At 42.9% G+C, this 46,074-nt stretch carries 35 protein-coding genes and 1 pseudogene; 22 read left to right on the top strand and 14 right to left on the bottom strand.

Annotated elements, in window-relative coordinates:
* Positions 1–257 precede the first annotated feature (257 nt).
* Positions 258–641 carry a DUF2147 domain-containing protein gene (locus B0682_RS02025; RefSeq protein WP_078306453.1) on the top strand — a complete coding sequence of 128 codons (384 nt, stop codon included), beginning with the start codon at positions 258–260 and terminating at the stop codon, positions 639–641.
* A gap of 164 nt (positions 642–805) precedes the next feature.
* Positions 806–1,927, top strand: a complete 1,122-nt coding sequence (gene ald, locus B0682_RS02030) for an alanine dehydrogenase (protein ID WP_078306454.1) — start codon at positions 806–808, stop codon at positions 1,925–1,927.
* Positions 1,928–2,111: 184 nt separating this feature from the next.
* Here the strand turns inward: ald and B0682_RS02035 are convergent, their stop codons facing one another.
* Both B0682_RS02035 and B0682_RS02040 read right to left on the bottom strand, forming a co-directional pair.
* Complete coding sequence (locus B0682_RS02035) at positions 2,112–3,839, bottom strand: OmpA family protein (protein ID WP_078306455.1); 1,728 nt, start codon at positions 3,837–3,839, stop codon at positions 2,112–2,114.
* 52 nt (positions 3,840–3,891) lie between these two features.
* Positions 3,892–5,793, bottom strand: a complete 1,902-nt coding sequence (locus tag B0682_RS02040) for an OmpA family protein (RefSeq protein WP_158077839.1) — start codon at positions 5,791–5,793, stop codon at positions 3,892–3,894.
* 361 nt (positions 5,794–6,154) lie between these two features.
* Here B0682_RS02040 and B0682_RS02045 point away from each other — a divergent pair, with 361 nt between their 5' ends.
* The 4 genes from B0682_RS02045 (at position 6,155) to B0682_RS02060 (ending at position 11,330) form a co-directional block, all read left to right on the top strand.
* A complete protein-coding gene (locus tag B0682_RS02045; protein ID WP_078306481.1) occupies positions 6,155–6,712 on the top strand; it encodes a rhomboid family intramembrane serine protease in 558 nt (185 codons plus the stop codon).
* Positions 6,713–6,989: 277 nt separating this feature from the next.
* Positions 6,990–9,662 (top strand): RelA/SpoT family protein, encoded by a 2,673-nt coding sequence (locus B0682_RS02050; protein WP_078306457.1) that lies wholly within the window; start codon positions 6,990–6,992, stop codon positions 9,660–9,662.
* Positions 9,663–9,744: 82 nt separating this feature from the next.
* Complete coding sequence (gene mutM / locus B0682_RS02055; protein ID WP_078306458.1) at positions 9,745–10,632, top strand: bifunctional DNA-formamidopyrimidine glycosylase/DNA-(apurinic or apyrimidinic site) lyase; 888 nt, start codon at positions 9,745–9,747, stop codon at positions 10,630–10,632.
* Between the two features lie 263 nt (positions 10,633–10,895).
* The gene (locus tag B0682_RS02060) at positions 10,896–11,330 is read left to right on the top strand and encodes a hypothetical protein (protein WP_078306459.1); all 435 of its coding nucleotides are present in this window, start codon (positions 10,896–10,898) and stop codon (positions 11,328–11,330) included.
* An 86-nt stretch (positions 11,331–11,416) separates the two neighbouring features.
* On the opposite strand, the gene typA is transcribed toward B0682_RS02060, so the two are convergent.
* Complete coding sequence (gene typA, locus B0682_RS02065; RefSeq protein WP_078306460.1) at positions 11,417–13,264, bottom strand: translational GTPase TypA; 1,848 nt, start codon at positions 13,262–13,264, stop codon at positions 11,417–11,419.
* A gap of 214 nt (positions 13,265–13,478) precedes the next feature.
* Positions 13,479–14,798, bottom strand: coding sequence for an OmpA family protein (locus B0682_RS02070; RefSeq protein ID WP_078306461.1), 1,320 nt, complete (start codon positions 14,796–14,798; stop codon positions 13,479–13,481).
* A gap of 458 nt (positions 14,799–15,256) precedes the next feature.
* Here B0682_RS02070 and B0682_RS02075 point away from each other — a divergent pair, with 458 nt between their 5' ends.
* Complete coding sequence (locus tag B0682_RS02075; RefSeq protein ID WP_078306462.1) at positions 15,257–15,889, top strand: pilus assembly FimT family protein; 633 nt, start codon at positions 15,257–15,259, stop codon at positions 15,887–15,889.
* 39 nt (positions 15,890–15,928) lie between these two features.
* On the opposite strand, the gene B0682_RS02080 is transcribed toward B0682_RS02075, so the two are convergent.
* Positions 15,929–16,450, bottom strand: a complete 522-nt coding sequence (locus B0682_RS02080) for a GNAT family N-acetyltransferase (RefSeq protein WP_078306482.1) — start codon at positions 16,448–16,450, stop codon at positions 15,929–15,931.
* A gap of 252 nt (positions 16,451–16,702) precedes the next feature.
* Here B0682_RS02080 and ribF point away from each other — a divergent pair, with 252 nt between their 5' ends.
* Positions 16,703–17,746 (top strand): riboflavin biosynthesis protein RibF, encoded by a 1,044-nt coding sequence (gene ribF / locus B0682_RS02085; protein ID WP_078306463.1) that lies wholly within the window; start codon positions 16,703–16,705, stop codon positions 17,744–17,746.
* A 112-nt stretch (positions 17,747–17,858) separates the two neighbouring features.
* On the opposite strand, the gene B0682_RS02090 is transcribed toward ribF, so the two are convergent.
* From B0682_RS02090 to B0682_RS02100, 3 genes are all read right to left on the bottom strand, one after another.
* The gene (locus B0682_RS02090) at positions 17,859–19,055 is read right to left on the bottom strand and encodes an amino acid aminotransferase (protein WP_078306464.1); all 1,197 of its coding nucleotides are present in this window, start codon (positions 19,053–19,055) and stop codon (positions 17,859–17,861) included.
* Between the two features lie 68 nt (positions 19,056–19,123).
* The gene (locus tag B0682_RS02095) at positions 19,124–20,218 is read right to left on the bottom strand and encodes an ABC transporter ATP-binding protein (protein WP_078306465.1); all 1,095 of its coding nucleotides are present in this window, start codon (positions 20,216–20,218) and stop codon (positions 19,124–19,126) included.
* Positions 20,215–21,807, bottom strand: coding sequence for an ABC transporter permease (locus B0682_RS02100; protein WP_078306466.1), 1,593 nt, complete (start codon positions 21,805–21,807; stop codon positions 20,215–20,217). The genes B0682_RS02095 and B0682_RS02100 overlap by 4 nt, the downstream gene beginning before the upstream one ends.
* 208 nt (positions 21,808–22,015) lie before the next feature.
* On the opposite strand from B0682_RS02100, the gene B0682_RS02105 reads away from it, so the two are divergent.
* The 3 genes from B0682_RS02105 (at position 22,016) to B0682_RS02115 (ending at position 25,841) form a co-directional block, all read left to right on the top strand.
* The gene (locus tag B0682_RS02105; RefSeq protein ID WP_078306467.1) at positions 22,016–23,008 is read left to right on the top strand and encodes an extracellular solute-binding protein; all 993 of its coding nucleotides are present in this window, start codon (positions 22,016–22,018) and stop codon (positions 23,006–23,008) included.
* Positions 23,009–23,246: 238 nt separating this feature from the next.
* Positions 23,247–24,086: a HesA/MoeB/ThiF family protein gene (locus B0682_RS02110; protein ID WP_078306468.1), complete on the top strand. Its 840-nt coding sequence runs from the start codon at positions 23,247–23,249 to the stop codon at positions 24,084–24,086.
* A gap of 264 nt (positions 24,087–24,350) precedes the next feature.
* Complete coding sequence (locus tag B0682_RS02115) at positions 24,351–25,841, top strand: MFS transporter (RefSeq protein WP_078306469.1); 1,491 nt, start codon at positions 24,351–24,353, stop codon at positions 25,839–25,841.
* A gap of 158 nt (positions 25,842–25,999) precedes the next feature.
* Here B0682_RS02115 and narL read toward each other — a convergent pair whose 3' ends face one another.
* Together narL and B0682_RS02125 are read right to left on the bottom strand one after the other, a co-directional pair.
* Positions 26,000–26,659 (bottom strand): two-component system response regulator NarL, encoded by a 660-nt coding sequence (gene narL / locus B0682_RS02120; protein WP_078306470.1) that lies wholly within the window; start codon positions 26,657–26,659, stop codon positions 26,000–26,002.
* A 206-nt stretch (positions 26,660–26,865) separates the two neighbouring features.
* Positions 26,866–28,821, bottom strand: coding sequence for a histidine kinase (locus B0682_RS02125; protein WP_158077840.1), 1,956 nt, complete (start codon positions 28,819–28,821; stop codon positions 26,866–26,868).
* Positions 28,822–29,222: 401 nt separating this feature from the next.
* Between B0682_RS02125 and B0682_RS02130 the strand changes: the two genes are divergently transcribed.
* The 6 genes from B0682_RS02130 (at position 29,223) to narI (ending at position 39,051) form a co-directional block, all read left to right on the top strand.
* The gene (locus B0682_RS02130; protein WP_078306472.1) at positions 29,223–30,572 is read left to right on the top strand and encodes a NarK family nitrate/nitrite MFS transporter; all 1,350 of its coding nucleotides are present in this window, start codon (positions 29,223–29,225) and stop codon (positions 30,570–30,572) included.
* Between the two features lie 150 nt (positions 30,573–30,722).
* Positions 30,723–31,943: a 5-demethoxyubiquinol-8 5-hydroxylase UbiM gene (gene ubiM / locus B0682_RS02135; RefSeq protein ID WP_078306473.1), complete on the top strand. Its 1,221-nt coding sequence runs from the start codon at positions 30,723–30,725 to the stop codon at positions 31,941–31,943.
* Positions 31,944–32,187: 244 nt separating this feature from the next.
* Positions 32,188–35,943, top strand: a complete 3,756-nt coding sequence (locus B0682_RS02140; RefSeq protein WP_003657675.1) for a nitrate reductase subunit alpha — start codon at positions 32,188–32,190, stop codon at positions 35,941–35,943.
* 61 nt (positions 35,944–36,004) lie between these two features.
* Positions 36,005–37,543, top strand: a complete 1,539-nt coding sequence (gene narH, locus B0682_RS02145) for a nitrate reductase subunit beta (protein ID WP_078306474.1) — start codon at positions 36,005–36,007, stop codon at positions 37,541–37,543.
* A complete protein-coding gene (gene narJ / locus B0682_RS02150) occupies positions 37,544–38,344 on the top strand; it encodes a nitrate reductase molybdenum cofactor assembly chaperone (protein ID WP_064608242.1) in 801 nt (266 codons plus the stop codon).
* Positions 38,345–38,346: 2 nt separating this feature from the next.
* On the top strand, positions 38,347–39,051 hold the full coding sequence (gene narI / locus B0682_RS02155; protein WP_078306475.1) for a respiratory nitrate reductase subunit gamma: 705 nt from the start codon (positions 38,347–38,349) through the stop codon (positions 39,049–39,051).
* Positions 39,052–39,198: 147 nt separating this feature from the next.
* On the opposite strand, the gene B0682_RS09590 is transcribed toward narI, so the two are convergent.
* From B0682_RS09590 to B0682_RS02170, 4 genes are all read right to left on the bottom strand, one after another.
* On the bottom strand, positions 39,199–39,558 hold the full coding sequence (locus B0682_RS09590) for an RNA-guided endonuclease TnpB family protein (protein WP_240494821.1): 360 nt from the start codon (positions 39,556–39,558) through the stop codon (positions 39,199–39,201).
* The gene (locus B0682_RS09595) at positions 39,551–39,988 is read right to left on the bottom strand and encodes an RNA-guided endonuclease InsQ/TnpB family protein (protein ID WP_240494822.1); all 438 of its coding nucleotides are present in this window, start codon (positions 39,986–39,988) and stop codon (positions 39,551–39,553) included. The genes B0682_RS09590 and B0682_RS09595 overlap by 8 nt, the downstream gene beginning before the upstream one ends.
* Before the next feature lie 209 nt (positions 39,989–40,197).
* On the bottom strand, positions 40,198–41,133 hold the full coding sequence (locus B0682_RS02165; protein ID WP_078306476.1) for a CBS domain-containing protein: 936 nt from the start codon (positions 41,131–41,133) through the stop codon (positions 40,198–40,200).
* Between the two features lie 144 nt (positions 41,134–41,277).
* Positions 41,278–41,868: a YcgN family cysteine cluster protein gene (locus tag B0682_RS02170; protein WP_078306477.1), complete on the bottom strand. Its 591-nt coding sequence runs from the start codon at positions 41,866–41,868 to the stop codon at positions 41,278–41,280.
* 359 nt (positions 41,869–42,227) lie between these two features.
* Here B0682_RS02170 and B0682_RS02175 point away from each other — a divergent pair.
* From B0682_RS02175 to B0682_RS02195, 5 genes and pseudogenes are all read left to right on the top strand, one after another.
* Positions 42,228–42,404, top strand: a pseudogene (locus B0682_RS02175) (transposase); the annotation flags it as partial.
* A gap of 167 nt (positions 42,405–42,571) precedes the next feature.
* Complete coding sequence (locus B0682_RS02180; protein WP_078306478.1) at positions 42,572–43,315, top strand: dienelactone hydrolase family protein; 744 nt, start codon at positions 42,572–42,574, stop codon at positions 43,313–43,315.
* A 368-nt stretch (positions 43,316–43,683) separates the two neighbouring features.
* Positions 43,684–45,249, top strand: coding sequence for a peptide MFS transporter (locus tag B0682_RS02185; RefSeq protein WP_078306479.1), 1,566 nt, complete (start codon positions 43,684–43,686; stop codon positions 45,247–45,249).
* 106 nt (positions 45,250–45,355) lie between these two features.
* On the top strand, positions 45,356–45,970 hold the full coding sequence (locus B0682_RS02190) for an IS607 family transposase (RefSeq protein ID WP_078306480.1): 615 nt from the start codon (positions 45,356–45,358) through the stop codon (positions 45,968–45,970).
* A partial coding sequence (locus tag B0682_RS02195) for a helix-turn-helix domain-containing protein (RefSeq protein ID WP_158077841.1) occupies positions 45,967–46,074 on the top strand: 108 nt, incomplete at its 3' end. The genes B0682_RS02190 and B0682_RS02195, both read left to right, overlap by 4 nt.

The raw sequence follows: 46,074 nt of genomic DNA on the forward strand, positions 1-46,074 counted from the left end.
TATCGCATTTAACAATTGCCTTATATCCACCGCCTGAAGGCGGTGGATATAAGGCAACGGAGGATAAAAAAGTACGATGTCTTGATACAATCTTAATACAAATTGTTATATACTTAAAAACTGTTATACGCTTAAAAATTGTTATATGCTTAGAATGAGTGTTTATCAGTTTCACATCATCAGCGTTTTGGCTTAGCTTATCTATTTTCAACGCTCATTTATTTTCAACAAAGAAAGTTTAAAGAAGGGAGTCTTTTATGAAATTTTTCACTCAATCCGCCATTGCCCTTGCCACTTTTGCGCTGACCACTGTTGTCATGGCGAATGACCCACTTGCCGATACCATGTGGCAAACATTTGATAACGGCAAACCCAAAGCCACCGTTCAAATCACCCAATCTGGTGATACTTTCTCTGGTAAAATTATTGACACCAACCGTGAAGAGGGTAAAAAATTCGTTGGCACAACCGTCTTTACAGGCTTAAAAGCTGATGGTAATGGCAAATACAGTGGCGGTAAAATCACTGATCCAGAAAATGGCAAAACCTACAAAATGTCTGCCACTCTCAAAGCAAATACCTTGGCAGTGCGTGGTCATTTAGGTCCATTCCATCGCACACAAAACTGGAAAAAGAAGTGAAGTTTTAGGACATATTTCTAATAATCGCATCTTTAATAACCGCACCCCTAATAACATTGCATCAATAATATTGCGTCAGTTTTAACATTGCGTCAGTTTTTAATCCAATGTTTAACCCAACGCCATATGATGCCCTTTTTTTATCTGATGCTAAGGAGAGCAACATGCTTATCGGCATTCCAAAAGAAATCAAAAATAACGAAAACCGTGTCGGTCTTACCCCAAGTGGCGTTCATGCGTTGGTCGCCTTTGGTCATACCGTAAGGGTTGAGACCAATGCAGGCAGTGGCTCACAGTTTGCTGATGCTGACTATGAAGCGGTCGGAGCAACCATCGTACCCAATGCTTCCATGGCATGGGATGTGGACATGGTCATTAAGGTCAAAGAACCGTTGCAAACTGAGTATCCATTTTTTAAAGAAGGTTTGACGCTATTTACCTACCTGCATTTGGCAGCAGAAGCCCAGTTAACCAAAGCTTTGGTAGATAATAAAGTTACAGGAATCGCTTATGAAACGGTACAGTTGGCAGATGGTTCATTGCCACTTTTGACCCCCATGAGTGAAGTGGCAGGGCGAATGAGCACACAAATCGGTGCTCAATTTTTACAAAAATTTTATGGCGGTAAAGGCATCTTACTTGGCGGTGTGCCAGGGGTACAAAAAGGCAAAGTTACCATCGTGGGCGGTGGGGTTGCTGGCACAGAAGCCGCCAAAATGGCGGTTGGTTTGGGTGCGGACGTAACCATCTTAGATTTAAACCCAAGACGCTTAAAACAGTTGTCTGAGCTGTTTGGCAACAGTGTACATACCTTAATGTCTACCCCATTGAACCTTGCCCAATGTGTCAAGCAGAGCGATTTGGTCATCGGAGCGGTGCTTATCCCAGGGGCATCTGCTCCCAAACTGGTTACCGATGCGATGATACAATCTATGCCAGCTGGTGGTGTGGTGGTGGACATTGCCATCGATCAAGGTGGCTGTTTTGAGACCACCGATCGCATCACCACCCACGATGACCCCACTTATACCAAGCATGGCATCATTCATTATGCCGTTGCCAACATGCCAGGGGCTGTGCCACGTACGTCCACCATGGCATTGTCTAACGCTACGTTGCCTTATGCCCTTGCTTTAGCAAACAAGGGTTATCGACAAGCCTGTCAAGACGACATTGCCTTGATGAAAGGCATCAATACGCTTGGCGGTGAAGTCACTTATCAAGCGGTGGCAGATGCATTAGGATACGAGTATGTGAATGCCAAAGAGTTGCTTTTAAGCCATTAATACCCATCGACACACACCCATCTAAAACAAAAACAAAAGACACCACATAAAATACATCACATAAAAAACCCAATGCCGTGCGCATTGGGTTTTTTGTCATTGTATGAATCTGCCATCAAGTGAAATGACGGCAAATTACGGTGTTGTGGTTGAGTTGTTTGAGCCATCACCACCTGATAAAGTGTCATTCATTGTTATTGTTATTGTCATTGTCAGTGGCGTGGTTGGTGTCGGTTGAATTTAAGTCCACTTCACGGTCAATCACCCCACTCACCACTTCTTTAACCGCATTACCAGCCACATGAATGGCATCATTCACTTTGGTGGTGTCTGCAATGGAAGTTGAGCCAGATTCTCCATTGCCAATCACCGCAACAGACTTACCATCTGACATCACACCAAATTCAATGCGACGGTTGCGAAAGCGACCTTGTTCAGTTGAATTATCAGCAATCGGCTCTTCTTGACCTGCACCGATGGTGGTTAGATGCTCAGCATTGATGCCTTTTGATATCAAATATTCTTTGACAGAAATTGCTCGACGTTCTGATAAGTCTTGATTATACGATGCTGGACCTTGTGTGTCAGTATGTCCTGTAATTTTTAGGTGAGCATCTGGTAGTTTTTGCAAAAGTTCAGCGGCTTTATCCAAGATGACTTTATTTTCTTCAGGGATAATGGCTTCATCAACCGCAAAGTTAATGATTTGTAAGTTCAAAGCACGGATTAAGTCATTGATGTTTGGAGCAGCGGTTAAACGGTTTAAGGCAGCTTGTGAAGCGGTGATGCTTTGATTGACCGAATCGCCTATATTGAGGTCAGGCTCAGCTTCTACGATGAACGCTGGCAACAAAGCTTGTAATTGAGCAACCAGTTTATCACGAGCATCGGTATCTGGTGCATTGACACGGATGGTCTCACCTACGATGCTGATGCTGGCATTGGGTACGCCTTTGACCACGCTTAAAATGTCAGTGAGTTTATCCCCAGCAGGCATGTGGGTGGCGAGATTTGAGTCAATATCAACCATCAGTTTGTCAGCTGCTGGTTGCCCAAAGACATTGACAATGGCGGATTTGATGCTGTCAACAACACCTTGATCACCTGCGGTAACCGTGGCGGTATAGACATTTTCGCCTGTTTCATCGACGGACAGACGTAACACAGAAGGTGATTCATTCACCATCTCTTCAATAGGAGCAACCGTTTGGGCAGATTGTTCGGTGGCGGTTGCCACAGGAGTGCTGGTTGTGGGTTCTTGACAACCTTTTAACAACGCCCATGCCAATGCACCCAAGATAATCAAGCCAATGATGGGCAGTAAAGCCTTCATAAAACTGCCAGATGGCTTTTTGGTTTTGACCAATGGGTCGGTTGAGATGGTTTCAGAGATGCGAGAATCAGCAGGCTCTGGTGTGACATGAGCGGGCGGCGTTACGTGGGCAGTTGCTGTGCTGGCAGTACTGCCCAACAACCCTGCTGGTAACATCGCCAATGCCCAATTCGGAATATGATCAACAAACGCCGTATTGTGATTGTCTTGACTGTGTTGTAAGCCACGCAGATAAGTTGGGACAGGCGTTTCTCCTGCCAATGCTTCTACTTCTTGCACCACCAAAGGTGAAGCGGCTGCCATCATCTGCTGTACGCTGTTAATCTCCAACCCATGATTGATTGCCAACTGCTCAGCCACATATTTTGGGTCGTCTGTATTGTTCCAGACTATGGCATCAAGCCCCGCATTTTCTGCCACCAAATTTTCATCTAACAGCTTAGCGTACGTGTTGTCATCTGCTAAGCGTGCCAAAAAAATGGCATAGAATTGCTCAAGCATGGAAGTTTCACTGCTGGCTGTGGCATCAGACAATACAGCAGGGGTGATGGTGTTTGATAAATGGTTGATGATATTCATGCTAACTCCTTAATCATAAAAACAAGAATCATAAAAATAAGACAACAATGAGTTAATGGGTGGTTGAATGGTTGATAGCTGGCTCAGCAACGATGGTTAAGTTCGCCAAATCATCTAACTCTTGAGTAGACATGCCACCATAACCATGGTTATTGTTCATAGGCTGGGAATTGCTAAGGGGATAAATCAAATCGCCACTATCCCCAGTGTTCATTTGGTCATTAGGCACAACATTCATATTTTGCATATTTTGGTTCATTTCTTGATTAAATGGCATGTCATTCATCATATCAGGTGTTTGGGTCATTTCTGCATCATCATTCATGCTTGACATGTCTGTGATGTTGAGCGAACGCTGGTTAAGTGTTGGTATGTCTCGATACCAAGCCAAATCACCTTGAGTCTGATTATAAACAGCAAACTCAATACGACGATTGCGAAAACGTCCTTGCTCAGTTTCGTTATCAGCAATTGGATATTGCTCACCCATGCCTTTGACCATCAGCTTACTGGCATCGACACCTTTGGCGACCAAATACGCTTTGATTGCTGTTGCACGCTCTTGTGATAAAGCCACGTTGTGGGCATTATCAGCAGTGGCATCGGTATGCCCCATGATAAGCAAGCTTATGTTAGGCAGACCTTTGATGATGTCGGCAGCTTTATCAAGCAGTGGCTTATTGACTTCAGGAATGATTGCTTTATCCATGTCAAAATTAATCACCTGCAAGCTCAATGCACGAGCCACATCAATGGGATTTGCATTGCTTGACAAACTTGCCAATGCAAGCCTTGATGCTTCTAGACTTTGATTGATTTGGGCTTGTGAATCTAAGGGTTTGGCAGCCAATACTTGAGCGTTATTTGCCAAGGCTTGTACGTCATTAACCAACTGTTGCAATGCGGTAGGATTGGGCGCATTTAACACAATTTGATTGTCCGAAAATTCTGCCGTGGCAAATGGCACATGTTTCATCATTGCTAAAATGCTTGCCACTCGATCCATCGCAGGCAATTTGGTGTCATAGCTTGGCGACACATCAAAGAAACAACGGTTTGATGACAGGGTAAACACATTTTCCACCGCCTTTATCAGCTCAGATTGGATAATGGAATTGGCAACACCACCACGACACGCATACAGCTCACCTGATGCCCCAATGGTTACGGTGAAGTTGGCAGGTAACAAAGTGACTGCCACAGGGGCAATGTTTGGCTGACTGTTGCTATTTGGTTGGGCAAGTGGTTTAGGGTCTTTTTGTAAGTAATGCAAGGCTGTCCAAGCCAATGTGCCAAGCAACACCAAAGCCAAAATGGGCAACAATGCCTTGATAAAACTGCCTTGTGGACGCTTGTAGGTAGGTGGCGACTGTGGGTATGCCTTTTGTTGATATGCCACTTCTGAGACAGGCTCTACTGTGGGCTTGGGCTTACTGGTCATATTTGAGACAGCATTTGAAGCAACGTTTGAAGTGATGTTAGGGGCAACACTCCCCAAAAGATAAGGCGGTAACACCATGTCCGCCCAAACAGGCAAATAAGGACGGATTTGTTGCACGTGTCCTTTTAGATAAGTGGCAACAGGATGGCCCCCTGCCAGCGATTTGATATGTCGATACGCATTTGGCGTAACGGCATCAAGACAATCATCAACCGTCATTTTATCAACATCATGGGCTTGTGCCAGTTCAGTGCTGATGATGTTACGTTCAGTGGCATTCCAAAGTTGAGCATAAACATCACCATCATTTGCCATCATGACTTGCTCAATTCGTGTGGCAGTTTTATCATCTGTCAACAATGTGGTCAACAACGCATAAAACCCATCTAACATATACGACAGCTCAGTGTCTGACAATGTTGTCTCTGGCTGAGCATGTTGTTCATTGAATAAGGTTGGCGTTACCGTCTGTCTTAGATGACCGACAATGTCTGTCATCGCATCTGTTGTCATATTATCCATTTATTAAAGATTATCCAGTTACTAAAGCCAATTAACCAAATTTCACATTAACCAAATTTCACAAAGTCAAAAAACCATCGTTAACAAAAACCATCGTTAACAAACATCATTGACGATTAATGACATAAGATACCCTAATTCTCAATAAATTTCGTTATGATACAGTAAGTAAACCGTCATAATACTGTTACCATGGTTGTAAAAATCAGCAAAAAACCACCAAAAAAAAGCCACCAAATTTGTCAGCATGTTTTTTTAGAATTCTTTTTTAGCTGATTGCCCTTAATTTTTAGGAGATTATGTGCCAAATCATACCACCATCATCATCATCGTTACCGTCATCGTCAGCCTGATGGCTTGGCAAAGTCGTGCTTTATACAATCAGTTGATATTTAACCCCGTTTGGGTAAGCCAAGGGCAATGGCATCGCTTAGTCACTTATGGTTTAATCCATGCAGATGGCACGCATTTGTTATTTAACATGTTTACTTTGTATTTTTTTGGGCGTGCCATTGAGCAGTTTTATAACCAATATGTGTCAGGTTTTGGGTTTGTGGTGTTTTATGGGCTTGCCATCATCGCTTCGATATTACCCAGTCACACCACCAATAAGGGAAAGTTAAATTATTTTAGCCTTGGTGCTTCTGGTGGGGTATCAGCGGTGCTGTTTGCGTATATTTTAATCAAACCTTGGAGCATGTTGTATCTGATGGCGATTATCCCAATCCCTGCCATCATATTTGCCGTCGCTTATGTGGCTTATGGCCTATATGCCAATAAAAAAGGCAATTCACGCATCAATCATTCTGCCCATTTGTGGGGCGGTGCGTTTGGGGTGGTTGCCACCATTGCCATCAATCCCAACATTATGTTGCACTTTTTTGATGAGTTAATGCACCCCAAATTTTAACATCAGGGTTTAACATCGTGTTTTAACATCGTGTTTTAAAATCGTGTTTTAAAATCGAAGTTTAACATCGTGTTTTACAATCACAAGCTTAACATAAGATTTTAAGCTTGTGATGTGGTTGTTTTATTTTTTGTTATGGTCGGTGTTGATATCGGTATTTATATTTACAGTGTTTGCATTGATTTATCCAGCAGTTGGGTGATAATGATGAATCATGTCGTCAGATGTTTTTTAAATGACAACAAGGCATCAAACCATCAGCAAAAGGAAGATAGGCATGGTTAAAATTCGAGAAGGCTTACCTTTGGTTGACGGACAGACAGCACTTGCTGACAGTGCCAGTTTGACCGCTCAATTTGTCTATGATTCTCGCCAACCTTTATTTCATGTATCTAAAAGTAACACACAGGTTGGGTCAAGCAAAACCGATGCTAATGGTCATCATAAGATGACGTTGTCGTCATTTCAGTGGTCGTTTATTGGCGATGGCAATCATGTTGTTAAGCAATGTACGTATCCCACTTTTTTAACCATGCTGTCTTCTTTGAATTTGCCATATGGGGCATCAGCCACAGGTGTTCACGGGCAAAATGCTCACGGGCAGGGCATTCACGAGCAGGGTGGTGATGGCCATTTGCCAACCACTCATTTAAATACCGCTTCTATTGATATCCAAGCATGGTTGGATAAGGTGGCTCAACGCATTCATCAAGATAATCTGACTCAGTTACATGCCGCTTTGGAGCTGGTCAAAAAGGTGAATGCCGTCAGCCACAACCAACGTTCTGGTGTGTATGCCACAGGCATTGGCATGGCGGATATTTTAAGCTATTTATATCATGATGAGCGGGCGTTGGTCGCTGCCATGCTGTTTCGCAGTGTGCGTAAAGAGTTGCTTAGCCTGCAAGAAGTACAAGCGCATTTTGGTAAAGAAGTTTGCCAACTGGTACAAGACACCTTGGCGATGGGACAACTGACCGAAGCCATCGAAAATAACAAACGCCTAGAAGACCATTTTATCAACAACCACCGTGAACAGCTCACCAACATCTATAGCATGCTCATCGCTGTGACCAATGATGTGCGAGTGGTGTTGATAAAGCTTGCTGAGCGTACCTTTGCCATGCGAGAGTTATCATTTGCCAGTGAAGCCAGACAACAGCGTGTTTCTCGTGAAGTGATGAACATTTATGCCCCACTTGCCCACCGTTTGGGCATTGCTCAAATCAAATGGGAACTTGAAGATTTGGCATTTCGCCACCTTGCACCAGAACGCTACAAACAAATCGCCAAACTGCTGGCAGAAAAACGCAGTGAGCGTGAAGATTATATCGAACAAGTGCGTAGACAACTGTTACAAGCCCTTGAGCAATCAGGCATTCAAGCCGATGTCAGTGGTCGAGTGAAGCACATTTATTCGATTTATCGCAAGATGAAACTCAAACAGCTGTCCTTTGACCAACTATATGACATTCGTGCCTTACGAGTGCTTGTCAATAGCAACAGTGAGTGTTATCACGTTTTGGGATTGGTGCATGGACTATGGCGACACATTCCTGAGCAATTTGATGACTACATTACCAACCCAAAATCCAACGGCTATCGCTCACTGCATACCGCAGTGATTGCCAAGCATAAATCACTGGAAGTACAAATCCGCACCCACACCATGCACTATGAAGCTGAGCTTGGTATGTGTACCCATGTGACCTATAAAGAAGGGGGCAAAAATGATGCTTATCTCAATCAACGCATCAACTCATTACGACAACTGTTGACTACCAACAAAGACCACCCACAAGCCAATATCAACATCAACTCAGTCACTGACAATGCGTCAGCACCATTCACCCTTGACAATCAACAGGACAACCACCAACCTGACAACCGCCAAATTGACAATCATAACGCAGAAGAGCAACTGGCTGATTTTGAAGAATTCGAACGCATTTATGTGTTTAGCCGTGATGGTGACATCACCGAGTTACCCAAAGGAGCAACCGTTCTGGATTTTGCCTATTATGTGCATACACAAGTGGGCAATCATGCTCAAGCTGCTCGTGTCAATCAACGATATGTGCCACTGACTTATGAACTAAAAACAGGTGAACAGGTAGAAATTATTACCAAATCCAACCGTGAGCCTAACCGAGATTGGCTAGTACCCTCACTTGGCTATATTCATACCAACCGAGCCAGAAGCAAACTTAGACAATGGTTTAACAAACTTGACCGCAGTAAAAACATCGACATCGGCTGGCAGATACTTACCAAAGAGTTGGAGCGATTGTCCGTGCATGCCAACAGTGTGAATCTTGCTGGCCATATCGAACATTTTCGAGTAAAAAGTTCAGAAGATATTTTGGTGGGTTTAGTAACAGGCGACATCAGCTTACATCAACTCACCAACCAAATTTTAAAACAGCTGGACTTAACGCCAGAGCAAGACCATCGGAATTTTAAACCCAGCATTCACCCAAAAGCGACTGGCAAGCTGGATGCTTATCAAATCTGCGTTGATGGATTAGACAACATCGATATTCATCTGGCAGGTTGCTGTCAAGCAGTCAGAGGTGAGCCCATCGCAGGATTCATTACCCAATCTCATGGTGTCAGTATCCATCACCGAGGCTGTCCTGAATACGCTCGCTTGATTGAACGTGAGCCTGAACGTCAAATAGATGCCACTTGGTACTCAGAACAAGGCAATTTGCAACCTGTAGAAATCTTTATCGAAGCTTACGACCGCCGTGGTCTGCTCAAAGACCTAACACAAGTCATTGATAAAGAAAACATCAACATTCGTAAAGTAGACAGCGTCAGCACCGATGAAGACATCGCTGAAATGCGTATTCATTTGGAAGTAACAGGATTGGCACAATTATCCAAACTACTTGCCAAGCTTGAGCAACAGCATGGCATTTTGCAAGCTTACCGTGCGGTTAAATAACAGCATGTTGTTAAACACATGTTGTTGTTAAATAACAGATAGCTTTTCACATTAACATTAACATCAAGCAATCCCCATCAATATGCCTGAATTACCTGAAGTTGAAACCACCAAAACCAGCTTAACCCCACTTATTGGCAGTAACGTTATCCGTCTGCAAGCATATCAACCAAAGCTTAGGTGGCAAATGCCAGCAGATTTATCACAGCTGACACAGCACCGTCTGACTGCCATTCATCGCCGTGCCAAATATTTATTATTAGACTTTAACGGACAACACCCACGTTCGCTGATTGTCCATTTAGGCATGTCAGGCAGTCTACAACAGCACCCACAAGGGTTTGATAAACGTAAACATGACCATCTTATCATCGACTTCATCAATACCAAAGGACAAATCACCCAACTACATTACCATGACCCAAGGCGTTTTGGGGCAGTGTTATGGGCAAAAGATTATCAACATAAATTGCTTGACCATTTGGGTGTTGAGCCATTAAGTGATGACTTTACCGCTCAATATCTACACACGCACATTCATCGTCTTAACCACACTGATGATGGCACTCAAACAACCCAGCCAACACTCAAAACGCCCATAAAACGAGCGATTAAATCCGTCATTATGGAACAAACGCTGGTTGTTGGAGTGGGCAACATTTATGCAACCGAAAGCCTGTTTTTGGCAGGCATTCACCCTGCCACACCTGCTTATCTGCTGTCTTTAGCACAGCTTGAAACATTAGTAAGTCATATAAAAACCATCTTAGCCCAAGCCATCGCCAAAGGTGGCTCTAGTTTGCGTGATTTTACCGTTGCCAATGGAGTAACAGGTTATTTTCAGCAGACACTGTTGGCTTATGGGCGTGAAAATCAACCCTGCCCCACTTGTGCCAAACCATTATCTAAGCAAAAAATCAACGGACGTGCCAGTGTGTACTGCTCAAACTGTCAGCCCCTTTATGGATAAATCACGGATAAATAACAAGTAAATAATGGGTAAATAACAGCGTGGCAATGTCTTTAAATCATTGCCTATGACTCACTGCTGTCAATTTATTAAAAGATTGTTACTTTTCTGCTTGCCATGACTGGCATAACTTGGTTTAATAAAGGCAATCATTTGTAAGTTCCTATCATTGTCAATCTTATCATTGCAATTAGGAACACACCCTAAATACATTGTCAACCCATCACAAACACATCATAGGTATTTTATTTAAGGATAACACCATGTCAAAACGTACCTTTACTCGCATTACAACTCACATCGCACTTTCCACAAGCTTAGTCACTGGCATGTTACTTAGCTCAGCATCTCAAGCTGCCATTGAAATCAATGAAAACGACTTTGGTCCTACCTATGAGTCCATGGTGGTGGATACTGTGGTAGGTAAGCCTTTGCAGTTGGTCACAGCAGTGGCAGGCACAGTCGCTTATGTGGCGAGTCTTCCCTTTTCTTTTGCTGGTAACAATCATCAACAAGCTCAGCAAAAACTGGTCAGCGAACCTTGGGAAGCAGCATTACAACGTTGCTTAGGTTGTACCGTTGCTGAAGACAAATACTACAAATCACAAGACAGCAATAACAACACTGTACGTCTTGTTGTTGACAAACCATCTGAAGTCATCATCAATACCAACGATACCGTGGTGGTGGTTGACTAAGGCATTAAAATCAACCACAAAAACCAACCGCATCAAAAAAGCCAACGTCATTTAACGCTGGCTTTTTTATTGATAAAACAATCCAATTAACTGTCTTTTTTACGACCATGGCGTTTACGCTCATTTTCGCTCAGATAACGCTTACGGATACGCACCGATTCAGGTGTTACCTCAACCAACTCATCGTCTTCAATAAACTCTAACGCCTGCTCAAGGCTAAACTTAATCGCAGGGGTTAAGATGATGTTTTCATCACTGCCAGACGCACGCACGTTGGTTAATTGCTTGGCTTTGGTTGGGTTAACCACCATGTCATCACCACGAGAGTTGATGCCAATAATCATTCCCTCATACACTTCCAAACCTGGCTCAGCAAACAGCTTGCCACGTTCTTGTAAGTTAAATAAAGCATAACCCAAGCAAGTACCTGATGTCATTGATACCAGCACCCCATTAATACGACCACCCACATCACCCACTTTTTGAGTGCCATAATGTGAAAAGCTAGATGTCAAAATTCCCGTACCTGATGTCATGGTCATAAATTCAGAACGAAAACCAATCAACCCACGAGCAGGCATCACCGCCTCGATACGCATTCGACCTTTGCCATCTAGCTCCATGTTAGTCATCTCGCCTTTACGCAAACCGATTTGCTCCATCACTGAACCTTGATGCGCCTCTTCAATATCAAAAATGACATTTTCAAAAGGTTCTTGTTTTTCACCATCCACCTCTTTGATAATCACTTCAGGACGTGATACCCCAAGCTCATAGCCTTCACGACGCATGTTCTCAATCAATACGGATAAGTGCAACTCACCTCGTCCAGAAACCTTAAATTTCTCGGCGGTGTCAGTGTCTTCTACTCGCAAAGCCACATTATGAATTAGCTCACGCTCAAGACGCTCACGAATGTTGCGTGAAGTGACGAACTTACCTTCACGTCCTGCAAATGGTGAGTCATTGACCTGAAAAGTCATAGAAACGGTTGGTTCATCAACGGTTAATGGGGGCAGAGCTTCAACCTCACTTAAATCACATATGGTGTCTGAAATATTGAGCAAATCTAACCCTGTCACACAAACAATATCACCTGCTTGGGCATTATCCACATCCACACGCTCAAGACCATGATAACCCATGATTTTTAAGATACGACCATTGCGTTTTTTGCCATCTTTATCAATCACCACAACAGGCGTGTTGGTCTTAATAGAGCCTCGTTGAATACGCCCAATGCCAATCACCCCCACAAAGCTATTATAATCAAGGCTTGAAATTTGCATCTGAAACGCCCCTTTTGGGTCAACTTGGGGTGGTTGTACGATGTCCACAATGGTCTCAAACAATGGGGTCATGTCATCAGCAAGCTCATCAGCCTGTCTGCCAGCCACACCATTTAATGCAGACGCATAAACAATTGGAAAGTCCAATTGTTCATCGGTTGCCCCCAAATTATCAAACAAATCAAACACTTGATCCATCACCCAATCAGGACGAGAACCCGGTCGGTCAACTTTATTAATCACCACAATGGGTTTAAGTCCTTGCTCAAATGCCTTTTGGGTAACAAAGCGAGTCTGTGGCATCGGGCCATCTACTGCGTCTACCAACAACAACACACAATCAACCATTGACATGACCCGCTCAACTTCACCACCAAAGTCAGCGTGTCCTGGGGTATCAACGATGTTAATGCGATATTCTATGCCATCTTTTGGGTTGTGCCACTTAATGGCAGTATTCTTAGCCAAAATGGTGATACCACGCTCTTGTTCAAGGGCGTTTGAATCCATGACTCGCTCAATCTCACCAGTTCTTTCTCCCAGTGTGCCTGATTGTTGTAATAATTTATCTACCAGTGTGGTCTTACCATGGTCTACGTGAGCAATGATTGCGATGTTACGCAGATTTTGAATGTCATTTGCCATAAATACTCTTAAAAAATACGCTTAATAAAATATGCTTAAAACAAGGGTGTATAAAAAACAGCGGCTAGTATAGCATCTTAATGAGATAAAATGATGACAATATGTCATGCACAATAAAAAAACGCCCTCAAATGAGGGCGTCTTTCATTCATACCAGCACATGCAATTTATTAGCACATGTGGTTTGGCGAATGACCGAACCAAGACCAAACCATTACTGAATCATATCTTTGGTTTGTTGTACGGTCACTGTCTTATCGCCACTGATGACAGCATAAACACGACGGTTCATGGCGCGACCTTCTTCAGTGTCGTTAGGAGCGATTGGGCGATCATAGCCATAACCAACTGTACTCATGCGGTTAGGTGCAACGCCGAATTCATTGACAAGCATTGACTTAACAGCGACAGCACGAGCTTCTGACAGACGTTGGTTGTAAGCAGCAGAAGGACCTGTCTTAGAAGCATGACCTTCAATGCGTGCGGTTGCGTTTGGATATTCACCCATTTTTTCTGCCACTTTGGCAACTTCTGGGCGGAATTGTGGCTTGATGACCGACTTATCATTATCAAAGAACACACGAAGCTCCATGTTCAATTCGTCAGCAACTGGCACTTCAATCGGACAACCACGGGCATCAACAACCAAGTTACGTGGTGTGCCAGGGCAAGCATCAAGTCTGTCAACCACACCATCACCGTCAGAGTCGATGTCCACTGGCTCTTCCACAACAACCACTGGTGCAACAGGCACTACTGGTACTACTGGATCGACAGGAGTGACTGGAACAGGTTCGGCAACAGGAGCATCAGGAACAGCAGCACCTAAATGACCACCCAAAACCACTTCAACACCTGCCAATGCCATGCCTTCCCACCAGTTATTATCAAAGTTGTGGATGGCACGAGCTTCACCACGTAGGCTTAAAGCATCATTAACACGATACATTGCACCAAGACCTAGGTTACCGATGGTGTCTTTAGATTCGGCAACTTCAGTACCAGCAGTAATATTTCCATTTTTGCCAGTTTGTGTGGCTTGATTTGTACCTGTGTTATAAGCTTTTTGATTTTCTACAGAAATTTTAGATTGACCAGCACCCACCAACACGTATGGCTTAAATGGGCTGTCAGTCACGCCAGTAAACTGTTCTGTACCAATTAAAAGGTTACCAGATAAAGTTTGTTGTTCAACATCAAAACGATTTTCAGGAGTTTTTGCTGATTCTTTAGAAGCTCGACCTTCAGTATTGCTAACACCGTATTCTACTTGGAATTGGGTAGATGGAGTCAGCTCAACACCTAGTGCCACTCCAGTGTATAATCCACTTTGTTGAGCAATGCCACCATTTGGGGTTGAATCCGATTGTTGTGGTTTTAAATCTTTACCTGTGTTAAATATTTTGCGTTGCTCTTTATGAGCTTGATTGGCATAGTGGTAACCAACCTGTGGAGTAACAGTCACACCAGCTTGAGCTGCTAAAGGAACGGCAGATGCCGCCAAAACAGCCATTGCGATTTTATTGAATTTCATGGAATTCCTCCAAATTAGATTAAATCAGATCATCATTCATCATGACTAAGTGTTACCAAATCTTAGGTTACTAAGTTTTAGCAAGTTTTAGTGACTGATGGCAAACAATCTCTTGAGAGATGACACAACGGCTAAAGTTTAGCCTTAATAAGCACAGAATACAACACTTTGTGAAGTAAGGGTACAGATAATTACATTATTATAATATACTGAATTATAATATGCTGACAAGCACAAACAGTGTACTTGATAAGACAAACAGCCTTGCATTTATCTGAAATTTTAAATCCATTGTAGCAAAATTGGCTTATTTTTGAGCATCGGCATACAAATAGTAACGAATTTTTTATATAAATACCACTGTTTCGTTTACATATTGGGTGATATCTTGCTATTATTGTATTAGCTTGACTTCAATAATGTGAGATTTCGATAAATAACAAGAACATCACGTTCTCATGTCTTCCATGCTCAATCATAAGCCACAGTATCAAAAACCACACTCACCCAAGCCATTTAGTCATAGACAGTCTAAGCGTACAAGCCCATTAACCCTTATCAACCCCATTCAAGGCTTTACTTTAATTGAGATGATGGTAACGGTGGTGATTTTGGCATTGGTGGCGGTGATTGCGTATCCTTCTTTTATGCGCCAGCTTGCCAATATGGAAGCTCGGCGTGTGGCAAATCTGATCAGCACGTCATTATCAAGTGCAAAAGTTAATAGCTTTACCACACGAAAAAATGTGTTTGTTTGCATATTAGATGACAGTGGAGCTTGTCATCGTGATGGACAGCATGCGTTGCTGTTGTTTGATGACATGAACCGTGATAACCAATTTGATGTTCATCAAGACCGTGTGATTGAACAGCATCATTTGGGCTTAAAATACGGCCATGTGATGTTTCGGGTATCATTGGGGAAGCATTACGCCAAGTTTTGGGGGGATACGGGTTTACCTAGAGGTCATATTGGACATGTCAGTTATTGCTCAAATACTGCTTTTAATGACAACCATTATCAGATTTCGTTTAACACGCAAGGCATTGTGCGTTATAAGACCGCTCCCCAATATGCGTTAGATTGTTAGTTGATGTGTTCTGCTGTTTATTGGTATTGATGTCTGCGTTTATGTCTGTGTTTGTTTTGCCAGCATCACCACATCTGCCAAAAATCCGTCCATATCGCATACTTGTGGCATATACCCCCATTGTACAAACTCAAGCCGTTTAAATAACGCCAAACTTGGCTGATTGTGAGCAAAAATCAGTGCCACCACGTTTTTGATGCCAAGTCCAGAAGCTTGCTGTAACATCCACGTCAATAAGGTACGACCGATGCCGTTTTGTTGATAATCAGGGTGCAGATAAAGGCTAATTTCACTGCTGATGTGATAAGCAGGACGAGCATACAAATCGCTAAAACTGCCCCACCCTACCAAACGCCCTTTACCCCCATCAACGCCATTATCTAATTGCTTAAGCACATAAATAGGACGCTTAGGATTGTGCAAATGCTCATGAAACCAAGCGGTACGCATGTTGGTACGGATTGGGGTTAAGTCTGCGGTGATTGATTTGCTGGGAACAGCCATGTTATAGATGGCGACAATGTCGGTAAGGTCATCGATAGATGGTAAAAAAATACCCATCTTATTTGGTGGTTGACCAGACTTAGTTGATGATTGATCAGATAAACCAGTTTGCCAGTGATATAAGCAATTGTTTGTATTTTTGGACGATGGCATGTTTTTAGATAATGGCATGTTGTTTGTGTTAAGTTGGGTATGTTGGGAAAAATAGCCTATAATACGCCATATTTTTGTCATAACCAATGTCATACTGTCATCTCACCCTACAATCTTACCCCATAATCTCACACTGTATAGCCACATGATACCCACATGCAAATCTTACTATTATCCGACTTATTAGCCAGCAACCAATCTGCTCAATCACTACCGTCATTGCCACTGCCTTGTGTGCTGACCATTGGTAATTTTGATGGGGTGCATTTGGGGCATCAGACCATGATTTATCAAGTACTCGATACGGCAAACTCACAGGGTCTTGCCAGTGCGGTGATGGTGTTTGAGCCACAACCCAGAGAGTTTTTTTCACCCAGCAATGCCCCTGCTCGTTTGACCAATTTGGCAGAAAAACAACAGTTACTATCGAACTTGCAACACAATGGCAAGGGATTGGATTATTTGATTGTGGCAGGGTTTGATGATGCATTTCGTTCGTTGTCTGCCAATGAGTTTGCTCAGATTCTGCTTAAACAACTGAATGTCAAAATTTTGGTGTTGGGTGATGATTTTAGGTTTGGACATGACCGCACAGGAGACAGTGAATTTTTACGTGCGTTTGGCTTTGTTGTCAATAATTTACAAACCATTAAAGACATGAATAACGATAACCGAATCAGCTCAACCCACATTAGAGCGTGTTTGGCAAAGGGTCAGTTAGACCATGCCCATGCACTGCTTGGGCATGAATATTTTATGTTAGGGACGGTAACCGATGGGGATAAAATCGGGCGGACATTGAACTTCCCCACCGCCAATATTGCCTTAAATCGGCTAAAACCTGCGGTGCATGGTGTGTTTGGTGTGTCTGTGAGGGCAACCGATGGTACGGATTTATCAAGCCTAGGCAAACACGGCAGTACTGGGCTGGTGGGTTTGAGTAAAGGCAGTTTGTTTGGTGCATGCAATGTTGGCACTCGCCCAACGCTTAACCAACAATATCAATGGCGACTGGAGGTGCATTTTCCTAAGTTTGATGGTGATTTATATGGACAAGAGTTACTGGTTACTTTTTTGCATTTTTTGCATGGGGAGAGACGTTATTCATCGCTTGATGCGTTAAAGGCTGGGATTGATGCAGATGTACACGCTTTGTTGGCATGGCGTGAAGGGCCAGCATGGCATGAAAGGTTGCGTTGATGCGTTTTTAACTTCAGTTTTTAACGTCACATCAAGCCACGTTAAACGTGGCTTTTATGATGGATTTTTTATGGTTTTTTATGATAGATGGCTATTTTTGACAAATATAACCTTAGCTTTTTAATACGTCTGCCATGGCATTTGCCACATAGTCGATGTTGTTGGTGTTTAAGCCTGCCACACACATGCGAGAGTTACTGACCATATAAATGCCAAAGTCTTTTTGTAGGCGTTCGACTTGTTTGGGAGTGAGTCCTGTAAAGCTAAACATGCCGTTTTGCTCGGTGAGATAGTCAAAGTTCTGCTCAGGAATTTTGGCTTCTAACGTGGCTTTGAGTTTTTGTCGCATCTGTTTGATGCGATCACGCATGTCATAAACTTCACCCAGCCATTGTTGATATAATTCATCATCATTCATGACGATGTCAACGACATGTCCACCATGTGATGGCGGGCTTGAATAGATGCGACGCACGGTAAATTGTAGTTGGCCAAACACTCGTTCGGCTTCATCAGCGGTGGGGCAAACCACTGACAGACCACCCACTCGCTCACCATAAAGCGATAAGTTTTTAGAAAATGAGTTACTGACGATAAGCGTCATGCCCATGTCCACCGCTTTGCGAATGGCATAAGCGTCACTGTCCATGTCTGTGCCAAAACCTTGATAAGCAATGTCCATAAAAGCAATCAGCCCACGCTGCTTGATGACTTCTAGTACGGTATTCCATTGCTCTTGTGTCAAATCACGCCCTGTTGGGTTATGACAGCATGGATGCAATAAAATGATGTCATCTTTATCCAAGTTTTGTAGATAAGCAATCATATCGTCAAATTTGACACTGCTGGTGGCTTTGTCGTAATAGGGGTATTTATGAACTTCGATGTTACTGCCTTCAAAGATGGCAATGTGGTTACCCCATGTGGGGTCGCTGACATGGCATTTGGCATGGGGAAACCATTGATGCAAAAACTCCGCTCCCACTTTTAATGCTCCTGAACCGCCAATGGTGGCGATGGTGGCGACACGCTGTTCTTGTAGCACTTGAGCATCTTTACCAAACAACAGATTTTGACATGCTTTGCGATACCCAGCCAGCCCTGCCATTGGCAAGTAAGGGCGTGGTTGTACGGGGTCAGCAAGGCGTTTTTCAGCGGTTTTGACGCATTCTAGGACGGGTAATTTACCGTCTTGAGTGTAGTACACGCCCACACCAAGATTCACTTTATCCGCTTTGGTGTCATTTTTGAATTGTTCCATCAACCCCAAAATGGGGTCGCCTGCATAAAAATCGACATTTTTAAACATGGTATCTCCTTGAACTTAATGGCTAAAAAAATATAAATCAGTTTAACATTGAAATCAACGGCTGTTTTTTATGATGATAAAACCTTAACCCCGACCTTATCGCCCATTTGTGGTATCGGCCAAGACCCATCAGCCGTCGCAACAATGTGGGCATAGACCATCTCTTGGTTGCCCAGTTTAAGCTGACAAAGATGATACGCCCCTTTAAACTCAGTGTCTACTACCGTGGCGGTGGTGGTGTGGGCATGATGAGCAACACCGTCAGCAATATTGACCACTTCTAGCATTTCTGGACGTAAGAGCAATTTGCCTGTTTGTTCTGTTTTGCCTTGTTCTGTATCGGTAAAATAAGGATATTGCGAACCAAGTTTGCCTAGGACAGTTTGATAGCTGGTGCTTGCATCATTGCCACTGATTGGTGTGGCATTAAGCCAAGACCCTTGACCGATAAACTGTGCCACAATCTGTGTCTTGGGTTGATGATATAACTCACTGGGAGTTGCCCATTGTTGTAGCACACCATCGGCTATCAGCCCCACCTTATCCGCCATGGCAAAGGCTTCTTGTTGGTCATGCGTGACCATGATGGCTTGAGTGTCTTGTTGCTTTAACAGCTCTCGCACTTCTTTGGCAAGGCTGGTTCTTAGCTCAGCGTCAAGACTGGAAAACGGTTCATCTAGCAAAATCAGTTGTGGCTTAGGAGCTAAGGCTCTGGCAAGTGCCACACGTTGTTGTTGTCCACCTGACAGCTCATGTGGGTAACGGTTATGGTAAGTGTCTAAACCGATAAAATCCAAAAGCTCAGCAATGCGTGTCTGCCTATCGGCTTTGCTAAGCTGATGCAAGCCAAAACCCACATTATCCGCCACGGTCAAATGTGGAAATAGGGCATAATTTTGGAACACCACACCAATCCCACGCAAGTGGGCAGGGACAGACACCGACTGACTGGGGGTGTGGCTAAACAACACCTTACCATTAAGATGAATGTCGCCTTGGGTGGGTGTTTCAAAACCTGCCATACACCGTAATGCACTGGTTTTACCACAGCCTGATTGCCCTAGTAGACAAGCAATCTCACCTGCTTGTAATTCAAAACTGACATCAGACAGCACTTGTTTTTGCCCATATGCCAAGGCAAGATGTTTGACTGATAAACTCATGAACGATACTCCGCTTTTGCAAACACAATCACAGGCACCAAACCTGCCAACACAATCACCAACGCAGGCAAAGATGCTTCGTTAAACTGCCCTTCCATGGTATACGCATAAATCCGCACTGCCAACGTATCCCAATCATAAGGGCGAGTCATCAGTGTGATTGGCATCTCTTTCATGATGTCCACAAACACCATCAGCAGGGCAATGCCCAAAGAGCCTTTTAACAGCGGCAAATACACCTTGGTAATCAATCGATGACCAACCACGCCAAGACTCACCGCTGATTCAGTCATGCTTGGCAAAATACGCTCAAAACCACTCTCCACACTTGACACCGCCAATGCCAAAAAGCGAATGACATACGCCACAAGCATCACAAGCAGTGTTCCTTTAAAAATTCCTGTCATATCCTCTGACAAAGACAACCGCTCAATCAACCAATTATCCAGTCCTGCCACAGGCACAAACACACCCAACGCTAAAATCGCCCCTGGAATGGCATAACCCAACGTCGCCACACGAGTCGCCACTTGGGCAAAACGGCTGTTATCCGTTCGCTTTGCCATTACCAATAACAACGCCACCACTGCCGTTAATCCTGCTCCCATCAGACCAATCAGCACCGAATGCCACATTGGGTTCAATAAAGCGTGCAATGATTGCCATTGCCAATCTGCCACCGCCCACACCACCAACTGACCCAAAGGCAATAAAAACCCCAAAGTCAGCACAAGCACACAATACAAAGTGGCAAGCCATGCCTTTGTTCCCTGTAATGGCTTAATGCTTGCCTGTACCGACTTATCAATGGCAAAACGTTGCCCACCACGAGTCACCTGCTCCAAAAACATCAACGCAAATACAAACACAATCAACAGCGATGCCAACTGCTTGGCAGTCTCAATAGAAAAAAAACCATACCACGCCTGATAAATCGCTGTGGTAAACGTCTCCACCCCAAAGATAGACACCGCACCAAAATCCGCCAACACTTCCATCAACGCAAGCATCAACCCACCCAGCACCCACGGACGAGCCATCGGTAAGGCAATCTTCATCGCCGACTGTTTGGGCGACAAACCCAAAGACGCACCGACCTCTAAAGACTGCTGCCCCATGCTCAAAAACGCATTGCGAGCAAGCAAATACACATAAGGATAAAAGGTCAAAATCATCACCACCGATAAGCCCCAAATGTTACGCACATCAGGCAACCCCTGCTCAAACCCATGTGCTTGACGCAGATAGGTACTTATCGCCCCTGTGTAATCAAACATGCCCACCTGCACAAATGCCAGCACATACGCAGGTACGGTTAATGGCAACATCATCGCCCAAAACAGCACCCCACGAAGTGGAAAACGATACATTGCCGTCAGCCAAGCGGTACTCACTCCCACCAGCAACACACCGACTGCTGTCATTAATAGCAGTATTAGGGTATTTTTCACCAACAACGGCAACTGATAATCGAGTAAAAACCCCCAAATCTCCTGGTCAAACTCACCAAATGCCAGCATAATGACTGACAACGGCATCAGCACCAACGCCATACATAGCAATAACCACACTTTGGGTAATACACGCATAACTCATCAAACCTAATATTTATTATCTTTTCATTCAGACACAAAAAATCACAATATAAAAATGAATGATAATTATTATTGTTCATCAGTATGAGTTATTATATACTAGCTTAAATTTAAGTAAAATCTTTATCTTAAACCACGCAAGCTCATTACAAAACAAAACCCTTTGTGATGACACGCATTTTTATCCATCAAGGAGACAGTGATGTTAAAGAAAACACTACTTGCCATTTGCACATTGGGCGCTTTAACCCCTGCTTTTGCCACCGAATTGGTATTGTACTCTGCTCGTGCCGACACCCTACTTAAGCCGATTGTGGAAAAGTACGAACAAAAAACAGGAGTCAACATTAAGTTGGTCAACGACAAAGCAGGCCCACTGATTCAAAAGCTACAAGCTGAAGGCAGTAACACCCCTGCCGATCTTTTAATCACCGTCGATGGTGGTAACCTTTGGCAAGCGGCTCAAACTGGCATCTTAAAACCAGTCAACTCAAAAGTATTAGAGGCCAATATCCCGGCACAATTTCAAGACCCTAAAAACCGCTGGTTTGGCATGTCTGTGCGTGCCAGAACCATTTTTTATAACCCACAAAAAGTCAACCCATCTGAATTATCAACCTATGCTGACTTGGCAAGCCCAAAATGGCAAGGCAGACTGTGCTTACGCACATCAGATAACGTCTATAACCAATCATTGGTTGGTACCATGATTCAAAACCTAGGTCGTGCCACCACCGAAAAAGTGGTGAAAGGTTGGGTCAGTAATTTAGCAACCACCCCATTTCCTAATGACACCGCCATGCTAGAAGCCATTGACGCAGGTCGCTGTGACGTGGGCATTGCCAATACCTATTATTACGGTCGCCTACTGAATAAAAAACCAAACATCAGCGTCAAGCCATTTTTTGCCAACCAAAATGGCAAAGGCACACACGTCAATGTTTCAGGCATTGGGTTGGTGAAATACAGTAAAAATCAAGCAGAAGCCCAAAAGTTCATGGAATGGCTAAGCGGTCCTGAGGCCCAGAACTTATTCGCTGATTTAAATAACGAATACCCAGCCAACCCTCGCATCAGCCCAGCCCCCCATGTGGCAAAATGGGGTTCATTCAAACAAGACATCATCAACGTCTCTGTTGCAGGCCAAAACCAACGTCAAGCCATCATGTTGATGAAAAAAGCAGGTTATAAATAATCTGAATGTGATTTCATTTAAATTTGACTGACAACCGTCATAAAAAAAAGCCCAAAATGATTTGGGCTTTTTTTATGACAATAAAATTTTTTGTTTGTGATGAGTTCAAGTTAAAATAACCCATTGTTACAAATGGATTGAACAAGACTTAACCACTTGTTATCCACCCAAATCCGTGAATGGCTTTAATCCGTGAGTAACTTGACATGAGTAATTTGAATCCATGGGGCAACTGTAAATGATAAAACCGCACAACACCACGTTAAACGATGATGAGTTAAGCGACAATGAGTTAAGCGACGATGAATTGGCATTATACGCTCGGCAAATCCTACTTGATGAATGGGGTTTAAAAGCCCAGTTACGACTGAAACACGCCAATGTGTTAGTTGTTGGTGTGGGGGGGCTTGGGTGTCCTGCTTTAGAAACTCTGGTAAGGGCAGGTGTGGGGCATCTTCTGTTGATAGATGATGACAAGGTACAACTGAGTAATCTACAACGACAAAGCTTATTTTATCCAGATGACATCGGCAAGCCTAAAGCCCAAACGGCTTGTCTTACCTTAAAAAAAACCAATCCTTATGTTGAGATTCATGCCATTTGTCAACGATTAGATGATGGGCTGGCTCACCAATTATTTGCCCACTCAGCCACCCATGCAGACAATAGATTTGACGTCATATTAGACTGTAGCGATAATTTTGCCACTCGCCGACTGCTTAACCAGTTAAGTGTCAAGCACAATATCCCCTTGTTATCGGCATCAGCAATTGCCATGAACGGTCAATTGGCGTTATTTGAGCCTGCAAAAAATACGGGGTGTTATCACTGTATTTTTGGGCATACCACACCCATTGAACAGACTTGTGCCACATCAGGGGTTTTGGCCAGCACACCTGCATTTATGGGACAGCTACAAGCAAATGTGGCATTACAATTTTTGGGACGTGGCATCAATCCATTGGTAAATAAGTTGTTATTATGCGATGGACAACGCATGAAGATACAAGCCATTTCTTACCACAAGCAAGCAAGTTGTGATGTTTGTGGTAGTGTTTTCGCTGATGTGCCACTTTAGAAGTACATGGCTCAATATTTATAGCCATTGGCATGATATCTCCTATTGGTGTTTTTTGATAATCTCATCGTATGTTTGGTTTGATTTGATTTGTTTTCATCTACTTGCAAAGACGTGAATCGCCAACGAACCACAAACCAATCAGAAGCGGTTATGTTTGTTAAAACAGTGCCATATTTCTAAACAAGCTTCGTTTATCACAAGCTGATTTCTTAGAAATGGGTGATGACCAATTTTTTTATTCATTTAATTAGGAGAGGTATCATGCATGCAAAAGAGCTACTTGAGCTTGAACGCAAAGACATTCGAGCCTTGCATTATACGTGGATTGCATTTTTCCTAACCTTTTATGTTTGGTTTAATATGGCACCTTTGGCAACGTCCATGCTTGCCACAGAGTCATACCTTACCCCTGACCACATCAAACTTTTTTTAATTGCCAATGTGGCTTTAACCATTCCTGGTCGGGTTGTGGTGGGCATGGCGTTAGACCGCTTTGGTCCACGGCGGGTTTTTTCAATTCTGATGGTGGTCATGGCAATTCCAACATGGTTTTTTGCTTTTGGTAATACCACAACACAGTTATTTGTCGCACGGCTTTTTATGTCTGTTGTTGGGGCAGGGTTTGTTGTGGGCATACATATGACATCAATGTGGTTTAAGCCCAAAGACATTGGTTTTGCCGAAGGGTTTTATGCTGGTTGGGGGAATTTTGGCTCAGCGGCTGCTGCCATCACCATTCCAACCGTGGCATTACAGTTTTTTGGGGGTGATGATGGCTGGCGATGGGCGATTGCGGTATCAGGGCTTATCATGGCGATTTATGGGGTGATATATTGGTTCATCATTACCGATGGTCCTTCAGCCAAAACCTTTAAAAAGTCTCGCAAGGCAGGGGCGTTAGAGGTATCCACTTATAAAGATTTGTTGGTTTATTGTTTGTTCATCATTCCATTGTATGGCATTTTATCAGTACTGGTTTATCGCACACAAGCCATGGGATTTTTAAGCGATGTTGGGGCGATGATTGCCTATGGGGTGATTGCCGTTGTGGTGCTATTACAGATTTATAAAGCCATCAGTGTGAATTTGCCAATCATTAAAGCAGGCATTCCTGAAGATGACAAATATCCTTTTAGCTCGGTGGCTTCTTTAAACATCACCTATTTTGCTAACTTTGGGGCAGAGCTTGCGGTGGTGTCAATGTTGCCCATGTTTTTTCAGACGACTTGGGACTTAAACCCAACCACTGCTGGTCTGATTGCGTCTACTTTTGCTTTTGTCAATTTATGGGCACGTCCATTGGGTGGCTATATATCCGATAAAGTTGGCAGTCGTCGAACCGTGATGTTGGCATACATGTTGGGCATCAGCATTGGTTTTGCCTTAATGGGATTGTTGAATTCAAGCTGGCCGCTGTTCATTGCGGTGTGTATCACCATTTGTTGTTCAATATTTGTGCAAGGCGCAGAAGGGGCAACTTTTGGCATCATTCCATCTATTAAGCGCCGTCTAACTGGGCAAATCTCTGGCATCACAGGGGCATATGGTAATGTGGGGGCGGTATTTTACTTGTTTATTTTTACCTTTGTTGAGCCAAATCAGTTCTTTTTTATCATTGCCATTGGGGCGTTGATTTCGTGGATTTTTTGCTTTATTTGGTTAAAAGAGCCAAAAGGGGCATTTGGTGATGAGTACCACATGTCTTCTGTGGATAAACGCTTGGCTGAGCAAGAAGGGCTGGACATGCACTGAGCAACCAAACAAATAAAGCCAACTCACTGATTAACTTACCCCCCTTAACTTACTCCCCCACTAAGTCTTTGGCTTAGTGGGGGATTTTTTATCATATCGCTGACATAACACCGCTTATGGTCAGCCTAATCTTTGGCAGTTTTTTTAAGTATCAGTTTTTAAACATCAAGATTTTGTACTGCCCATACTGCCACTTCTACTCGTGAGCGAAGTTGGGTCTTATTAAGCACATGTTTGACATGTACTTTGACGGTTGATTCGGCAATGTCAAGTTTGTTACCAATCATTTTGTTACTCATTCCCTGTGCAATCATGGTAACCACTTGTCGCTCCCTTGAAGTCAGTTCAGAAATGACGTTTTGATTGGCAGGTTTTCGCATCGCCTTTGCCAATACTGGGGCAAGACTTGGGCTGATGACCAATTCTCCTTTTAGGATTTTTCTGATGTCAATGATGATGTCATTTGGCTCCATGTCTTTTAGTAAATACCCATCTGCTCCCAACTCTAAAGCGTCTTGCACATCTTCACTGTTATCAGAGACAGTAAATAAGATGACTTTTCCTGTGATGTGTTGCTGACGTATTTTTTGTAAGGTTTCAATGCCTGTTAATACGGGCATATTATTATCAAGCACAATCAAATCAACATCATGATTTTGTAAGTAGTCTAATGCTTGTTGACCGTTTTCTGCTTCTGCCACCACTTGCACATCTTCTTCCAAATTCAGTAGGTCTTTTAGTCCTCTTCTTAGCATGGGGTGGTCATCAACCAATAGGATTTTTGCAGGAAACAGAGCGGTAAAAATGGTCATAAATATAAGCTCCAGTCATGATGTTGTTTGGGGCGTGTCCCTATTTGGATAATGTGGCTAAAAATAGATAAAATCGTAAGCCAACAAGACAAATTGTGCAGATAATATTGGAATATTGTCAAATAATTTAACGCAGTTTTGCCAGATTTTGGCATTTTTAGCCCATTAAAACTTGGTGTTCTAAACTTGTTGTTCTAAATTAGGGACACGCCCTAACGTTTAATAAAAAAAGCAGGTAAAAATTCAACTTTAACAATCACGCCATGTGGCTGATTGGCACTGATGGTAAGCTTGCCATTTAGGTTTCTGACTCTTTCGTGCATAATCATCAATCCATGATGTTGGCTTTGGTCAATTTTGTCATCATTCATGCCCACACCATCGTCTGTGATTTGCATGATGACTTTATTTTCTGATTTTATATAGCCCAAATCAATCATCACATGGGTTGCTTTGGCATGTCTATGAATGTTCGATAAGGCTTCACGAGCAATTTGCAGTAAATCAATTTGTTCATTTGCTTCAAGGTTGATGCTCATCACTCGGTTGTTTATGTGGACATGAAATCCTGCTCTTTGGGCAAAGTCGTCAGCTGACATTTGTAATGCGTGGTCAAAATTATCACCGTCAATTTTTAGTCTAAATGTGACCAAAAGCTCTCTTAATTGACGATAAGCATCGTCTAGGCCTTTTTTAACATGGTCAATCACTTGCTTGGTCTTTAAATCATCAAAATCTATCTTCCGCTCTAGCATGCTGACTTGGATTTTCAGATAAGACAATGATTGAGCCAAAGAATCATGCAATTCTCTGGCGATGGTGGTGCGTTCTTCTAACAATAAAATCTGGTGTTGTTGTTGGCGTTGCTGACGTAACGATAAGGCGGTGCTGATGAAGTGTGTTAAAGTTTCAAACAAATCATTCTCAGCAGGGCTAATATCAAGCCAAGTAGGCGCAGATTCCACCACGCCATCTTTAGATAAGCTGACACTGTTGATGTGATGTTTGGCATTTTCTTTAGGCATGACTTGCTGAACCTGCAACTCGCCAAATGTTTCACCCAAATGGGCAACGGTATAACGGCGAGTGTTGGCATCATTTTTTAGGTAACACTCTTGGCAGTTTATTTTTTTGCAAATGTCTTGTGTGCCACCACGATGTAAGGAGATGTTGTCTTTTTCAGCATGGATATCATATTGCAGGCACAACACCAAATGATAATTGGGCATTAAACTGGCATATTGTTCAATGAGTTTGTTGAGCATCTCAAGTTTGACTGGGCGTGTGGACATTTGTTGCCCAAATTCATACAAAATTGATAAGGCAGCATTGGCTCGAGTTAAATCTTTGGTTTTACTGATGACTTCATTGTTCAGATGTCTTTGGTTGGTTTCTATGGTGTCTGCCATGGCGTTAAAGCTGTCAGCTAAGTCTTCAAATTCTTTATAGCCTTTAATATGCACACGAATTTTTTGGTCATCACGAAAGACACGATTGGCATCTATCAGATTTTTAATGGGATTTAAGATGTTTTTTTGTAATTGCAACATGCCTGTAAACATGACAATCATGGTAATGATTAAAGAAAAAGCATGTATGCTTTGTAAATGACCAAGTCGCTTTTCATTTAAAGATTGTAGTTTAACCACATAATCATCTACCATGACCACATAATGAATTGAAGACAGATAAAAATCATCTTTACGCTGAGCAAATATCATGGGTTTAAGCACTTGATGCCAATGTTTTTGAATGTCATCAAACATCTGTTGTGATTCATCTTGGTCAGATGATTTGTTGGATTGATAAACCGCCAATTCTGTTAGGCGATGATCCATGTCTTCAATTAAAAGCTGTTGAAATGCCTTGCTGTCATCTAAGCTAATGCCATCTGGATAGGTAGAAGTCAATGTGTGTTGAGCATATTGTTGATTCAGCCAACTTTTTTCATCAGCTGAAAATTGAGCATGAGAAAATTCCCGTGACCATTCATTATTAAAGCGATATATCGCCATTCTTATTGAGCCTGCGGTGTTAATTGCCCTAGCATCACCTTCTGATTCCCAAGATAACAGACCGCTTGTCACAGTGGTGGTGATTGCCAACAATGCAATGACCGTCACCGCTAACCATGCTCGCATCGGTAAAGAAAGCTGAAATTTATACACGCACCCATCCATTCATCATTCAAACACAAAATTGTCTATTCTTCTTAACGTCTTACAGATGCTTTAACGACATAAGAATCATGATTATATCGTAATTTGGCAGTTATCCGTTAATTCGCATTTATCCATTCACTCACTGGCGACACGCCCTAACATGCCCATCAACAGTGACAGTTTGGTTGGGGATTGGTGGTTGGTTTAAGTGGTTGGTTTAAGTGGCTGGTGGTAGCAACCTACTCCTTTTTGTGTATTTTGACGGCTCGCTTTTGTTGATAGAGTAATCTGCTAAATCAAAAATTAACCGATGGGTTTTTATCTTTATTTTTTTTATTCATCTTTATTTGCTTATTCATTCCATTTACCCAATCCCATTAATTTCAACCCCATTCACAGAGGGCATCATGGCAAATCAAACATACAAAGGTGGCGTGAAAATCACCGACTGGCGACCAGAAGATGAGACGTTTTGGCAACAGCATGGTAAAACCGTTGCCACTCGCAACTTATGGATATCGATACCTGCTTTGTTATTGGCATTTGGGGTGTGGGTGGTGTGGTCGGTGATTGTGGTGAAGATGCCTGAGGTTGGTTTTAATTTTGATAAGTCGCAATTATCGTGGCTTTTGGCTTTGCCTGCATTATCTGGGGCAACCATGCGAATTTTTTATTCATTTATGGTGCCTGTTTTTGGTGGCAGACGTTGGACAACCATCTCAACTGCGTCGTTACTTATCCCCATGGTATGGCTTGGCATTGCCATTCAAGACATCAATACGCCGTTTTGGGTATTTGCTGTCATTGCGTTATTGTGTGGTTTTGGGGGTGGTAATTTTTCATCAAGCATGTCAAACATTTCATTCTTTTTCCCAAAATCTCAGCAAGGCATGGCATTGGGACTAAATGCAGGTTTGGGTAACTTGGGCGTTTCTACCATGCAATTTGTTGTGCCAGCAGTGATTGGGTTCGCTCTGTTTGGGGCGATGGCAGGTCATGGACAAATGAGCGAATCAGGTCATGTTCTGTATTTACAAAATGCTGGGTTTGTGTGGGTCATTCCCATTATGATTGTAACGGTATTGGCTTGGTTTGGCATGAATGATTTGGCAGGAGCGTCTGCGTCGTTTAAAGAACAAGCGGTGATTTTTAAGCGTCAGCATAATTGGATCATGTGTATTTTATATCTTGCCACATTTGGTTCATTTATTGGGTTTTCAGCGGCATTTCCAATGGTGATTAAACAGTCATTTCCAGATGTTGACCCATTAAAGGTGGCGTTCTTAGGGCCTTTAGTGGGTGCATTGTTCCGTCCTGTGGGCGGATGGATTGCGGATAAATTGGGCGGTGCAAAGGTTACTTTATACAATTATGTGGTGATGACATTGGCAGTGGTTGCGGTGATGTATTTTCTAAAAGCAGGTAATTTCATGGGCTATTTTATGTGCTTTATGGTGCTGTTTATCACCACAGGCATTGGTAATGGTTCGACATTTCGTATGATTCCTGTGATTTTTCGCACCATGCACGAACGCTTAAATACCCCAAATGTCATTCATGAAGCTCGTAAAGAGTCGGCAGCTGTGGTTGGTTTTGCTGGCGGGTTTGCAGCTTATGGTGGTTTTTTTATTCCTAAAATGTTCGGTTCAGGTCTTGGGGTCAATGGCACGTTCATCACTTTGATTGTTTTTTATGTGATTTGTATTGCGTTGACATGGTGGTATTACAGCCGTAAAGGGGCAGCATATCCTTGTTGACAATCCATCTGATTGACAATCCATCTGGTTAATAATCCATCTGATTGATAATCCATGCTGGCAATAAAATTTATGGTTAAAAAGAGATTTTATGGCTAAAAAGAAAATTCATGCTTCATCAACTCAACTCATGATGCTTAAGAGGAATTTATGGCACTTTTTCCTAACACACCAAACCAATCTGGTTCAACCAACATAACCGATGTCATCATCGTAGGAGCAGGACCTGCAGGATTAAGCTTTGCAAGCAGTATCGCTGACACAGGGTTAAACATCGTCATTGTTGAGAAAAATAACCAAGAGATCATTAGTAACCCTGCCTATGATGGCAGAGAAATTGCTTTAACCCATGTCTCAAAGCGTATCATGCAAGACATTGGTATGTGGCAACGCATTGATCCACAAGATATTCATACCCTAAAAGATGCCAGTGTGTTAGACGGTCATTCTCCCTATCAATTATATTTTGCAACGGCAAATGTGCCTTTTGGTCAATCTGTTGCTAATTTGGGGTATCTGATATCCAATCACTTAATTCGTAAGGCAGCTTATCAAGTCGCCATCAGTCACCCTAATATTGACATTCGTTATGGACACGGTGTTAATAAGGTCTTTAATCATGAACATGGGGTTCGTGTGATTTTGGATAATGATGATTCATTAGAAGGCAAATTGTTGGTGGTGGCAGACAGTCGTTTTTCTACCACTCGCCGTCATTTAGGCATCACTGCTGACAGTTATGATTTTGGACGGAGTATGATTGTGTGCCGTATGTCACATACTTACTCAAATCATCAGCGTGCAGTTGAGTGTTTTTATTATGGCATCACTTTGGCGTTACTGCCATTAAGCGATACGATAACCAACTGCGTCATTACTGTTAAAAATCAAGATGCAGATGCGTTAATGGGGTTATCTGATGCACAATTTGCTAAAAAAGTACAAGGTTATGCCAATAACGAATTGGGTGAGATGACTTTAATCAGCAGTCGGCATATTTATCCGTTGGTTGGGGTACATGCCAATCGCTTTATCAGTACTCGCACTGCTGTGATTGGCGATGCTGCTGTTGGCATGCACCCTGTAACAGCCCATGGGTTTAATCTGGGATTGCATGGCGTACATACTTTATCAAAACAAGTCAAAAAGGCCGTGAGGCTAAAACAAGACATCGGCAATCATGAGTCATTGCGTCGTTATGAACGGCAGCACATGCTCCTTACTCGCCCTATGTATCATGGAACCAATGCCATGGTTAAGCTGTTCACAACAGACAATAAACCTGCCAAACTCGCTCGTACCATGGTCTTACGAGTCAGTAACAACCTAACACCATTAAAGGCTCTGATTACCAAACAGTTAACTGGTTAATCTTTGGTCAGACAACGTTAATAACAGAAAGTTTACCAACGAATTTTACTGACCATCTTATCTACTACTAAATAGGTAGACACTCTGCCCATTATGACAATAGCATCATTTCTTAGCTGTCTTTACACTAGATGGTCATCATCAGGCTTTTTAACCATCAACCTTATTTTTATTCATTGACTTATTTTAGCCATCAACTCACGTTAACCATCAACTGTGGTATCGACCAATTAAGGATAAATTCATGAGCCATTTACTCGACCAACTGCGATTTTTTAAAAGAAAACAAGGTGAATTTGCCAACAGCCACGGTGAGACTCGCCATGAAAACCGTGAATGGGAAAACAGTTATCGGGCACGCTGGTCATATGACAAAGTGGTGCGTTCTACACATGGGGTGAACTGCACAGGTTCATGCTCTTGGAAAATCTATGTCAAAAATGGTCTGGTAACCTGGGAAACACAACAGACGGACTATCCTCGCACTCGCCCAGATTTGCCCAACCATGAGCCTCGTGGCTGTCCTCGTGGGGCAAGCTATAGCTGGTATATGTATTCTGCCAACCGCTTAAAATACCCAAAAGTGCGTAAACCATTATTAAAATTATGGCGTGAAGCCAAAGCCAAACATACCGACCCTGTTTTGGCATGGGCAAGCATTGTTGAAAACCCTACCAAATCTGCTGAATACAAGTCAAAACGAGGCTTGGGTGGTTTTGTACGCTCATCTTGGCAAGAGTGTGCAGAAATCATTGCAGCAGCCAATGTTTACACCGCCAAGACCTTTGGCCCTGACCGCATCATTGGTTTTTCACCCATTCCTGCGATGTCCATGCTCAGTTATGCGTCAGGGTCAAGATATTTATCGCTCATAGGCGGTGCATGCTTGTCGTTTTATGATTGGTATTGCGACCTGCCGCCAGCTTCTCCCATGGTTTGGGGTGAGCAGACCGATGTTGCTGAATCTGCTGATTGGTACAATTCTGATTATATCATTGCGTGGGGCTCAAATGTGCCACAAACCCGTACGCCTGACGCTCACTTTTTTACCGAGGTGCGTTATAAAGGCACAAAAACGGTTGCCATTACCCCAGATTATGCTGAAATTGCCAAACTTTGTGACCTATGGCTGAACCCAAAACAAGGCACAGATGCCGCCTTGGCTCAAGCATTTTGCCATGTCATCATCAAAGAGTTTTATCTGAAATCTCAAAGTGATTACTTCCAAGACTATGCCAAACGCTACACGGATTTACCCATGTTGGTGGTGCTTGAAGAAAAAGATGATAAGTTTAAAGCAGGGCGTTTTTTACGGGCATCTGACTTAATTGACAATTTAGGTCAAGAAAATAATCCTGAATGGAAAACCATCGCCATGAACCAAAATGGTGAGCTTGTTTCACCTTATGGCTCAATCGGTTATCGCTGGGGTGAAACAGGGCGTTGGAATTTGGAAAATAAAGAAGGTCAACATAATGGCGATGTGGATTTGACTTTGTCATTAAAAGGTTCTGGCGAGACGGCAAGCGTTGGTTTGGACTATTTTGGTGGTGATGAACACCCCTATTTTACCGCTGCTGCTGGTGATGCCATTCAGTATAAAAACATTCCTTGCCATACCATCAGTCTTGCCAATGGACAAACCGCCAAAGTCGCCACCGTTTTTGATTTGATGGTTGCCAATTTGGGGGTTGATAATGGGCATGGTGGTCAAAATGTCACCGATGATTACAATGATGCCAACATCGCAGGTACGCCTGCTTGGCAAGAAAAAATCACTGGTGTCAGTCGTGAAAAGGTGATTCAAATCGCCCGTGAATTTGCCGAAAATGCCCACAAAACTCAAGGCAAATCCATGGTCATCATCGGAGCAGGCATGAACCACTGGTATCATCTTGACATGAATTATCGTGGTGTGATTAATATGCTGATGCTCTGTGGCTGTATTGGCAAATCAGGGGGTGGCTGGGCTCACTATGTGGGTCAAGAAAAGCTCAGACCACAATCTGGTTGGGCACCTGTTGCGTTTGGGTTGGATTGGCACAGACCACCACGCCACATGAATGGCACAAGCTTTTTTTACAATCACTCAAGCCAATGGCGACATGAAACTGTCTCTGCCCATGAATTGCTTTCATCTCATGCCAATAAATCGCAATTTCCAGAGCATATGCTCGATTACAACATTAAAGCTGAGCGGGCAGGTTGGTTGCCATCTGCCCCCCAATTAAACCAAAATCCACTGACCATTGCCCCCCAAGCAAAAGCCAAAGGCATGAGTGTTCAAGATTATGTGGTTGAAAGTCTGCACAATGGGTCATTGCGCTTTGCTGCCGAACAACCCGACAATCCACAAAATTTCCCACGCAATATGTTTATCTGGCGGTCAAACTTACTGGGTTCATCAGGCAAAGGGCATGAGTACATGCTCAAATACTTGTTAGGGACAAAAAATGGCTTATTGGGTGATGAAACGGTACAAACTGGCTTTAAACCCAACGAAATTGACTTTGTTGAAAATGCCCCAACGGGTAAAATTGATTTGGTAACCACCTTAGACTTTAGAATGTCCAGCACATGTTTGTATTCTGACATTGTACTGCCCACCGCCACATGGTACGAAAAAGAAGACATCAACACATCAGACATGCACCCATTTATCCACCCATTCACCGCCGCCACTGACCCTGCGTGGGAAGCAAAAACTGACTGGGAAATTTATAAATACATCGCTAAGGCGTTCTCTCGCCTTTGTGTTGGGCATTTGGGAACACAAACCGATGTGGTTACCTTACCCATGCAACATGACAGTGCCGATGAATTGGCTCAACCCTTTGGTGGCACAGATTGGAAAAGTGCAGGTGAAAAACCCATACCTGGCATTAATTGCCCACTCATCAAAGTCGTGGAACGAGATTATCCCAGCACCTATGCCAAGTTCACTTCTCTTGGTCCTTTAATGGATAAGCTTGGTAATAACTCTAAAGGCATTGACTGGGACACCAAAGAAGAAGTGCAACAATTGGGGCAGTTAAATTATCGCATTCATGATGACAGCGTCGCCAACACACGCCCCAATATGAGCAGTGTCGTCAATGCCATTGAAACCGTACTGATGCTTGCTCCAGAAACCAACGGTCATGTTGCGGTTAAAGCATGGGCAGAATTATCCAAAAAAACAGGACGTGACCACACTCATTTGGCAAAAGCCAGTGAGCATGAAAAAATCCGCTTTAATGACATTGTTGCCCAACCCAGAAAAATCATTTCAAGTCCCACATGGTCAGGGCTTGAATCTGACAAAGTCAGCTACAACGCAGGCTACACCAATGTGCATGAACTGATTCCATGGCGGACAATCACAGGCCGTCAGCAATTTTATGTTGAGCACCCTTGGATACAAGCCTTTGGCGAACAAATGCAACAATACCGTCCGCCAATTGACACCAAAACCACCCAAGCATTTAAAAAATATCAATCCAATGGCAACAAAGAAATTGTGCTTAATTTCTTAACACCACACCAAAAATGGGGCATTCACAGCACCTATTCAGAAAACCTATTGATGCTTACCTTAAGTCGTGGTGGTCCAATTGTTTGGATAAGTGAGATTGATGCCCAAAAAGCAGGCATTGAAGATAATGATTGGATTGAAGTCTTTAATGCCAACGGGGCAATCACCGCCCGTGCGGTGGTCAGCCAGCGAGTCAAAGAAGGCATGACCATGATGTACCATGCTCAAGAAAAACTGGTGAATATCCCAGGTTCTGAAAACTCAGGTACTCGTGGTGGTATTCACAACTCGGTTACCCGCACCATCTTAAAGCCCACTCACATGATTGGTGGTTATGCCCAATTCTCTTATGGCTTTAACTACTATGGTACGGTTGGTTGTAACCGTGATGAATTTGTTGTGGTGCGTAAAATGGCAAATATTGACTGGCTAGAGGGCAAGGCTGATGATGAATTGCCACGCCCATTACCCACCACTTTGGACTGATGATTTTACAACATATCATGACACATTTTACTAAGCTGTCGCTAGGTCAAGGAAAATTAAAATGAAAATTCGCTCACAAGTTGGCATGGTGTTAAACCTTGATAAATGTATCGGTTGCCATACCTGCTCAGTCACTTGTAAAAATGTTTGGACCAGCCGAGAAGGTATGGAATACGCATGGTTTAACAATGTGGAATCCAAACCCGGTATCGGTTATCCAAAAGAATGGGAAAACCAAGGTAAATGGAAAGGTGGTTGGATACGCAATGCAGATGGCTCAATTAATCCCAAAATTGGGGGTAAATTTAGAGTGCTTGCCAATATTTTTGCCAACCCAGATTTGCCCATGATAGATGACTATTATGAACCATTTGACTTTGACTACCAACATCTGCATACCGCCCCAATTGGTGAACATCAGCCCATTGCACGCCCTCGCTCCTTAATTACAGGCAAACGCATACAAAAAATTGAATGGGGGCCAAATTGGGAAGAGATTCTTGGGTCAGAGTTTGCCAAGCGTCGCCGTGATAAGAATTTTGATGACATACAAGCTGACATCTATGGGCAATATGAAAACACCTTTATGATGTATTTGCCACGCCTATGTGAGCATTGTCTAAACCCAACTTGTGTGGCATCGTGTCCAAGTGGGGCAATTTATAAGCGTGAAGAAGATGGCATCGTGCTGATTGACCAAGACAAATGCCGTGGCTGGCGTATGTGCATCTCAGGCTGCCCTTACAAAAAAATCTATTACAACTGGAAATCGGGCAAATCAGAAAAATGTATCTTCTGTTACCCCCGTATTGAAGCAGGCATGCCCACCATTTGCTCTGAAACTTGCGTCGGTCGCATTCGCTACCTTGGTGTATTATTGTATGATGCAGACAAAATCCACGAAGTTGCCAGCCTATCAAACGAACAAGATTTATACCAAGCACAACTTGATATTTTCTTAGACCCACATGACCCCAAAGTCATCAAACAAGCCTTACAAGACGGCGTGCCAATGAGCGTCATCGAATCTGCTCAAAAATCCCCTGTCTATAAACTGGCAGTCGATTGGAAGCTTGCTCTGCCCTTGCACCCAGAATACCGCACCTTGCCTATGGTGTGGTATGTGCCACCATTATCACCCATTCAAAACGCCGCCGAATCAGGCAAAGTGGGCATGGACGGACTGATTCCAGATGTGGACAGTTTACGCATTCCTTTAAAATACCTTGCCAACATGCTCACCGCAGGCGATGAAGAGCCTGTACGCTTGGCACTAAAACGCCTGCTTGCCATGCGAAGCTATAAACGCCTGCAACTGGTTGAAAAACAAGATGCCCAAGAGGTGTTAGACGCTGTTGGCTTAAGCGTTGCCCAAGTGGAGGACATGTATCGCTATCTTGCCATTGCCAACTATGAAGACCGTTTTGTTATCCCAACCGCCCATCGTGAAGAAGCCCTAAGCGATGCGTTTGCTGAACGCAATGGTTGTGGCTTTACCTTTGGCAATGGTTGTACAGGAGGTAATGACACCCACATGTTTGGACAAAAGAAAAATAACAAGCGTGATTTTATCAAAACCGTACAAACATGGGAGCTATAAATGACATCTGCCACAGACATGAAACTGCTTAAAGTCATCAGCTTGCTCATGGATTACCCTGAACACGAACTGTTTATTGATGATAACTTAGACCAATGCAAACAGCTTGTCATGCAAAGCCGTCTTATCAGCCCTGAGGTGCGACAAGACATCGCCACCTTAATTGACCAGATGGCTGCACTCGGTGAGCTAGAAGCACAAGCCAAATATGACAGCCTATTTGAGCGAGGTCGTTCCTTATCTTTATGGCTATTTGAACATGTTCATGGCGAAAGTCGAGACCGTGGGCAAGCCATGGTGGATTTAATGGCTCAATATGAAATGGCTGGATTTGAGATTAACGCAAAAGAATTGCCTGACTATCTGCCGATGTATTTGGAATTTTTATCCCACCAAGCCACCATCAACCATGATGAGATGCAGATTCGTGAAGAAATTGCCAACATTAGCCACATTGTTACCTTATTGGCAGCTCGCTTAATGGACAAAAACAGCCACTATGTTGGTCTATTTAAAGCATTGTTGCAAATCGCAGGCGAACCACTGAGTGTCATTGACCAAGAGCTTGCCAAAATGCACAAAGACAACCAACCTGCTGATGACACCACCGAAGCGATTGACAAAGCATGGGAAGAAGAAATGGTGGATTTTTTGGGAGCAGAACAACAAAACTGCCCATCAAACCAAACCAAACAGCGTATCGCAAACCTACAAGGTGAACAAGCTCAACGCCAAGCCGAAGTTCCTGTGCATTGGGTTGACTTCAACCAATCCGCCAAAGCCACCACACAAGGAGTCTGATTATGAACACAACAAACCCAGAAGATTGGTTACATGTCTTTTTATTTGGCATTTATCCCTACATCGCCTTGACAGTGTGCATCTTTGGTTGTTGGGCAAGATTTGACTTGTCTCAATACACATGGCGTGCAGGCTCAAGTCAAATGTTGTCAGATAAAGGCATGCGATTGGCAAGCAATTTATTTCATATTGGCATCATTGTCGTATTGCTTGGGCATTTTTTTGGCATGTTTACCCCCCATTTTATTTATGAACGCATCATCACCGCACCACAAAAACAACTGATGGCAGTGATTGTTGGTGGCATTGCAGGGATAATGTGCTTAATTGGGCTTATCATGTTGATTTGGCGACGCTTTACCAACCCACGCATCAGCCACACATCAACTTTTAGCGATAAGATGTTACTGTTAATTATTTTGCTTCAATTGGTCATGGGACTTGCAACCATTTGGTCATATCCAACGCATCGTGATGGTGCATTGATGTTAAGCTTGGCAGGGTGGGCACAAAACTTGGCGATATTACGCCCAGTCTATGCCGCTTCATTGGTCGAAGATGCTGGACTGATTTATAAAATGCACATGTTTTTAGGCACAACCTTAATCTTACTTGTGCCATTTACTCGCTTAATCCATATCATTTCTGCCCCAATTTGGTATCTTGGCAGGCGTTATCAAATTGTCCGCCAAAAAACGGCTCAATAATCTATCAGCACCCTTGACATACCCCACCACCAAACTCATCAGTTATGGTGGGGGAGTCTTTGCGACCCATAACAACCTAAGCTTAGATTGAGTTATTACCTTTCGTCATGCCACCATCGCTGAATAGTATCGGCATGAGGGAACTCTTTACACAGTAGCAAGTCCTGCCACATCAGCTAACGCCTGCTTTCGTATATTACTTGATGCATTGACATCACGGTCATGCTGTGTTTGACAGCCAGGACACGCCCAATTTCTGACTGACAACGGCAGACTGTCTAATTTGTAATGACAATGCGAACAAATTTTACTACTGGCAAAGAACCGATTTACCTTTAGGATATTCTTACCATACCAATTCGCCTTGTAAGTAAGTAGGGTAACAAATTGACCTAAGCCCACATCATGAATCGCTTTGGCAAGTTTATGGTTCTTTACCATATTTTTTACACCTAAATCTTCAATCGCATAACTGGTAGCTTGGTTTTCGCAAATCAGTTTATGCATGGTATTTACCTGTGGCTGTCTTAGAGATGGTAACTGTTTTTATATTGCCAACAAATTCACGGCTAAATATGGTTTTGATGCCTTTGATTTTGGGTAGGTTGATGATGCCTTGTTCAAAGTTTACTGTGCAATGTTGGGGACATTGATAGCTTTTTCGTGGGATTTTTTTAGATTTAAAGCGTGGAAACTTAGCCTGACCTTTGAAGAAGTTAGTAAATGCGATATGTACATTGAGCAAGGCATTAAGTAACGATTGGCTATTGACTTCATTTAGCCATGCAAACTTGCCTGTTTTCTTTTTCTTAACCAACTGGCTTTGGATTTTGGTTCGTGATAAAGATTTGCCAAACATGGCATAGTAGCGTTGTTGCAATGCCAACGTCAAGTTGAATACAAACCGATTATAGCCAAAATGCTTTTTGATTAGCATGGCTTGTTAGCTGATTGAAATATGGGTATGATTTAGGATTATTTTTATTTAGTGTCAATTTAGACAATATATCGAAAAACAAGAACGCCCTGCTTGGGTCGCTTGTGCTTACATCTCCACCTAAATCAAAGATTATGGGTGGAGAATTACGCAGGATGAGTTAAAACTGATTTTATTGTTTATTAAAGCATCAGTATTAGAGCATTCATTTAGGGCATTTTTTTCAGCTCAAGAGTGTGAATAAACCGCCCTTCTACTTGCAAAACGGTTAATTGCCAACCGTCAATGTCCACACTTTCTCCAGATAAATCACCAACACTGCCCAGCTTTTGCATCACCAAACCGCCCATGGTATCCACTTCACTGTCATCAAATGCCGCGCCCAACGCTTCATTACAACTTTCAATCAATGTAGATGCTTGTACTATCCAAACATTTGGCATACTGGCATGGGGTACGATGTTGTTAATGTTACTGTCTTCGTCTAAATCATCATGCTCATCAACGATGTCACCGACAATTTCTTCAAGCAAATCTTCCATGGTAACCACGCCAGCAAAGTTACCAAAGTCGTCCACCACCACTGCCATATGCACTTGAGTTTTTTGTAGTAAGCGTAGCAAGGTATCAGAGCGGGCATTTTCGTTAATGTACAAAGGCTGTCTGACCAAATCTCTGATGCGAAAAGTGCGTGATTGAGCGTTGGCAGTACTGGCAGTGTTGTCATCGTTGCCTTTATTGGCTTTGTCAGCCTTATCAGCTTTGTCGGCTTTAATGGTCGCCATCAACAGTGGCAATAAATCTTTGGCAAGCAAAATGCCAATGACCGCATCACCATCTTGACTGTCAAAAACAGGATAACGTGAATGAGCAGATTCTAAAAACACCGCCATGATGTCTTCAAGACCATCTAATTCATGTAAACCAACCACGTTAGGCCGTGGGGTCATGATTTCACGAATTTGTGTGGCGGGCAAATCCAACACGCCCTCAAGCATGTCAACCGTATCAGGTTGCAAAAATTGGCGAGAATCATGAACAATGTCAATGAGTTCATCACGAGTTTCAGGAGCGGCGGACAACCAGCGTTTTAGACCTCGTGACCAGCCAGAAGAAGTACTAAAATGGGAACTGTCGTCAGACATGGGGGGTGTGTTAACCTCGCATCATTACCAAAAGTTGTCTCACTTTATCCGATGCCACCCATACAATCAATAGGCTTTTTTTGATTTTTTAAGCAATGACCATTAATGACCATTTGAGTTGAGCAATGACCAATTTGCACCCCATCAGCTCATTTGCACCCAATGCACCACCCGCTCTTCAATCTGCTCTTGCGATACGCTTGGTTCTGGCACACAACGACCAGCCGCTCCAATATTTGCCTGCTTCATCAAAATGGCAGATTTCACCTTGTCTTGAGTGATTAGTGGGTGCCAATTTGGTAATGACTGACTACGATACAGACGCTTATAAGCACAGCTGTCTGGTAGCCACAACATCTTTGGCAAATCGGTTACCGTCAGTTGAATGCAATCAGGTACTTTGGCCTGACGGTTGGCATAATCTTGACAATGACCTGTTTGGCAATCAAGCAACTGACACGCCACATCTGTGTATTCAACCAAGTGGGCAGGTGTGTCATCGTCCAAAAACTTCACCAAACAGCACACACCACAGCCATCACATAAAGCTTCCCATTCGGCATCAGTCAACTCGTTAAGGGGAAAGTGTTGCCAAAAATTAGGGCGTAAGATTGACTGAGACTGATTGGTAAGTTGAGCCGTTGCTTGAGCCGTGGTTTTAACAATGGTGTCTGATTGTAATTTAAGTTGTGATGTGGGTTGCAATGTGGTAAATGTGGTATCAGCTTGCTTCATGTTTGTTATTTGTTTATTTGTCAATGTCTATTTATCAATGTTTATTTGTCAGACTTTTACCAGAAATTTATCAATAATCTGTCAGCCTAGTCTATCGACCATCTAAGAAAATGACGAAGTTTAACACGTTTGTTCTGTTGTGCGGTGGCAAATTTTGTTATGGTATGCTTATAAAGCAAAGGTTGGCTTTAACTGTTGTCATTTATTTTTTTTCGCAACACCTTTGTTAACAACGTTTTTTTTTCACAACATTTTAACTCATCGTGCGTCATTCTCCACCCATAATCTTTGATTTAGGTTGACACTTAAATAAAAATAATGCTAAATTATACCCATATTTCAAAAAGTTAGCTGTTGCTTGTATTCATGAAAAAGTACGCAACCAGCGCTTAAAATTACACCATAAAGTCACGCATAAACTGATTTGCGAAAACCAAGCTACCAGTTATGTGATTGAAGATTTAGATGTAAAAAACATGGTAAAGAACCATAAAAAGCAGGCATTAGCTGATGTAGCAGGATTTGCTACTGTGTAAAGAGTTCCCCCAGTATAATACTTATCAGCGTAAGTGTGCTGGCGAAAGGTAACAATTCAATCTAGGTTGGGATTGTTATGGGTCGCAAAGATTCCCCTACCATAACCGCTAGGTTTGGTGGTGGGAGTATGGCAATGGTGGTGGGAGTATGGCAATAAGGAAGCACCATGAGCATCAAAACTTACCAACTACATAGCACCACAAAACAAGGCATTGAGCTTATCAGTTATGTGGCGTTGCCTGACTCTGCCAGTGAAGACAATCCTGTTGCTGGTATCTTGGTTGCTCCAGAATGGTGGGGAGTGGTTGAACACCCCAAACAAGTCACCGAACGCCTTGCCCAAGTAGGCTTTGCTGCGGTGGCAATGGACGTGTACGGCGAAGGCAAACTGACCACCGATGCCATTCAAGCCAACGAATGGATGACACAGATGCTTGATGACCAAGACAAGCTGATGGCTCGTTGCCAACAAATTTTAACTGACTTTAGCGATCAAATGGCGGTTGATGCGAATCGATTGGGGGCCATCGGCTTTTGCTTTGGTGGCAAAATCGTCCTAGACATGGCACGGGTTGGCATGCCATTAAAAGCGGTTGCTACCTTTCATGGCAACCCCACCCCAAAACAACCTGCCCAAAAAGGCATGTTTCATGCCAACGTGTTGGTGGCTCATGGGCGTGATGACAGCATGGTGTCGATGCAGGCCATTGAAAAATTAAAACAAGAGCTGGACAATGCCAATGTGAGTTATCAAGTGGACGTCTATGACAACGCCAAACACGGCTTTACCAATCCCAACGCCGATAAACGCGCTTCTGAAAATGATGTGGACTTGGGCTATCATGAAACTGCTGCCAAACAAAGTTGGGAGAAGATGATTGACTTTATACAAAATAACTTATCAAAGTAACTTATCAAAGTAACTTATCAAAGTAACTTATCAAAGTCATTCATCAAAATAATTTATCAAAATAATTTATCAAAATAATTTATCAAAATAATTTATCAAAATAACTTATCAAAATCATTCATCAAGCCAACTGATGACCCATCATCTCCATAAATTCATAACCCAAGCCCATTGCCCGTCAATGGGCTTTTTGCTTATTGATTTTTGCTGATTATTGGCTAAATGTGTTGTTGGTTATGTAAAAAAATAATTTACAAATCGTCTATTTGGTGAAACAATGCTTTTTTAATTTGGCTCAAGTTAATTGGATTTGTTTATATTTGATTTTTTACATTAAAAGATGACATTTAAATAAGGACATACACAGTATGACGCAAAATATCAACCACTTGGAAGGCGATACGCCAATAAAGCCCCATAAAGACAGTGGTTTTATGGGACACCCAAAACCCTTACAACCGCTATTTTTTACTGAGATGTGGGAGCGTTTTTCTTATTATAGCATTCGTCCTTTGTTGGTGCTGTTTATGGTGGCAACCATTCAAAGTGGCGGGTTTGGCTTTGATGATGTTACTGCTTCTGCCATTTATGGTATTTTTGCTGGGGCAATGTATTTAATGGCAGTGCCAGGTGGTTGGCTTGCGGATAACTGGCTTGGGCAAGAACGGGCATTGTGGTGGGGCAGTTTAATCATTGCCTTGGGTCATTTGTGCATTGCGTTATCTGCCATGGTGGGTGCGTCGGTATTTTTTTTGGGGTTGATGTTCATTGTCATCGGTTCAGGGTTGTTTAAAACCTGTATTTCGGTGATGGTGGGGGCATTATATCCTGACGGTGATGGCCGTCGTGATGCTGGGTTTACGCTATTTTATATGGGCATTAACATTGGGGCGTTGTTTGCGTCTTTAATTGTGGGGATTTTTAAAGAACAAGGCATGTGGCATGTCGGCTTTGGGGTCGGTGGTTTTGGCATGTTGGTGGCTTTATTGTTGTATCGCTTTTATGCACGTGCCAGCCTAAAAAAATACGCTCAAGAAAATAACATTACTCCTGTGTGGGAGTACCCCAGTGGTCAGGTTGCCAATGTGGGGCGGTGGGTGTTTGCGGTGGTGGCGGTGCTTGCCGTGGTGGTTGGGTTAATTATGATGGGCATCATGCCATTTAATCCACAAGTGGTTGCTGAATACATGACTTATCTGATTGCAGGAACGATTGTTTTGTATTTTTTGTATCGCTTTATTAGCCCAAGTTTAAACAAAAATGAAAAAGTTCGTTTGTTGATTTGTTTTTTACTCATCATTGGTTCGACCTTATTTTGGTCAAGCTTTGAGCAGCAGCCCACTTCTTTTAACTTATTTGCCGACCGTTATACCGATTTGAATGTGATGGGCTTTAACATTCCAAGCCTCTGGTTTCAATCTTTAAATCCATTTTTTATCTTATTGCTTGCCCCCGTTGTCAGTGTGATTTGGGTCAAATTGGCAAATAAAGGGCTTGAACCAAGCAGTATGACAAAATTTGCTTTGGGCATGTTATTGGCAGCAGCAGGGTTTGGCTTGATGATTGTGGCAGCCAACCATGTGGTGAACCAACCCGGTACATTGGTATCGCCCATGTGGCTGGTGGGCAGTTTGCTCCTATTGACACTGGGTGAATTGGCACTTAGCCCTGTTGGCTTATCGTCAATGACCAAGCTTGCTCCTGAACGAATGCAGGGGCAAATCATGGGCTTATTTTTTGCGTCGATTGCGGTGGGCAATCTGGTGGCGGCGTTTTTTGGTGGCTATGTCACCGCTGATACCATTAATGACTTACCCAACTTATTTGCCACCATGGCGATATTTTTGGTGGTGAGTGCGGTGATGCTGTTAATCTTATCTCGTCCCATCGAAAAAATGCTCAAGAACTCAGAAACACTTAAGCAAGCGGAGTAAATGGCAGGCAAAATAAATAGCAGATGAGATAAGTCACAGATGGAATGAGCCTTAGGGTTACTAACTGTTTATTGAAATCTACCTAAACCTATGTAATAATTCTCAAATGAATAGATTAGTTAGTATCAATGAAGCATCAAAACGACTTGGCGTGTCCATCTCCACTTTGCGGAGATGGGACGAAACAGGTGTTCTTGTTGCTGAACGCACGCCCAAAGGTCATCGCAGATATGACATTAATAAACTGCACCCTAATTTTTACCACAATCTACCCATGCTCAAACGCAAAACAGTTGGTTACGCTCGTGTATCAAGCCACGACCAAAAGGACGATTTAGACCGTCAGATTGGTGTATTGGAGTTGTACTGTGCCAATCAAGGTTGGCAATTTGAAATCGTGGGTGATTTGGGTAGTGGTATGAATTACCACAAAAAAGGCTTAAACCTGCTTTTAGATGGCATTTTAAATGACGAAATTGGACGTTTGGTCTTAACCCACAAAGACCGCCTATTGCGTTTTGGCTCGGAGCTTATTTTCGCTTTATGTGAAAAAAAGAATGTGGAAGTTGTCATCATTAATCAAGGCGAAAACCCATACTTTGAAGAAGAATTAGCCCAAGATGTGCTAGAAATCATCACGGTATTTTCCGAAAGACTGTACGGCTCACAAAGCAAGAAAAACAAAAAAGTCTTAGAAGCAATTAAGGCGATGTTAGAATGACCTGTATTCGTGGACACATCATTGAGCTAAAACCTAACAACGCCCAAGCTACCCATCTCAAAAAGGCTTGTGGCGTTGCCAGATTTGCCTATAACTGGGCATTG

The sequence above is a fragment of the Lwoffella lincolnii genome (genome assembly GCF_002014765.1).
Taxonomy (GTDB): Bacteria; Pseudomonadota; Gammaproteobacteria; order Pseudomonadales; family Moraxellaceae; genus Psychrobacter; species Psychrobacter lincolnii.

What these genes read in the sequence shown, in the direction of transcription:
- B0682_RS02025 (WP_078306453.1), top strand. Translation starts at nt 258, where the DNA reads ATGAAATTTTTCACTCAATCCGCCATTGCCCTTGCCACTTTTGCGCTG.
- ald (WP_078306454.1), top strand. Translation starts at nt 806, where the DNA reads ATGCTTATCGGCATTCCAAAAGAAATCAAAAATAACGAAAACCGTGTC.
- B0682_RS02035 (WP_078306455.1), bottom strand. Translation starts at nt 3,839, where the DNA reads ATGAATATCATCAACCATTTATCAAACACCATCACCCCTGCTGTATTG.
- B0682_RS02040 (WP_158077839.1), bottom strand. Translation starts at nt 5,793, where the DNA reads ATGACAACAGATGCGATGACAGACATTGTCGGTCATCTAAGACAGACG.
- B0682_RS02045 (WP_078306481.1), top strand. Translation starts at nt 6,155, where the DNA reads ATGGCTTGGCAAAGTCGTGCTTTATACAATCAGTTGATATTTAACCCC.
- B0682_RS02050 (WP_078306457.1), top strand. Translation starts at nt 6,990, where the DNA reads ATGGTTAAAATTCGAGAAGGCTTACCTTTGGTTGACGGACAGACAGCA.
- mutM (WP_078306458.1), top strand. Translation starts at nt 9,745, where the DNA reads ATGCCTGAATTACCTGAAGTTGAAACCACCAAAACCAGCTTAACCCCA.
- B0682_RS02060 (WP_078306459.1), top strand. Translation starts at nt 10,896, where the DNA reads ATGTCAAAACGTACCTTTACTCGCATTACAACTCACATCGCACTTTCC.
- typA (WP_078306460.1), bottom strand. Translation starts at nt 13,264, where the DNA reads ATGGCAAATGACATTCAAAATCTGCGTAACATCGCAATCATTGCTCAC.
- B0682_RS02070 (WP_078306461.1), bottom strand. Translation starts at nt 14,798, where the DNA reads ATGAAATTCAATAAAATCGCAATGGCTGTTTTGGCGGCATCTGCCGTT.
- B0682_RS02075 (WP_078306462.1), top strand. Translation starts at nt 15,257, where the DNA reads ATGTCTTCCATGCTCAATCATAAGCCACAGTATCAAAAACCACACTCA.
- B0682_RS02080 (WP_078306482.1), bottom strand. Translation starts at nt 16,450, where the DNA reads ATGGGTATTTTTTTACCATCTATCGATGACCTTACCGACATTGTCGCC.
- ribF (WP_078306463.1), top strand. Translation starts at nt 16,703, where the DNA reads ATGCAAATCTTACTATTATCCGACTTATTAGCCAGCAACCAATCTGCT.
- B0682_RS02090 (WP_078306464.1), bottom strand. Translation starts at nt 19,055, where the DNA reads ATGTTTAAAAATGTCGATTTTTATGCAGGCGACCCCATTTTGGGGTTG.
- B0682_RS02095 (WP_078306465.1), bottom strand. Translation starts at nt 20,218, where the DNA reads ATGAGTTTATCAGTCAAACATCTTGCCTTGGCATATGGGCAAAAACAA.
- B0682_RS02100 (WP_078306466.1), bottom strand. Translation starts at nt 21,807, where the DNA reads ATGCGTGTATTACCCAAAGTGTGGTTATTGCTATGTATGGCGTTGGTG.
- B0682_RS02105 (WP_078306467.1), top strand. Translation starts at nt 22,016, where the DNA reads ATGTTAAAGAAAACACTACTTGCCATTTGCACATTGGGCGCTTTAACC.
- B0682_RS02110 (WP_078306468.1), top strand. Translation starts at nt 23,247, where the DNA reads ATGATAAAACCGCACAACACCACGTTAAACGATGATGAGTTAAGCGAC.
- B0682_RS02115 (WP_078306469.1), top strand. Translation starts at nt 24,351, where the DNA reads ATGCATGCAAAAGAGCTACTTGAGCTTGAACGCAAAGACATTCGAGCC.
- B0682_RS02130 (WP_078306472.1), top strand. Translation starts at nt 29,223, where the DNA reads ATGGCAAATCAAACATACAAAGGTGGCGTGAAAATCACCGACTGGCGA.
- ubiM (WP_078306473.1), top strand. Translation starts at nt 30,723, where the DNA reads ATGGCACTTTTTCCTAACACACCAAACCAATCTGGTTCAACCAACATA.
- B0682_RS02140 (WP_003657675.1), top strand. Translation starts at nt 32,188, where the DNA reads ATGAGCCATTTACTCGACCAACTGCGATTTTTTAAAAGAAAACAAGGT.
- narH (WP_078306474.1), top strand. Translation starts at nt 36,005, where the DNA reads ATGAAAATTCGCTCACAAGTTGGCATGGTGTTAAACCTTGATAAATGT.
- narJ (WP_064608242.1), top strand. Translation starts at nt 37,544, where the DNA reads ATGACATCTGCCACAGACATGAAACTGCTTAAAGTCATCAGCTTGCTC.
- narI (WP_078306475.1), top strand. Translation starts at nt 38,347, where the DNA reads ATGAACACAACAAACCCAGAAGATTGGTTACATGTCTTTTTATTTGGC.
- B0682_RS09590 (WP_240494821.1), bottom strand. Translation starts at nt 39,558, where the DNA reads ATGCATAAACTGATTTGCGAAAACCAAGCTACCAGTTATGCGATTGAA.
- B0682_RS09595 (WP_240494822.1), bottom strand. Translation starts at nt 39,988, where the DNA reads ATGCTAATCAAAAAGCATTTTGGCTATAATCGGTTTGTATTCAACTTG.
- B0682_RS02165 (WP_078306476.1), bottom strand. Translation starts at nt 41,133, where the DNA reads ATGTCTGACGACAGTTCCCATTTTAGTACTTCTTCTGGCTGGTCACGA.
- B0682_RS02170 (WP_078306477.1), bottom strand. Translation starts at nt 41,868, where the DNA reads ATGAAGCAAGCTGATACCACATTTACCACATTGCAACCCACATCACAA.
- B0682_RS02180 (WP_078306478.1), top strand. Translation starts at nt 42,572, where the DNA reads ATGAGCATCAAAACTTACCAACTACATAGCACCACAAAACAAGGCATT.
- B0682_RS02185 (WP_078306479.1), top strand. Translation starts at nt 43,684, where the DNA reads ATGACGCAAAATATCAACCACTTGGAAGGCGATACGCCAATAAAGCCC.
- B0682_RS02190 (WP_078306480.1), top strand. Translation starts at nt 45,356, where the DNA reads ATGAATAGATTAGTTAGTATCAATGAAGCATCAAAACGACTTGGCGTG.